57 protein-coding genes (1 of these 57 running past the window's edge) are annotated in these 56,210 nt (G+C 64.6%); 22 read left to right on the top strand and 35 right to left on the bottom strand.

What is annotated here, in order from left to right; all coding sequences use genetic code 11:
- Nucleotides 1-91, bottom strand: partial view of an AAA family ATPase gene (locus tag CH293_RS16825; protein ID WP_094720871.1) — the 5' end (the start) only. It extends 2,930 nt beyond the left edge of the window; 91 of the gene's 3,021 nt are visible here — the first part of the coding sequence; its start codon is at nt 89-91; its stop codon lies beyond the left edge, outside the window.
- Nucleotides 88-1,284: an exonuclease SbcCD subunit D gene (locus tag CH293_RS16820; RefSeq protein WP_094720870.1), complete on the bottom strand. Its 1,197-nt coding sequence runs from the start codon at nt 1,282-1,284 to the stop codon at nt 88-90. Before CH293_RS16820 ends, CH293_RS16825 begins: the two co-directional genes overlap by 4 nt.
- A gap of 384 nt (nt 1,285-1,668) precedes the next feature.
- Here CH293_RS16820 and CH293_RS16810 point away from each other — a divergent pair, with 384 nt between their 5' ends.
- Together CH293_RS16810 and CH293_RS16805 are read left to right on the top strand one after the other, a co-directional pair.
- Complete coding sequence (locus CH293_RS16810) at nt 1,669-2,835, top strand: DNA recombination protein RmuC (RefSeq protein WP_037106330.1); 1,167 nt, start codon at nt 1,669-1,671, stop codon at nt 2,833-2,835.
- 20 nt (nt 2,836-2,855) lie between these two features.
- Nucleotides 2,856-3,845, top strand: a complete 990-nt coding sequence (locus tag CH293_RS16805; RefSeq protein WP_037105814.1) for a DUF6542 domain-containing protein — start codon at nt 2,856-2,858, stop codon at nt 3,843-3,845.
- Nucleotides 3,846-3,876: 31 nt separating this feature from the next.
- On the opposite strand, the gene CH293_RS16800 is transcribed toward CH293_RS16805, so the two are convergent.
- Nucleotides 3,877-4,887 carry a 4-hydroxy-3-methylbut-2-enyl diphosphate reductase gene (locus CH293_RS16800; protein WP_037105811.1) on the bottom strand — a complete coding sequence of 337 codons (1,011 nt, stop codon included), beginning with the start codon at nt 4,885-4,887 and terminating at the stop codon, nt 3,877-3,879.
- Between the two features lie 91 nt (nt 4,888-4,978).
- Between CH293_RS16800 and CH293_RS16795 the strand changes: the two genes are divergently transcribed.
- The 3 genes from CH293_RS16795 to CH293_RS16785 are packed head-to-tail and all read left to right on the top strand — an operon-like array spanning nt 4,979 to nt 7,004.
- A complete protein-coding gene (locus CH293_RS16795) occupies nt 4,979-5,560 on the top strand; it encodes a lipid droplet-associated protein (protein WP_037105808.1) in 582 nt (193 codons plus the stop codon).
- Nucleotides 5,557-6,777 carry an exodeoxyribonuclease VII large subunit gene (xseA, locus tag CH293_RS16790; RefSeq protein WP_037105806.1) on the top strand — a complete coding sequence of 407 codons (1,221 nt, stop codon included), beginning with the start codon at nt 5,557-5,559 and terminating at the stop codon, nt 6,775-6,777. The genes CH293_RS16795 and xseA overlap by 4 nt, the downstream gene beginning before the upstream one ends.
- An 8-nt stretch (nt 6,778-6,785) precedes the next feature.
- Entirely contained in the window at nt 6,786-7,004 is a 219-nt protein-coding gene (locus CH293_RS16785; protein WP_037105804.1) for an exodeoxyribonuclease VII small subunit, read from the top strand.
- Here CH293_RS16785 and CH293_RS16780 read toward each other — a convergent pair.
- Complete coding sequence (locus CH293_RS16780) at nt 7,001-7,570, bottom strand: DUF4245 domain-containing protein (protein WP_037105802.1); 570 nt, start codon at nt 7,568-7,570, stop codon at nt 7,001-7,003. The genes CH293_RS16785 and CH293_RS16780 overlap by 4 nt on opposite strands.
- A 156-nt stretch (nt 7,571-7,726) precedes the next feature.
- On the opposite strand from CH293_RS16780, the gene glpX reads away from it, so the two are divergent.
- Both glpX and CH293_RS16770 read left to right on the top strand, forming a co-directional pair.
- Nucleotides 7,727-8,767, top strand: coding sequence for a class II fructose-bisphosphatase (glpX, locus tag CH293_RS16775; protein ID WP_037105800.1), 1,041 nt, complete (start codon nt 7,727-7,729; stop codon nt 8,765-8,767).
- A gap of 80 nt (nt 8,768-8,847) precedes the next feature.
- Entirely contained in the window at nt 8,848-10,251 is a 1,404-nt protein-coding gene (locus CH293_RS16770) for a class II fumarate hydratase (RefSeq protein WP_037105798.1), read from the top strand.
- 88 nt (nt 10,252-10,339) lie between these two features.
- Here the strand turns inward: CH293_RS16770 and CH293_RS16765 are convergent, their stop codons facing one another.
- Entirely contained in the window at nt 10,340-11,197 is an 858-nt protein-coding gene (locus CH293_RS16765; protein WP_037105795.1) for an acyl-ACP desaturase, read from the bottom strand.
- 135 nt (nt 11,198-11,332) lie between these two features.
- Between CH293_RS16765 and CH293_RS16760 the strand changes: the two genes are divergently transcribed.
- Nucleotides 11,333-11,701, top strand: a complete 369-nt coding sequence (locus CH293_RS16760; protein ID WP_037105791.1) for a limonene-1,2-epoxide hydrolase family protein — start codon at nt 11,333-11,335, stop codon at nt 11,699-11,701.
- A 71-nt stretch (nt 11,702-11,772) separates the two neighbouring features.
- Here CH293_RS16760 and CH293_RS16755 read toward each other — a convergent pair whose 3' ends face one another.
- The 3 genes from CH293_RS16755 to CH293_RS16745 all read right to left on the bottom strand — a co-directional run bounded on the left by CH293_RS16755 (nt 11,773) and on the right by CH293_RS16745 (nt 16,089).
- Nucleotides 11,773-13,098, bottom strand: coding sequence for a PhoH family protein (locus CH293_RS16755; protein WP_176458398.1), 1,326 nt, complete (start codon nt 13,096-13,098; stop codon nt 11,773-11,775).
- Between the two features lie 452 nt (nt 13,099-13,550).
- A complete protein-coding gene (glyA, locus tag CH293_RS16750) occupies nt 13,551-14,834 on the bottom strand; it encodes a serine hydroxymethyltransferase (protein WP_094720868.1) in 1,284 nt (427 codons plus the stop codon).
- A 58-nt stretch (nt 14,835-14,892) separates the two neighbouring features.
- Nucleotides 14,893-16,089, bottom strand: a complete 1,197-nt coding sequence (locus CH293_RS16745) for a hypothetical protein (RefSeq protein ID WP_037106327.1) — start codon at nt 16,087-16,089, stop codon at nt 14,893-14,895.
- Between the two features lie 157 nt (nt 16,090-16,246).
- Between CH293_RS16745 and coaA the strand changes: the two genes are divergently transcribed.
- Entirely contained in the window at nt 16,247-17,170 is a 924-nt protein-coding gene (gene coaA / locus CH293_RS16740) for a type I pantothenate kinase (protein WP_037106325.1), read from the top strand.
- A 69-nt stretch (nt 17,171-17,239) separates the two neighbouring features.
- Here the strand turns inward: coaA and CH293_RS16735 are convergent, their stop codons facing one another.
- Nucleotides 17,240-18,022 carry an isoprenyl transferase gene (locus tag CH293_RS16735; protein WP_037105783.1) on the bottom strand — a complete coding sequence of 261 codons (783 nt, stop codon included), beginning with the start codon at nt 18,020-18,022 and terminating at the stop codon, nt 17,240-17,242.
- 187 nt (nt 18,023-18,209) lie between these two features.
- Here CH293_RS16735 and CH293_RS16730 point away from each other — a divergent pair, with 187 nt between their 5' ends.
- Nucleotides 18,210-18,875 (top strand): hemolysin III family protein, encoded by a 666-nt coding sequence (locus tag CH293_RS16730; protein WP_037105781.1) that lies wholly within the window; start codon nt 18,210-18,212, stop codon nt 18,873-18,875.
- Here the strand turns inward: CH293_RS16730 and CH293_RS16725 are convergent.
- Genes CH293_RS16725 through mca form a run of 3 tightly spaced genes read right to left on the bottom strand, consistent with a single transcriptional unit; the run spans nt 18,872 to nt 22,010 of the window.
- On the bottom strand, nt 18,872-20,881 hold the full coding sequence (locus CH293_RS16725) for a thioredoxin domain-containing protein (protein ID WP_094720867.1): 2,010 nt from the start codon (nt 20,879-20,881) through the stop codon (nt 18,872-18,874). The genes CH293_RS16730 and CH293_RS16725 overlap by 4 nt on opposite strands.
- A gap of 2 nt (nt 20,882-20,883) precedes the next feature.
- On the bottom strand, nt 20,884-21,135 hold the full coding sequence (locus CH293_RS16720; protein WP_094720866.1) for a hypothetical protein: 252 nt from the start codon (nt 21,133-21,135) through the stop codon (nt 20,884-20,886).
- On the bottom strand, nt 21,132-22,010 hold the full coding sequence (gene mca / locus CH293_RS16715; protein ID WP_170945266.1) for a mycothiol conjugate amidase Mca: 879 nt from the start codon (nt 22,008-22,010) through the stop codon (nt 21,132-21,134). Before mca ends, CH293_RS16720 begins: the two co-directional genes overlap by 4 nt.
- A gap of 123 nt (nt 22,011-22,133) precedes the next feature.
- On the opposite strand from mca, the gene CH293_RS16710 reads away from it, so the two are divergent.
- Complete coding sequence (locus CH293_RS16710) at nt 22,134-22,559, top strand: DUF4307 domain-containing protein (protein ID WP_037105772.1); 426 nt, start codon at nt 22,134-22,136, stop codon at nt 22,557-22,559.
- A 254-nt stretch (nt 22,560-22,813) separates the two neighbouring features.
- A complete protein-coding gene (greA, locus tag CH293_RS16705; protein WP_026347856.1) occupies nt 22,814-23,308 on the top strand; it encodes a transcription elongation factor GreA in 495 nt (164 codons plus the stop codon).
- Between the two features lie 64 nt (nt 23,309-23,372).
- Here greA and CH293_RS16700 read toward each other — a convergent pair whose 3' ends face one another.
- The 4 genes from CH293_RS16700 to CH293_RS16685 all read right to left on the bottom strand — a co-directional run bounded on the left by CH293_RS16700 (nt 23,373) and on the right by CH293_RS16685 (nt 27,757).
- The gene (locus CH293_RS16700) at nt 23,373-24,164 is read right to left on the bottom strand and encodes an ABC transporter permease (protein ID WP_019665481.1); all 792 of its coding nucleotides are present in this window, start codon (nt 24,162-24,164) and stop codon (nt 23,373-23,375) included.
- Nucleotides 24,161-25,129 (bottom strand): ATP-binding cassette domain-containing protein, encoded by a 969-nt coding sequence (locus CH293_RS16695; protein ID WP_206539350.1) that lies wholly within the window; start codon nt 25,127-25,129, stop codon nt 24,161-24,163. Before CH293_RS16695 ends, CH293_RS16700 begins: the two co-directional genes overlap by 4 nt.
- A gap of 265 nt (nt 25,130-25,394) precedes the next feature.
- Nucleotides 25,395-26,552: a threonine ammonia-lyase gene (gene ilvA / locus CH293_RS16690; protein WP_255122893.1), complete on the bottom strand. Its 1,158-nt coding sequence runs from the start codon at nt 26,550-26,552 to the stop codon at nt 25,395-25,397.
- Between the two features lie 59 nt (nt 26,553-26,611).
- Nucleotides 26,612-27,757 carry an NAD(P)/FAD-dependent oxidoreductase gene (locus CH293_RS16685; protein ID WP_094720864.1) on the bottom strand — a complete coding sequence of 382 codons (1,146 nt, stop codon included), beginning with the start codon at nt 27,755-27,757 and terminating at the stop codon, nt 26,612-26,614.
- A gap of 75 nt (nt 27,758-27,832) precedes the next feature.
- On the opposite strand from CH293_RS16685, the gene CH293_RS16680 reads away from it, so the two are divergent.
- From CH293_RS16680 to CH293_RS16660, 5 genes are read left to right on the top strand one after another with little or no spacing between them, the layout of a single operon-like run.
- Entirely contained in the window at nt 27,833-28,276 is a 444-nt protein-coding gene (locus tag CH293_RS16680; RefSeq protein ID WP_094720863.1) for an Asp23/Gls24 family envelope stress response protein, read from the top strand.
- The gene (locus CH293_RS16675) at nt 28,273-28,581 is read left to right on the top strand and encodes a hypothetical protein (protein ID WP_094720862.1); all 309 of its coding nucleotides are present in this window, start codon (nt 28,273-28,275) and stop codon (nt 28,579-28,581) included. Before CH293_RS16680 ends, CH293_RS16675 begins: the two co-directional genes overlap by 4 nt.
- Nucleotides 28,578-28,757, top strand: a complete 180-nt coding sequence (locus CH293_RS16670; protein WP_019665488.1) for a hypothetical protein — start codon at nt 28,578-28,580, stop codon at nt 28,755-28,757. The genes CH293_RS16675 and CH293_RS16670 overlap by 4 nt, the downstream gene beginning before the upstream one ends.
- Nucleotides 28,750-29,724, top strand: a complete 975-nt coding sequence (locus CH293_RS16665; RefSeq protein ID WP_094720861.1) for a DUF6286 domain-containing Asp23/Gls24 family envelope stress response protein — start codon at nt 28,750-28,752, stop codon at nt 29,722-29,724. Before CH293_RS16670 ends, CH293_RS16665 begins: the two co-directional genes overlap by 8 nt.
- On the top strand, nt 29,721-30,260 hold the full coding sequence (locus CH293_RS16660; RefSeq protein WP_094720860.1) for a hypothetical protein: 540 nt from the start codon (nt 29,721-29,723) through the stop codon (nt 30,258-30,260). Before CH293_RS16665 ends, CH293_RS16660 begins: the two co-directional genes overlap by 4 nt.
- A gap of 34 nt (nt 30,261-30,294) precedes the next feature.
- Here the strand turns inward: CH293_RS16660 and CH293_RS16655 are convergent, their stop codons facing one another.
- The 17 genes from CH293_RS16655 to CH293_RS16575 form a co-directional block, all read right to left on the bottom strand.
- The gene (locus CH293_RS16655) at nt 30,295-32,781 is read right to left on the bottom strand and encodes a polynucleotide kinase-phosphatase (protein WP_094720859.1); all 2,487 of its coding nucleotides are present in this window, start codon (nt 32,779-32,781) and stop codon (nt 30,295-30,297) included.
- Nucleotides 32,778-34,160, bottom strand: coding sequence for a 3' terminal RNA ribose 2'-O-methyltransferase Hen1 (locus tag CH293_RS16650; protein WP_255122890.1), 1,383 nt, complete (start codon nt 34,158-34,160; stop codon nt 32,778-32,780). Before CH293_RS16650 ends, CH293_RS16655 begins: the two co-directional genes overlap by 4 nt.
- Nucleotides 34,161-34,288: 128 nt before the next feature.
- Nucleotides 34,289-35,479 carry an elongation factor Tu gene (gene tuf, locus CH293_RS16645; RefSeq protein ID WP_019665491.1) on the bottom strand — a complete coding sequence of 397 codons (1,191 nt, stop codon included), beginning with the start codon at nt 35,477-35,479 and terminating at the stop codon, nt 34,289-34,291.
- Between the two features lie 123 nt (nt 35,480-35,602).
- Nucleotides 35,603-37,714, bottom strand: coding sequence for an elongation factor G (fusA, locus tag CH293_RS16640; protein ID WP_019665492.1), 2,112 nt, complete (start codon nt 37,712-37,714; stop codon nt 35,603-35,605).
- A 135-nt stretch (nt 37,715-37,849) separates the two neighbouring features.
- On the bottom strand, nt 37,850-38,320 hold the full coding sequence (gene rpsG, locus CH293_RS16635; protein ID WP_003941856.1) for a 30S ribosomal protein S7: 471 nt from the start codon (nt 38,318-38,320) through the stop codon (nt 37,850-37,852).
- Nucleotides 38,320-38,694, bottom strand: a complete 375-nt coding sequence (gene rpsL / locus CH293_RS16630) for a 30S ribosomal protein S12 (RefSeq protein ID WP_008714048.1) — start codon at nt 38,692-38,694, stop codon at nt 38,320-38,322. Before rpsL ends, rpsG begins: the two co-directional genes overlap by 1 nt.
- 301 nt (nt 38,695-38,995) lie before the next feature.
- Nucleotides 38,996-39,514, bottom strand: coding sequence for a DUF3558 domain-containing protein (locus CH293_RS16625; protein WP_094720857.1), 519 nt, complete (start codon nt 39,512-39,514; stop codon nt 38,996-38,998).
- Nucleotides 39,511-40,023, bottom strand: coding sequence for a DUF3558 domain-containing protein (locus tag CH293_RS16620; protein WP_094720856.1), 513 nt, complete (start codon nt 40,021-40,023; stop codon nt 39,511-39,513). Before CH293_RS16620 ends, CH293_RS16625 begins: the two co-directional genes overlap by 4 nt.
- Before the next feature lie 35 nt (nt 40,024-40,058).
- Nucleotides 40,059-41,447, bottom strand: coding sequence for a guanine deaminase (locus CH293_RS16615; RefSeq protein WP_094720955.1), 1,389 nt, complete (start codon nt 41,445-41,447; stop codon nt 40,059-40,061).
- 129 nt (nt 41,448-41,576) lie between these two features.
- On the bottom strand, nt 41,577-42,200 hold the full coding sequence (locus tag CH293_RS16610; protein ID WP_026347861.1) for a TetR/AcrR family transcriptional regulator: 624 nt from the start codon (nt 42,198-42,200) through the stop codon (nt 41,577-41,579).
- 35 nt (nt 42,201-42,235) lie between these two features.
- Nucleotides 42,236-43,003: an enoyl-CoA hydratase family protein gene (locus CH293_RS16605; RefSeq protein WP_094720855.1), complete on the bottom strand. Its 768-nt coding sequence runs from the start codon at nt 43,001-43,003 to the stop codon at nt 42,236-42,238.
- A complete protein-coding gene (locus tag CH293_RS16600) occupies nt 43,003-44,163 on the bottom strand; it encodes an acyl-CoA dehydrogenase family protein (protein ID WP_094720854.1) in 1,161 nt (386 codons plus the stop codon). The genes CH293_RS16605 and CH293_RS16600 overlap by 1 nt, the downstream gene beginning before the upstream one ends.
- A gap of 115 nt (nt 44,164-44,278) precedes the next feature.
- Nucleotides 44,279-46,234, bottom strand: coding sequence for a biotin carboxylase N-terminal domain-containing protein (locus tag CH293_RS16595; RefSeq protein ID WP_094720853.1), 1,956 nt, complete (start codon nt 46,232-46,234; stop codon nt 44,279-44,281).
- Nucleotides 46,235-46,238: 4 nt separating this feature from the next.
- Nucleotides 46,239-47,837: an acyl-CoA carboxylase subunit beta gene (locus CH293_RS16590; protein ID WP_094720852.1), complete on the bottom strand. Its 1,599-nt coding sequence runs from the start codon at nt 47,835-47,837 to the stop codon at nt 46,239-46,241.
- Nucleotides 47,834-48,982, bottom strand: coding sequence for an acyl-CoA dehydrogenase family protein (locus CH293_RS16585; protein ID WP_094720851.1), 1,149 nt, complete (start codon nt 48,980-48,982; stop codon nt 47,834-47,836). Before CH293_RS16585 ends, CH293_RS16590 begins: the two co-directional genes overlap by 4 nt.
- The gene (locus tag CH293_RS16580) at nt 48,979-50,679 is read right to left on the bottom strand and encodes an acyclic terpene utilization AtuA family protein (protein ID WP_094720850.1); all 1,701 of its coding nucleotides are present in this window, start codon (nt 50,677-50,679) and stop codon (nt 48,979-48,981) included. Before CH293_RS16580 ends, CH293_RS16585 begins: the two co-directional genes overlap by 4 nt.
- The gene (locus CH293_RS16575) at nt 50,676-51,473 is read right to left on the bottom strand and encodes a TIGR03084 family metal-binding protein (RefSeq protein WP_094720849.1); all 798 of its coding nucleotides are present in this window, start codon (nt 51,471-51,473) and stop codon (nt 50,676-50,678) included. Before CH293_RS16575 ends, CH293_RS16580 begins: the two co-directional genes overlap by 4 nt.
- A gap of 92 nt (nt 51,474-51,565) precedes the next feature.
- Here CH293_RS16575 and CH293_RS16570 point away from each other — a divergent pair, with 92 nt between their 5' ends.
- A complete protein-coding gene (locus tag CH293_RS16570) occupies nt 51,566-52,621 on the top strand; it encodes an endonuclease/exonuclease/phosphatase family protein (protein WP_094720848.1) in 1,056 nt (351 codons plus the stop codon).
- Between the two features lies 1 nt (nt 52,622).
- Here the strand turns inward: CH293_RS16570 and CH293_RS16565 are convergent, their stop codons facing one another.
- Nucleotides 52,623-53,081, bottom strand: coding sequence for a MarR family winged helix-turn-helix transcriptional regulator (locus tag CH293_RS16565; protein ID WP_094720847.1), 459 nt, complete (start codon nt 53,079-53,081; stop codon nt 52,623-52,625).
- 61 nt (nt 53,082-53,142) lie between these two features.
- Between CH293_RS16565 and CH293_RS16560 the strand changes: the two genes are divergently transcribed.
- On the top strand, nt 53,143-53,547 hold the full coding sequence (locus CH293_RS16560; RefSeq protein WP_094720846.1) for a VOC family protein: 405 nt from the start codon (nt 53,143-53,145) through the stop codon (nt 53,545-53,547).
- A 37-nt stretch (nt 53,548-53,584) separates the two neighbouring features.
- Nucleotides 53,585-54,262 carry a haloacid dehalogenase type II gene (locus tag CH293_RS16555; protein ID WP_094720845.1) on the top strand — a complete coding sequence of 226 codons (678 nt, stop codon included), beginning with the start codon at nt 53,585-53,587 and terminating at the stop codon, nt 54,260-54,262.
- 20 nt (nt 54,263-54,282) lie between these two features.
- Here CH293_RS16555 and CH293_RS16550 read toward each other — a convergent pair whose 3' ends face one another.
- Nucleotides 54,283-54,762, bottom strand: a complete 480-nt coding sequence (locus CH293_RS16550) for a DUF4188 domain-containing protein (protein ID WP_094720844.1) — start codon at nt 54,760-54,762, stop codon at nt 54,283-54,285.
- Between the two features lie 84 nt (nt 54,763-54,846).
- Here CH293_RS16550 and CH293_RS16545 point away from each other — a divergent pair, with 84 nt between their 5' ends.
- Both CH293_RS16545 and CH293_RS16540 read left to right on the top strand, forming a co-directional pair.
- Complete coding sequence (locus tag CH293_RS16545; protein ID WP_094720843.1) at nt 54,847-55,500, top strand: MerR family transcriptional regulator; 654 nt, start codon at nt 54,847-54,849, stop codon at nt 55,498-55,500.
- Nucleotides 55,497-55,910 (top strand): ASCH domain-containing protein, encoded by a 414-nt coding sequence (locus CH293_RS16540; RefSeq protein WP_094720842.1) that lies wholly within the window; start codon nt 55,497-55,499, stop codon nt 55,908-55,910. The genes CH293_RS16545 and CH293_RS16540 overlap by 4 nt, the downstream gene beginning before the upstream one ends.
- The last annotated feature ends 300 nt before the right edge of the window (nt 55,911-56,210 follow it).

The following is a 56,210-nucleotide window of genomic DNA, read 5'->3' as shown; positions in this document are numbered from 1 at the left end:
AGAGCCCGTCGGCTCCGAGAGCGTCGAAATCCACTTTCTCCGTGCCGGCGAACGGCCCGAATGCAGTGATCTCCAGAGAATGCAGCCTCACGCGGACTTCCCGAACAGCTCGTACTGGCCGGTCGCCTCGTCTGCTGTGACCTCGTCTCGCTGAACGCTGGCAAGGGCGCGTTCGAGCAAGCGGATCTCCGAAGCACTGGGCGCGCTGCGCATGTCCGTCACGAACGAGGCCATGATCTCGCTGTCGGTCCGGCCGCGCACGCGGTCACGGTAGCGAACAGTGGAATCGTCTGCGGGACGCTTCCATTCGAGGTGAACTGCATGGGGGAACCTCGTCTGCAAGGAACGCATCGCGTCGACCGGCCGCACGGCGTCGGTCAGTACGGCAGAGACGTAATGGTCCTCGGCCTCGGTGAAGCGATCGTCGGTGAGCAGTTCCTCGACGGTCCCCTGGACCTGGCTCAGTCCGCGGACGATCGGAAGCTCCACGCGTTCGACGTCGGCGAGACCCTGACCGTCGAGATCGAGAATCCAGACTGCCTTTCGGTGGCTGCGCTCGCCGAACGAATACGGCAGCGGCGACCCGGAGTAGCGCACCCGGTCCGTCAGGGTCTGCGGAGAATGCAGGTGCCCCAGCGCCACGTAATCCACACCGTCGAACGCCGACGCCGGTGCCGTCTCCACCCCGCCGACGGAGATCGACCGCTCCGAACCGGTTGCTTCCCCGCCGACGACGAACGCGTGCGCCAGTACGACCGACCGCACTGCGTCCCCGGCGCTGCGCCTCTGCGCCAGGTCCGCCGTCACTCGACTCATCGCGGCCTCGAGCACCTCGGCGTGGCTACGTGCGCCTGGAATATCGAGCTCGCCGCGGGTGGTCTCCGGCTCGAGATACGGGATGCCGTAGAACGCGACGCGGCCGAACCGGTCGTCGAGCAGCACCGGTGTGCCCACCTCGGATACGCGGGTCATCAGATGCAACCCGCCGGCCGCAGCAAACGCGGACCCAGCGCCCAGGCGTGCAGGCGAGTCGTGGTTGCCCGACGTCGCGACGATGACCGCTCCTGCGGCACGAATGGCCTCGAGCCCGCGGTTGCACACGAGAACAGCGTCGGCGCTGGGTACCGCCCTGTCGTAGATGTCACCGGGTACAACGACGACGTCCACACCGCGCTCGGCAACCAGATCTGCAATGGCGCTCAACGCGGCAGCCTGGTCGGCAAGCAGATCGGTGCCGTGAAACGTGCGGCCGATGTGCCAGTCCGACGTGTGCAGGATCCTCATGGAACAAGACGCTAACTTCACCCACCGACAAACTCCGTGACGTGGCGCGGCCTGTCGGCAGGCAGGAGTGGAGCCGGCGGAACGACCCGGACTGGCAGGAGTGGAGCCTGCGGAACGACCGGACTGGCAGGAGTGGAGCCTGCGGAACGACCCGGACTGGCAGGAGTGGAGCCTGCGGAACGACCCGGACTGGCAGGAGTGGAGCCTGCGGAACGACCCGGGTGGGCAGGAGTGGAGCCTGCGGAACGACCCGGACTGGCAGGAGTGGAGCCTGCGGAACGACCCGGGTGGGCAGGAGTGGAGCCGGCGGAAACGACCCGGACTGGCAGGAGTGGAGCCTGCGGAACGGCTGGTGTGTCGGTGCTCTCGTGCATCATCTGCGACATGAACGCTCTGACTGCCCTCGGGATGATGCTGGCGCTGCTCGTCGGGGCCGCCATCGGGTGGCTGCTGCATGCGTCCCGCACCGGGGATCGCGCGGTTCGAGCCGAAGCGCAGTTGGCCGCGTTGCGGGACAACGAGGCGCTTCTTCGTCGGTCTCTCGCTGCGGTGAACGAGGATTCGGCACGCAGACACTCGGGAGCTATCGGCCAGCAGGTCTCGCACCTTGTCGAGCCGCTGCACGACGCTGTCGACGCGCTCACCGAGCACGTGCGCCAGGTCGAGCACAATCGCATCCGTGCGTACGCGGGGCTCAGCGAGCAGGTGACGGGTATGCACCGTGCGTCGGTGCAGCTGTCGACCCAGACTTCGCAGTTGGTCACTGCGCTGCGGGCTCCGCAGATCCGCGGCCGGTGGGGTGAGATGCAACTGGAGCGTGTGGTCGAGCTGGCGGGCATGGTCAAACACTGCGACTTCGACACCCAGGTCTCCAAGGACGGGATTCGTCCGGACATGATCGTGAGGCTCGCCGGTGGTCGGCAGATCGTCGTGGACGCCAAGGTTCCGTTCGCCGCCTACCTCGACGCAGCGCAGGAGGAGGACCCGGAGCGGCGTGGCAAAGCGATGACGCGTCATGCACGTCACCTCAGGACCCACGTCGATCAATTGGCGGCCAAGGAATATTGGCGTTCGTTCGAGCCGACGCCGGAGTTCGTCGTTCTGTTCGTCCCCGGAGACCCGTTCCTCGACGCAGCGTTGACATCCGACTCGTCGCTTCTCGAGTACGCCTTCACTCGGAACGTGATACTTGCCACCCCGACCACTTTGGTCGCGCTGCTGCGGACGGTGGCGTACACGTGGAAGCAGGAATCACTCGCCGAGGACGCTGCTCGCATCCAGCAGCTCGGACGCGAGCTGTACACCCGGCTCGGCGTCGTGTCCTCGCACCTCGACAAGCTCGGATCGCATCTCGGGAAGGCCGTCGACTCGTTCAATTCGACGGTCTCCTCGGTGGACGCGCGTGTCGGCGTCACCGCCCGCAAGCTTCACGAACTGGAACTGTTCGACGCGGACGTCGTGGACGTGAAGCGGATCGATCAACACCCGAGAACGTCCGATTCGTCGCACTCTCGGGGGCAGTTCGGTCATGTCAACGACGCGGTGGGGTGAACAGCCGCTAACCTCGAGGGGTGTCTACCTCCCAACGTGCCCGTTCCGGGGTACCGCTGGATCAACGTTCAGCTCTCGCTTCCGTGCCCGGCGTCCCTGCTTGGGGGGCAGTGGCCATCGCCGTCGGCGCGACGTTTCTCGGCGTAGCCATCGATGCTGCACGCGGATCCGAACTGACGTCGGCTTTCGCGTCGTTCTACATCATCGGCACCGTCGCTGCCGTCGTGCTGGTGCGCTACCGCGGGTTGTTCACCGCGATGGTGCAGGCACCGTTGATCCTGTTCGTCGCTGTACCGCTCTCCTATCAGTTCATGATCGAGAACGCTGGGACGAGCCTGCGCGACATTTTGCTGAACGTCGCGATTCCGCTGGTCAACCGGTTTCCGCTGATGCTGCTCGGCACGGTGCTTGCCCTTGCCGTCGGAGGGGCACGCATCTTCCTGAAGAAGCAGGCGAGCCACGCACCGGCAGGCGCTGCCAGGCGAACCATCCGTGACCGTGCGCAGGAAACTCGCCAACGTGCCCGTGACAACCGCCAGACAGCGCAGGACAACCGTCGGGCGGCACAGGACAATCGTCGGACGTCCCGAGACGGCGGCCAGAGGACGCAGGCCAGAGCTGCCGAGCGCCGGGGCGCCGATACTCGCGCTGCCCACGGCCGTGGCGAAGCCGTGTCCGCGGCACGTGCCGATGCAGGCGAGGGTCGAAGGAGCCGTCGCGACCGCGTCGACCCTCTGCTCGATCGGCCGGCCGCCGATCCTTACCGGCCTGCGCGTACCGAACAGCCAGCTGCTGCGGAGCCCGCACGACGGCCTGCCCCCAGGTCACAGCCCCCGCGGGTTCCTCGGCCACCCGAGGTGGACCCGTACTCGGCCCCTCGCGCAGCAACACCCAGACCGGCAGCCACACCCAGACCGGCGGCAACACCCCGACCGACTACGCAAGGCGGCGCGCACATCCCGCCGCATCCCGTACCGCAGGTGCGCTACCGCGATCGCGGAGACGCCTGAGGCGTAGCGATCGGGTTAGCCGGAACCAGCCTCAGGCCTTCGCTGGGCGCAGCTCGCGAGGCAGGGAGAACACCAGGGTTTCGTTGGCCGTGGTGACCGGTTGAACATCCCCGAAGCCGTGCTCGGCGAGCAATTCGATGACGCCCTGCACCAGGATCTCGGGCACCGACGCGCCTGAGGTGATGCCCACTGTGGTGATGCCGTCCAACCAGGCGGTCTCCACCTCTTTGGCGTAGTCGACGAGGTAGCTGGCACGCGCGCCCGCAGTCAGTGCGACCTCGACGAGGCGCACCGAGTTGGACGAATTCTTCGATCCCACCACGATGACGAGGTCGCACTCGGGTGCCATCGCCTTGACGGCGACCTGACGGTTCTGCGTCGCGTAACAGATGTCATCGCTCGGCGGATCCTGCAGCGTCGGGAACTTCTCGCGCAGACGAGCAACCGTCAACATCGTTTCGTCGACGCTGAGCGTCGTCTGAGACAGCCAGATCACCTTGTTCTCGTCGCGCACGGTGACGTTGTCGACCGAGTCGGGGCCGTCGACGAGCTGAACGTGGTCCGGAGCCTCGCCTGCGGTTCCCTCGACCTCTTCGTGGCCTTCGTGACCGATCAGCAGGATGTCGTAGTCGTCCCGAGCGAAACGCTTGGCTTCCTGATGCACCTTGGTCACCAGCGGGCACGTGGCATCGATGGTGCGGAGCTGGCGCTCGGCTGCCGATGCATGCACGGCCGGGGACACCCCGTGCGCGGAGAAGACGAGGAGCGAGCCCTCGGGAACTTCGTCGGTCTCCTCGACGAAGACGGCGCCGCGGTCCGCCAACGTCTCCACGACGTGCCTGTTGTGCACGATCTCCTTGCGAACGTAGACGGGCGCACCGTGCTTCTCCAGCGCTTTCTCCACCGTCTCGACGGCGCGATCCACCCCGGCGCAGTAGCCGCGTGGCTCTGCGAGGAGAACTCGTTTGGCACCGGAGTACGCAGGTGCGCCGTCGCCGGACGGACGTGCGATACCGAGATTCAAGGGAACAGCCGAAGACATGTCCTCAAGGATACGTGCCCGGCTCGGCTTCACCGGCCGAGCACAGCATGTCGGCTACCCAAACACTCGGAATTCAGGCACTCTGGTGCGCATGACTCGTGTTCCGTTCGCCGCACGCGTAGCTGCCGGTGTGGCCGTGACGGTCGTCGAAGAAGCTCGCAAACTCCCCAGTACTGCGATCACGCTTCCGATGACCGTCGTCAGCGAAGTTCTGGCGAGCACGATGCGCTTTCAGCAGCAAGTGACGGCGCTGGCCATCAAGGGCGATCAGGTGATCTCGTCGCTTCCGCTCATCGGGACACCGGATCAGGAGCAGCCGTCCTGGGCGGTGTTCGAGGACGACGTTCCCGGCGCCACCGACGGTGACGTCGACATCCCCGATCACGACGATGTCGCCGGCGAGCCGGTCGCTGCGTCGGGGCGCTTCGCCCTGTACTCGACGCCTCCGGAGGAGATCCAGACCGACGACGAGCCGACGGTCGCAGCCGACCGTCCGGAGATCGTCGAGATGGTGGATTACGACACCCTCGCGCTCGCTCAGCTGCGCGCCCGGCTGCGGTCGCTGTCTCTCGCGGACCTCGAGACCCTGCGTGAATACGAGGATGCGTCGCTGCGCCGCGCTCCGTTTCTGACCATGCTCGACAATCGAATCACCACCGCGAAGGCCAAGTGACCGCAAGTACTGCAGAGGAGCCGTGGCCTGTCCGAACCGTCGCCATGAAGGTGGCGGGATGGATCGACAAGCTCGGCAGCGTATGGGTCGAAGGCCAGCTGACGCAGATCAACGCTCGGCCGGGTACACGCACTGCATTTCTCGTTCTCCGTGATCCGTCCGCGGACATGTCGCTGTCGGTGACGTGCTCGCCCCAGTTGCTCGACCGCTCCCCCGTTCCGCTCACCGAGGGCGCGCGGGTGATCCTGTACGGCAAGTTGTCGTTCTACACGGGCCGTGGAACCATCTCGTTGCGCGCCACCGACATTCGCGCCGTCGGCGTCGGCGAACTGCTGGCACGCATCGAACGCCTGCGTGCCCTTCTCGCCGCCGAAGGACTGTTCGATCCTCGCCTCAAGCGCCCGTTGCCGTTCCTCCCCCGCACCATCGGACTGATCACGGCCCGCGCGTCGGCAGCCGAGAAGGACGTTCTCACTGTCGCCCGGCGGCGTTGGCCCGCAGTGCACTTCGAGGTTCGCCACACCCCGGTCCAGGGACCGACCGCAGTACCGGCGATCCTCGACGCGCTCTCCGACCTCGACGGCAATGTCGACGTCATCATCCTCGCTCGCGGCGGCGGCAGCGTCGAAGACCTCCTGCCGTTCTCGGACGAGGCCCTGTGCCGTGCCATCTCGAAGGCCACGACCCCGATCGTCAGCGCCATCGGACACGAACCCGACAGCCCGCTCAGCGACCACGTCGCCGATCTCCGCGCCGCCACACCGACCGACGCGGCCAAACTGGTGGTTCCCGACGCCGTCGCCGAGCAGAATCTGATCGCCGAGCTCCGCTCCAGAACAGCTGCCGCCCTACGTAATTGGGTCGAACGCGAGGCGCGCGCGCTCGAGATGATCCGCCATCGACCGGTCCTCGCCGACCCCGTCGCCGGGATCACCCACCGCGCCGACGAAATCGAACGTCTCCGCGACACCGCCCGTCGGGATGTCCTCCGCGAACTCGCGAAACAGGACACCCTCGTCGAACATCTGAAAGCCCGATTGACGACGCTGGGGCCCGCCGCGACACTGGCGCGGGGATACGCCGTCGTGCAGCGGGTTGTCGCCGGGGACGATCCCGAGGTGTTGCGCTCGGTCGACGACGCACCCCCTGGAACCCAGATTCGTGTACGTGTAGCCGACGGCGCCGTGACCGCTGCGGTCATGGGCAAAGTGCGATAGGAGAATCGATGAGTGACACACCGGTGACCGAACTCGGTTACGAGGCCGCCCGCGACGAACTGGTCGACGTGGTGAAGGTCCTGGAGCAGGGCGGGCTGGATCTCGACGCCTCACTTGCGCTGTGGGAGCGCGGCGAACAGTTGGCCACCCGTTGCGAGGAACACCTCGCGGGTGCACGCAAGCGCGTAGAGAACGCGCTCGCGCACATCGAGGAAGAAGAGAACTAGGGAGTGAGCGGCTCGGCGCTCGTCGTTGCGGCGGCCAGGGTCGTGAATTCCTCGGTGCTGCCGCTACCGGTCACGAGCAGTCGAACGTCACCCAGATCGGTGACCCACACCGCCTCGCTTCCCTCCTGGTCGTAGACGATCCACTCCGCACCGTCGATCGATTCGGTGCCCGACGCGTACCGCGCCTCGCCGACGGCGAAGGGGACGAGGACTTCCTCGCTCGCGCTGGACTGCGTCAACTTGATGTAGCGACCGGCGTCGGAGATGAAACCGACGTTGCTGACGTCACCGCCCTGATCCCCCGCGATGGACTGGCGGCTGCCGGAGTTCGGAGTCCACCCTTCGGGCACCCGAGGGTTGCGGATCGGGAAGTTCAGCTCGGAAGCGTCGTACTGCAGGGCAGCGTCGACGTCGAAGTTCGGGATGGGGCCCTGCGACGGTCCGCCGGGGCTGAGAGAGCACTGGGAGGCGATACCGGCGATCAGCAGACAGGCGATGACAAGCGGAATGAGGGACCACACCATGTCGCGGTTGTTGTTGAGGATCCGGGGTTTGCTGTTCGCCACACCTCCAGTATCCGGGAGAGCAGCCTGCGGGACGACCCAGGGTGTCCGCTGCATGCCAGCGCTCGGTCGGCGCATGCCCTACCTCGCATGACGCGGCTCACGAATGAGATAATCGCGCCTGGGTAAGACCCCCATCTACCAGGAGGCTACAAACCGATGACGGCCAGCACCGAGTCCACTCGCGCCATGGCGCCAGATCGCAACCTCGCCCTCGAGCTCGTACGTGTCACCGAGGCCGGTGCCCTCGCGTCGGGTCGCTGGGTCGGACGTGGCGACAAGGAAGGTGGCGACGGTGCCGCCGTCGACGCCATGCGTCAGCTGGTCAGCTCTGTTTCCATGCGCGGCGTCGTCGTCATCGGTGAAGGCGAGAAGGACGAAGCGCCGATGCTCTACAACGGTGAGCAGGTCGGCAACGGCAATGGTCCCGAGGTCGACTTCGCCGTCGATCCCGTCGACGGAACCACGTTGATGGCCAAGGGCATGCCCAACGCGATCTCGGTGCTGGCCGTTGCCGAGCGCGGCGCGATGTTCGATCCGTCGGCCGTGTTCTACATGGAGAAGATCGCCGTCGGACCCGAGTACGCCGATGTCATCGACATCACTGCACCGGTCAAGGAGAACATCGCTCGGATTGCGAAGGTCAAGAAAGGCTCCGCATCCGACGTCACGGTGTGCATCCTGGACCGTCCGCGCCACGCCGAACTGATCCAGCAGGTTCGCGACGCCGGATCCCGCATCCGCCTCATCTCCGACGGTGACGTCGCGGGTGCCATCGCCGCAGCACGTCCCGATTCCGGCACCGATCTGCTCATCGGTATCGGCGGAACACCCGAGGGCATCATCGCCGCCGCCGCGATGCGGTGTATGGACGGCGCCCTGCAGGGACGCCTCGCCCCGACCGACGACACCGAGCGCCAGAAGGCCATCGATGCAGGTCACGACCTCGATCGCGTCCTGAACACCCGCGACCTGGTCTCCGGCGAGAACGTCTTCTTCACTGCCACCGGCGTCACCGACGGCGACCTTCTGCGCGGCGTTCGCTACGCAGGCGGGGGCGCACACACCCAGTCCATCGTGATGCGCTCCAAGTCGGGCACCGTGCGCATGATCGACGCCTACCACCGCCTCGAGAAGCTCCGCGAATACAGTTCCGTCGACTTCGACGGCGACGAATCAGGGCAAGCTCCGTCGTTCTGATCCGGGTCATTCCTGCAGGCTCCACTCCCGGCCCAGGGCGCGCTCACCCCTCCGCAACTTCAACTGGCAAAGTAAGGCTCATGACGCAGACAGACGAACAGCAGTACCGGATCGAGCACGACACCATGGGAGAGGTTCGCGTCCCCGTCGACGCGTTGTGGCGTGCACAGACGCAGCGCGCGGTGGAGAACTTCCCCATTTCCTTCCGCCCCCTCGAGCGCACCCAGATCCGCGCAATGGGCTTGCTGAAGGCTGCATGCGCACAGGTCAACAAGGACCTCGGGCTGCTCGACGGCGCCCTCGCCGACGCCATCATCTCCGCGGCAACCGAGATCGCCGACGGCAAGCACGACGATCAGTTCCCCATCGACGTCTTCCAGACCGGTTCCGGCACCAGCTCCAACATGAACGCCAACGAGGTCATCGCGTCGATCGCCAAGGCGAACGGTGTCGAGGTTCACCCCAACGACCACGTCAACATGTCGCAGAGCTCCAACGACACGTTCCCGACGGCCACGCACGTCGCCGCCACCGAGGCAGCCGTCACCTCGCTGGTGCCTGCGCTGAAGCACCTGCACGAGGCACTGGCCGCGAAGGCGACCGAGTGGAAGACCGTCGTGAAGTCCGGCCGCACGCACCTGATGGACGCCGTGCCGGTCACGCTCGGCCAGGAATTCGGCGGCTACGCCCGTCAGATCGAAGCGGGCATCGAGCGCGTCGAGGCCACCCTCCCTCGCCTGGGCGAGCTGCCCATCGGCGGCACTGCCGTCGGTACCGGCCTCAACGCACCCGACGGCTTCGGCCCGAAAGTTGTTGCCGAACTGGTGAAGTCGACTGGAATCGACGCCCTGACCGCAGCGAAGGACTCCTTCGAGGCACAGGCAGCACGCGACGGCCTCGTCGAGGCATCGGGCGCACTGCGCACCATCGCCGTGTCGCTGACCAAGATCGCCAACGACGTCCGTTGGATGGGCTCGGGACCGCTCACCGGCCTCGGTGAAATCGCCCTCCCCGACCTGCAGCCCGGTAGCTCCATCATGCCCGGCAAGGTCAATCCCGTTCTGCCCGAGGCAGTCACGCAGGTCGCCGCACAGGTCATCGGCAACGACGCCGCCGTCGCATTCGGCGGTGCATCGGGAGCATTCGAACTCAACGTCTACATCCCGATGATGGCTCGCAACGTGCTCGAGTCGTTCAAGCTCCTCGCCAACGTCTCGGTCCTCTTCGCGGACAAGTGCATCGTCGGCCTCGAAGCCAACGTCGACCACCTCAAGACCCTCGCCGAGTCCTCGCCGTCCATCGTGACGCCGCTGAACTCGGCAATCGGCTACGAGGAAGCAGCAGCCGTCGCCAAGCAGGCTCTGAAGGAGAAGAAGACCATCCGTCAGACCGTCATCGACCGCGGACTCATCGGCGACAAGCTCAGCGAGGAAGAACTCGACAAGCGTCTCGACGTCCTCGCCATGGCGAAGGTCAAGGACTAGTCGGTCTCTGCTCCCCTTCCGGCATGAATGTGCCACCGCAACGGTCGTACAGTTGCGGTGGCACAGTCATGTTCGGGGGGGGTCGAGCTCAGGCGAGGTGAGCTAGCTCCTCACGAGCTTTCTTGCCGTCGTCGCCGAGGTCGTCGCGGCCGAAGAAGTTCCAGCGCTCCAGCAGCGGCTTGAACACCTTGTCTCGCTGCTGGTCCTCGTCGTAGATGCCGGCTTCTGCGAGTGCCTCGGTGCTGTTCTTCTTGCTCGGCAGGTCGACGACGGGGATCGCGAAGCCGCTCACCCGATCCGCGACAGCACGAGCCATCTGGTCCGGTGCGACGCCGAACGCCTCGTTGACGACGTTGACGTAGAACGTTGCCTGACGGGTGTCGTCGGCCGCGATCTTGGTCAGGATCTTGCCGAGCACCTCGTCGCCGCCGAGAGCAACGGTGTTGGTGTTGCGCAGCGCGGCCGCGGTCTCGTCGATGGCGAAGTGCGAGATGATGTCCAACACGTGCAGGCTCGGAGCGCTGTACCCCCTCGTCATTTCCTCCATGCGCACCCGTTCGAGCGCGACGGGGTCCACCGCGCGCGTCAGAACCAGGAAGTCGCGCAGCACGATGGCTTGACGGTTCTCTTCCGACGTCCATCGACCCGTCCACTTCCACCACGCGCCGAGGCCGGTGAGCGCGCGAGCGAGTTCGCGGTGGTACGCAGGCAGATTGTCTGCGACCAGTACGCCGACCGTCGCGGACAGGATCTCCACGTCGGAGAGGTGCGACTGCTCGGGAGCCCAGTCCTCGCCCCCGAGGAACGCGAAGTTGCGGCCGTCGTCCCACGGTGCGAAGTCGTGCGGATGCCAGTCCTCCGCCTCCTCGATGTGGCGGCTGAGGTTCTCTTCGACGGCTGGCTCGAGTCGAAGCAGCAGGTCACCGTCCGTCAGATTCGTAGACATACCAGCAACCGTAGCGTCTGGCCCGGTGAACGCGGAGTAGCGCCCCGGACGTCTGTGAACTTTCATAGACTGCGGGCTCACGTCCTAGGTGAAGGAGCGGACCGAGTGATCGAAACGACGAAGGCGAACGAGGTAGTGGAGGGCATGTTCGACGCCCTGAGGAACCGCGACGTCGAGAAGGTCGTCGACCGCCTCGACGACGCGGTGGTGTGGCACAACGTGGGGTTGCCTCGAGTTCGTGGCGTGAGACGAGTCGGCAAGTTCATGCGTCTTCTCGCGAAACCCCAGTACGGCTTCGACGTCACCATCCACAACATCGCGTCCGACGGCGACACCGTGCTCACCGAACGAACCGACGTGCTGATCTGGCGGCGGCTGCGCATCGAGTTCTGGGTGTGCGGCACCTTCGAACTACGCGACGGCAAAATCCTCGTCTGGCGTGATTACTTCGACAATCTCGACTTCCTCGAGGGCCTGATCAAAGGCGCGCTCCGCGCGCTGTGAATGGAAATGTAGGCCAGGGGGCAGGAGCGGAGCCTGCGGAGCGACCCGAAGGCACTACATTTCCATTCACGTCAGGCGCCGGCGGGGCCGAACTCTTCGAGCATTTCGGTCACCAGTGCAGCGATCGGGGACCGCTCGCTTCGGGTGAGGGTGATGTGCGCGAAAAGCGGATGACCCTTGAGCTTTTCGATGACGGCAGCGACGCCGTCGTGCCGCCCGACGCGCAGGTTGTCGCGCTGCGCGACGTCGTGGGTCAGCACGACGCGTGAGCCGCTCCCGAGCCTGGAGAGCACGGTCAGCAGCACATTGCGTTCGAGTGACTGTGCCTCGTCGACGATCACGAAGGAGTCGTGCAGCGATCGACCGCGAATGTGGGTCAACGGCAGCACTTCCAGCATTCCGCGAGCGATGACCTCTTCCATCACCTCGGGGCTGGCGAGGCCGTCGAGGGTGTCGAAGACGGCCTGAGCCCACGGACCCATCTTCTCGCTTTCGCTGCCCGGCAGGTAACCCAGTTCCTGACCACCGACGGCATAGAGCGGCCGGAACACGACGACTTTCCGGTGCGTGCGCCGTTCGAGGACCGCTTCGAGACCTGCAGTCAACGCCAGTGCGGACTTGCCGGTTCCGGCCTTGCCGCCGAGAGAGACGATGCCGATGCTCTCGTCGAGCAGAAGGTCGAGTGCGACTCGCTGTTCCGCTGAACGCCCGTGCAGCCCGAATGCTTCACGCTCGCCGCGCACGAGCTGGATCTGTTTGTCGGCCGTGACGCGTCCGAGTGCGCTGGAGCGTCCACCGAGCAGTCGAACACCGGTGTGGCACGGCATGTCCCGTGCGCCGTCGAGGTCGATGACGCCTTCGGCGAACAGTCGGTCGATGTCGGCTGCCTGCACGTCGAGTTCGGCCATTCCGGTCCAGCCCGACGGGACGACGTCGTGTGCGTGGTACTCGTCGGCGGGAAGGCCCACGGCGCCTGCTTTGACGCGAAGCGGGATGTCCTTGCTGACGAGGACGACGTCCTTGCCTTCGGCGGCGAGGTTGAGGGCGCAGGCGAGGATGCGAGAGTCGTTGGAGTCGGTGCGGAACCCGACGGGAAGCACGGACGGATCGGTGTGGTTGAGCTCGACTTGCAGTGTGCCCCCGTCGGTCCCGATGGGAACCGGCTGGTCGAGGCGGCCGTGCTCGACGCGGAGATCGTCGAGCATACGCAAGGATTCCCGCGCGAACCATCCCAATTCGTGGTGGTGGCGTTTACCCTCCAGTTCGCTGATCACGATCAGCGGAAGAACCACATTGTGCTCGGCGAACCGGATGACAGCCCAGGGATCCGACAGCAGAACCGAGGTGTCCAGCACGAATGTCCGAAGGGGGGCGGAAACGGAGCGTGAAGTGGTCACGTGGGGCTCCTACGTCCGGCGCGGCACCGCGCGGACATTTGTCGCTCGGCCGGTCGGTCCTGGCGTGTCAGATGACACGAGGGCCGGGTGCCGGCCCTCTCGCGCTCACTAGCTCAGTCACGTATCAGAACCTCCCGCACAGGTAGCTTCCCCGCTGCCTGTTACTGCCGACGGTACAGCCGAAACCGGCAATTGGCTCGGCGAGTTCGGGGCGTGTCGGTGAACAACACGTTAACCGGATCAGGCGTTCGAGAATGGCTGATGCGCAAGAGAACCAGGCGTGTCCGCGTACGTTCTGCGGCGCCCGGGCGATGAACAATCGACGTTCGACTGCTCCTTCTTCTACATGTACCACCTCAGTACTGTCCGGGTGGGACCGAACCGCGAAAAACGGACCAGAACACACGAAAGGCCCACTCGAACGAGTGGGCCTTTCGGGCGACGACGGGTGCCTATCCCAGCAGTCCCCAGTCCTCGAGACCGTCGTAGAGCGGCTTGGACTGAGCGACCTCGACGACGCGCTCCTTGAGCGAGTCGGTTGCCTCGCCGGTGGCGAGAGCAGTGGCGATGATGTCCGCGACCTCGGTGAACTCGGCTTCGCCGAAGCCGCGAGTAGCGAGGGCTGCAGTTCCGATGCGCAAGCCCGACGTGACCATCGGGGGGCGAGGATCGAACGGAACGGCGTTGCGATTCACGGTGATTCCGACCTCGTGCAGCAAGTCCTCGGCCTGCTGGCCGTCGAGGTCCGAACTACGCAGGTCGACGAGCGCGAGGTGCACGTCGGTTCCACCGGTGAGGACGGAGATCCCCTTGTCCGCTACGTCCTTGGCGGTCAACCGATCGGCGAGCAGAGAAGCGCCCAGCAGTGTGCGCTCCTGACGTTCCTTGAACTCCGGCGTCGCCGCGATCTTGAAGGCGACGGCCTTCGCTGCGACGGCGTGCATGAGCGGCCCACCCTGCTGGCCGGGGAAAACGGCGGAGTTGATCTTCTTGGCCCACTCCTTCTTGGCGAGGATCAGGCCGGAGCGGGGACCACCGAGCGTCTTGTGCACCGTCGAGGACACGACGTCGGCGTACGGCACGGGCGACGGGTGGACGCCCGCGGCAACCAGTCCGGCGAAGTGCGCCATGTCGACCCACAGCAGGGCTCCGACCTCGTCGGCGATGGATCGGAATGCCTCGAAGTCCTGGTGGCGCGGGTAGGCCGACCAGCCGGCGATGAGAACCTGCGGCTTGGACTGGATGGCTTGCTTACGCACCTCGTCCATGTCGATGCGGTGGTCTTCCTTGCTGACCCCGTAGGACTCGACCTCGTACAGCTTGCCGGAGAAGTTGAGCTTCATACCGTGCGTCAGGTGACCGCCGTGCGCCAGGTCGAGGCCCATGATCTTGTCGCCCGGGTTGATCAGGGCCATCAAGACTGCGGCGTTGGCCTGCGCGCCTGCGTGGGGCTGCACGTTGGCGAACTCGGCGCCGAACAGTTCCTTGGCACGGTTGCGCGCCAGATCTTCGACGACGTCGACGTGCTCGCACCCGCCGTAGTAGCGGCGTCCCGGATAGCCCTCGGCGTACTTGTTCGTCAACACGCTGCCCTGTGCCTGGAGGACTGCGCGTGGAACGAAGTTCTCCGACGCGATCATCTCGAGCGTGTCGCGCTGACGACCGAGTTCGCCCGCCATGGCTTCGGCTACCTCGGGGTCGAGTTCAGCGAGCGACTGGGTGTTGACGTCGGTCATTACAGGTGTCTCCAAGGGTGAGCTCCGGGATTGGCGCATTCAGTTTACGAGATGCACCTCAGTGCTCACGCAGCGCGCTGGGGATGAGCGGCTCGTCGAGAAGGCGGCCGAACAGCGCGGATCGCTCGGTGACCGTTTTGCCCGTGTCGAGCCAGCCCCCGAGAAGCTTGTAGCCCTCGACGTAGGTACTGATGTACGCGCGCCACAGCGGCGAGGACAGAAACTTCAGACTCTGCCGGGCACGTTGCGGCGACGTCAGGGACCAGCGCTCGAGGTAGGCAGCGACATCGTCCTGGGACTTGTGCTGATCGTGCAGCAGCAGTGCCGCGTCCTGACGCACGCCGAGCAGCTGCCCCGATGCCTCGGACAACCGCTCCGCTTTGTCACCGTCGAAGCGGAGCCCCAAGTCCGCGTAGATCTCCTGCGCCCACACACCCCACCCCGGCCCGACGATCGACTTCAACGCGAGGTCGGCAAGACCTTCGGCCATCAGGCATTGCGGAGTGTTGACCAGGAACAGTGTCTGCTCCATCTGGCCCGACGCCACCAGCCCGGCCTCCTTGCGGCAGTGCTCGGTGTGATGCCCCGGGTACGCCTCGTGCGCGATCAGGTGCGGCAGGTTCGCCATCTGCTGCTGCAGGTCGGAGTTGATCGCGACTGTGGACTTGTAGTCACCGAGGTAGTAGTTGAACCCAGACCACGGCTTGTCTCCGACGACCTCGTATGTCACCTGCTCGGTGTCCGGCAGCGTGTACTCGGCACGCACTCGGTCCCGCAGGGCACTGGAGAAGGCGTCGACGCACTCCTGCAACCGATCCGCGGGTATCACGTCGTGCGCCCGGTGCGCGGAAAGACGTTCGGCGAGCGAACCGGGGCCGGCCAGCACATCGTCCATTTTTCGGTGGGCCTGTCGGTATTCGTCCTGATCGCCCGGCTCGATGTGAACGTCGAAGTACGCGAAGACCTCGTCGACGAAGCCGATGTCCTCGCCGGCGAACTTGCGGGCCGAGCATTCGAGAGCCCGAAGATGGACGTCGATGAACTCGGCACGCTGCTCGGGCAGGCCTGCGTTGCCGAGTTCCTTGCGAAGCTCCCCTGCTCGCCGCGCGAGTTCCTTCGGCTCGGGCGCCGGTGCGTTCTCCACCTGCCGTCGTAGCTCGGGGTCACCGGTGTACGCGTCGACGAACCCCTCTTCGAGGCGATCGAATTTCAGGCCGAGGGTGAGGTAGTCGCGGACGAAGGAATCGGCGTTCATGCTGTCCGACACTAGCGTCACCGACCGGGTGAACAACCAGTGAACTACCCCGCCCGTGCGAGTCCTCGTGGCACCGAGCACAATCGTCATTCATGCGACTCGCGCTCCCCCGGAGTTCACGCCTGCAGGAACGGACCCATCGTGGTGGACGGCGCGCATGAGCGAGACCAGCCCGTACGTCGAGTTCGACCGTGCGCAGTGGAGAACGCTCCGTCAGTCCACTCCGCTGGTTCTGACCGAAGAGGAACTGGTCGGGCTTCGCGGACTGGGTGAGCAGATCGACCTCGACGAGGTGGCCGAGGTGTATCTGCCGTTGGCCAGGCTCATCCACCTTCAGGTCGCGGCGCGGCAACGGTTGTTCGCGGCGACCGCGACGTTCCTCGGTGAGAAACACCCGGATCGGCAGGTGCCGTTCGTCATCGGCGTGGCAGGAAGTGTCGCCGTCGGCAAATCGACGACGGCCCGTGTGCTGCAGGCGCTTCTGGCACGGTGGGATCATCATCCCCGTGTCGACCTGGTGACGACCGACGGTTTCCTGTACCCGACGGCCGAACTGATGCGCCGTGGGATCCTGCACCGCAAGGGCTTTCCGGAGAGCTACGACCGACGCAAACTGTTGCGCTTCGTGACCGAGGTGAAGTCCGGTGCGGAGGAAGTGTCGGCGCCGGTGTACTCACACGTCTCGTACGACATCATCAAGGGTCAGTTCCACATGGTGCGTCAGCCGGACATCCTGATCGTCGAGGGCCTCAACGTTCTGCAGACCGGCCCACGGTTGATGGTGTCGGACCTGTTCGACTTCTCGATCTACGTCGACGCGCGCATCGAGGACATCGAGCACTGGTACGTCAAACGCTTTCTCGCACTGCGCGAGACGTCGTTCGCCGATCCGGACGCGCACTTCCACCACTACGCGAATCTCTCCGACGAGCACGCGAAGATCGCGGCCGAAGACCTGTGGCACTCGATCAACCTGCCGAACCTCGTCGAGAACATTCTGCCGACGCGTCCACGCGCGACGATGGTGTTGCGCAAGGACGCCGACCACACCATCAACAGGCTGCGACTACGCAAGCTGTGAGCAGAAATCTAGGCCAGGGCAGGCAGGAGCGGAGCCTGCGGAGTGACCATGAGGTACATTTCCGCTCACCTAGATGCCGAAGCGGCGGTGCCGGGCGGCGTAGTCGCGCAGTGCGCGCAGGAAGTCGACGCGCCTGAATTCCGGCCAGTACGCCTCGGTGAACCAGATTTCCGAGTACGCGCTCTGCCACAGCAGAAACCCCGAGAGCCGCTGTTCGCCGGAGGTGCGGATCACCAGGTCCGGATCGGGCTGACCCGACGTGTACAGGTGGGAGTCGATGCCGTCGACGTTGACCGAGCCGACGAGCTCGTCCCCGGTCAATCCCTCGGCGATCTTCTCGCTCAGCAGCGCTTGGACGGCGTCGGCGATCTCTTGCCTGCCGCCGTATCCGACTGCGACGTTGACATGGGTTCCGGTGCGACCGGCCGTCAGTTCCGCGGCTTCCTTGAGACGACGTGCAGTTGCGGCCGGGAGAAGGTCGAGTGTTCCGACTATCTTCACGGTCCAGTTCTGTTCCGGGCCGGAAATTTCCTCGACGACGTCGGTGATGATCTCGAGCAGCGATTCCAACTCGTCGGGGTCGCGTCGAAGGTTCTCGGTGGACAACAGGTAGATCGTCGCCATCTCGATGCCTGCTGCGTCACACCAGCCCAGCATCTCGGCGATCTTCAAGGCCCCCATCCGGTGCCCGTGCGCGACGTCGGTGAAGCCGTTCTCTCGAGCCCAGCGGCGGTTGCCGTCGCACATCACAGCGACGTGGCGGGGATGCGCCACGTCGTCGAGTTGTGTCAGCAGGCGTCGCTCGTACACGTTGTAGAGGACGCTGCGCACCTTGGTCGGGAGAATCTTCACCGAGACATCACCACGGGGCACAACCTTACGCCGGGCAGGAGTGGAGCCTGCGGAATGACCCGGGAAGCAGGAGTGGAGCCTGCGGAACGACCGTGCCGAGCTACTCGCCGGTACAGTAGGCAGCGAACTTACGGTTGCGTAGGTTCTGCAGGGAGCGGATCTTGCGTTTCGAGTCGGAGGTGGGGCTATGACGATGTTCGGGATCGACGAGCTACCGGTCAAACCACGCATGCGCGGTTGGATCCATCTCTATGCGTTCGGAGTGGCGGTGATCTCCGGCATCGTGCTGGTCACGTTGGCTTTCGCACTGGTGTCGGTCGGCGCCGGGATCGCAACTGCCGTGTACGCGATCACCGTCTGCGGCGTGTTCGGTGTCAGTGCCACCTATCACCGCATTCACTGGGACAACCCTGCTCACCGCGTGTGGATGAAGCGCGCCGACCATTCGATGATTTTCGTGTTCATCGCGGGCAGTTACACCCCGTTCGCGATACTCGGTCTGCCGACGAGCACCGGCCGCACCCTCCTGATCATCGTCTGGTTGGGAGCTCTCGGCGGGGTGGCTCTGAAGATGTTGTGGCCGCAGGCGCCGCGGTGGGTCGGAGTTCCGCTCTACCTGATTCTCGGGTGGGCCATCGTCCCGGTCGCGCCGACGCTCATCGACCACGTCGGCTTCGCACCGTTCATCCTTTTGCTGGTCGGCGGCATTCTGTACAGCGTCGGAGCTGTCCTGTACGCCACCAAGTGGCCGAACCCGTGGCCGACGACGTTCGGCCATCACGAGTTCTTCCACGCAGCTACCGTTCTCGCCGCGATCTGTCACCTGGTCGCGGTGTGGTTGGTGCTGTTCTAGCGGCGCAACGCCGCGACCAGTTCTTCCTCCGTCGTCACCGGCCTGTCGCAGACGAACCCACGGCACACGTAGGCTGCCTCGTTGCCGTCGACGGTCGGCCTGTCCGTGAGCAGCGGAGACGAATCGACGACGCCTGCAACGATGGTGGTGCCGCCCGGTGCGTGCCTGCGAGCGACATCCAGCAGTCGACTGTCACCGTCGACCGATATCGCCACCTGCAGCGGACCGCGTACGGATGCCTCGGCTACGGCCAGCCAATGCCCGGCCGACCGAGGCGCTCGTTCCATCACGACCGACGCCCGAGCCAGGCCCGCTGCCGCCAGGTCACCGTACGTGGCGGCGGACTCGGACGGCACGAGCGCTTCGATCGCGAGCAAGGCCTCGGTGATCGTCGACGCGCCGGACGGGGTGGCGTTGTCGAGGGGGTCCCTGGGCCGGGTGACCAACGCTTCGGCGTCGTCGGCGGTGTCGAACCAACTGCCGGGGTTGTCCGGGTCGGCGAAGTGAGCGATGGCTGCGTCGACGAGTCGCACGGCGCGTTCCAGCCACACCGTGTCCCCGGTCGCGGACAGCAACGACAGCGATCCGACGGCCATGCACGCGTAGTCCTCCAGAACTCCTGCCGCGTCGCCGACGTGAGCCCCGAGCGATGCCCGACGCAGTCGACCGTTCTCCTCGTGCCGAGCGAAGATCTGTTCGCCGCATTCGGCGGCAGCATCGACCCAGGTACTGCGTCCGAGTCCGGACCCGGCCTCGGCGAGGGCCGTGATGGCCAGGCCGTTCCATGCGGTGATCACCTTGTCGTCGCGCCCCGGTTGCGGGCGCAGGTCACGGGCCTCCATCAAGGCTGCACGCACTCGCTCGAAGCGCTCGATGTCCTCGGGATCCTCCGGCAGTTGCAGCACCGACATGCCGGCCTCGAACGTGCCCGACGAGTCGACCGCGAACAGCCCCGCGGCCCACACGCCGTCCTCGAAGCCGAGGGTTTCCACGAGTTGCTCGGGACTCCACACGTACGTGAGTCCTTCCACGCCCTCGGTGTCTGCATCCAGCGCAGCCGCGAAACACCCTTCCTCGGTGCGCATCGCGCCGAGAACGAAAGCAGCGGTGGCGTCGGCTACCCGCGTTGCCAGCGCGTCACCGGTGACGCGGGCGAGGTGACCGTAGAACCGGAGCAGCAAAGCATTGTCGTAGAGCATTTTCTCGAAATGCGGAACGATCCACTCCGCGTCGACGGCGTAGCGCGCGAATCCGCCGCCGATCTGATCGTGAATTCCGCCGCGAGCCATGGCCGACGCGGTGCGCGTGACGGCGCCCCGCACCGTCGTCGACCCGGTTCGTTCGTAGTTCCGGAGCAAACCTTCCAGCAGTGAGCTGGGAGGAAACTTGGGTGCGCCGCCGAATCCGCCTCGTTCGACGTCCTCGTCGGCCAGAACCGACGACACCGCCTCCGCGAGCAGGTCTGCGTCGACGGGTTTGCCCGACGCCGGGAGCCGGCCGGAGTTGTCCCGCAGGGCCTCGGTGATCGCGGTCGAGGCGTCGAACACCTCTGCTCGACGGGTGGTCCAGGTGTCCGAGACGGCCTCGAGCAACTGCGTGAACGACGGGGTCCCCGCTCGTGGCTTGGGCGGGAAGTAGGTTCCGCAGTAGAACGGCTCGCCGTCCGGAGTCAGAAAGCACGTCATCGGCCATCCGCCTTGGCCGGTCATCGCGACGGTCGCGCTCATGTACACGGCGTCGAGGTCGGGACGCTCCTCACGATCGACCTTGATGCAGACGAAGTTCGCGTTCATCAGCGCCGCCGTCTCCGCGTCCTCGAACGACTCGTGTGCCATGACATGGCACCAGTGGCACGCCGAGTACCCGATGGACAGCAGGATCGGGACGTCGCGCTCGCGGGCGGATTCCAACGCCTCCGTCGTCCACTCCTGCCAGTGCACCGGATTGTCCGCGTGCTGACGCAGGTAGGGGCTGGTGGATCTGTCGAGCGCGTTCGCCCCGAGCACGATCAGCTCTCGCCGGGCTTGGTCTCGCGTGCGTCTTCGCGAACGGCGCCGCGGTCCGTACCTTCGTCGAGCGCCTGGTCGAGCCTTGGGTCGTCCTTCTCGAAGGACTCGGGCAGCTTCTTGATCTGCTTGTTCATCGACCAGATCAGCAGCGCTGTTCCCACGAGTAGGGCAACGATGATGACCAGGCCGACGGGCGACGATTTGCCGAACTCCGGCCCTGGGGCGCCCTGCGCCAACAACGACACGATCATGTGGCGGTCTCCGGATCGATCCCGGCGAAGAGCTCGGTCTCCGGAATGGACGTCTTGACGCGGGTGCGCGCGAGCTCGTACTCCTCCGTCGGCCACAGCTTGCGCTGGACCTCGATCGGCACGGCGAAGAACGATCCGTTGGGATCGATCTGCGTGGCGTGTGCGCGCAGTGCGTCGTCTCGCTGCTCGAAGTAGTCGCCGACGGTGACCTGCGTGGTGATGCGTTCCATGATCTCGTCGCGGTCCGTGGTCCACCTCTTCAGCCAGTCCACGAAGGGGCTTTCCTCACCGCGTTCGATGAACCAGTCGTGGAAGAGCTGCATCTTCTTCCGCAGGAATCCGTGGGAGTAGTACAGCTTCAACGGCGTCCATGGTTCGCCGGCGTCAGGGAACTTGGTGGGGTCGCCCGCTGCTTCGTACGCCGCGACCGACACCTCGTGGCATCTGATGTGGTCCGGGTGCGGGTAGCCACCCTTTTCGTCGTAGGTCGTGATGACGTGGGGCTTGAAATCGCGAACTACCTTGACGAGAGCTTCGGTGGATTCCTCGAGCGGCACGAGCGCAAAGCATCCCTCGGGAAGCGGAGGCAGCGGATCGCCCTCGGGCAGACCGGAGTCGATGTACCCCAGCCACGTCTGTCGGACACCGAGAATACGGGCGGCCTCGGCCATTTCCTCGCGCCTGACCTCGTTGATCCGATCCTTCACGCCCGGGATGTCCATCGCGGGGTTCAGGATGTCGCCGCGCTCACCGCCGGTGAGGGTGACGATCAGGACGTCGTTACCTTCGGCTGCGTACCGAGCCGTCGTTGCGGCACCCTTGCTCGACTCGTCGTCGGGATGGGCGTGCACCGCCATGAGCCGTAGTCCGGACACGTTCTTTCCTCACCTCAGCTTCACCGGAAACTTATCCGCCCCCTATAGTTCCACTTGGCGCCGACACAGCATGCACCGGCTGCCGTACGTTGATCGACGGTTCCTTTCGAAAGCGAAGTTCCCATGACTGCCACCCTCCCCGAAGGCCGCTACCCGGCGTCGAGCTCGCGGCGGGGAGTTGCACCTCGGACGAGAAATCTCCTGCTCGCCGTGGTCGTGTTGGTGGGACTCGTGGTCGCGTATCTCGCCTACCAGCGATTCTCGGTACAGGACGTCGAAGGCAAGGCGTTGACGTTCGACCTCGTCGACGACGAGACCATATCCATCGGCTTCAGTGTGACTCGGGCCGATCCCCAGCAGGAGGCCGTCTGCATCGTGCGAGCACGTTCGCGTGACGGTTCGGAGACCGGCCGACGCGAGGTGCTCGTACCCGGTTCTTCGGATCAAGAAGTGCAGTTGACCACTGTCCTGCGTACGTCCCAACCGCCGGCTGTCGGGGATGTCTACGGTTGCAGCACGAATGTCCCCGAGTATTTACGGGCAGGCTGACCTCCCGCCGTCTCGTGGTAAGATTGGCCGGTACACGGTTCCGCACTGGAACCGTGTATTGCTGCATTGACGGCCTGCGGGGTGCGAATAGACGGCCCTGTAAGACGCTACAGCGACCGCTACGGCAGCCGGCTCAGGCAGTGGGCCGCACCAGGGGGATCCACCCAATACCCGGGGGACCCGCCTAGACGCATGCCTCCGTCAGCAACAGACCGGGAGTCCACCGCGACTTCGACTACAAGGGAGTGATCGAGATGACCGAGACCCAGGTGACCTGGCTTACCCAGGAATCCCACGACAGGCTCAAGAGCGAACTCGACCAACTCATTTCCAATCGCCCGGTCATCGCCGCCGAGATCAACGAGCGACGCGAAGAGGGCGATCTGAAGGAGAACGGCGGCTACCACGCTGCACGCGAGGAGCAGGGCCAGCAGGAGGCTCGCATCCGTCAGCTGCAGGAGCTGCTCAACTCGGCGAAGGTCGGCGAGGCGCCTACGCAGTCCGGTGTGGCTCTACCCGGATCCGTCGTCAAGGTCTACTACGACGGCGACGAGTCCGATACCGAGACGTTCCTCATCGCCACTCGTGAAGAGGGTGCTCGCGACGGCAAGCTCGAGGTCTACTCCCCCAGCTCGCCGCTGGGTGGCGCGCTCATCGACGCTAAGGTCGGCGACACTCGCGAATACGCTCTGCCGAACGGCAAGACCATGAAGGTCACGCTGCTCAGCGCGGAGCCGTACCACACGTAAGAGTCGGCATACGACGAGAAAGCCCCCGACCGTCTGCGGTCGGGGGCTTTTTCGTGCCTCGGTGTCAGGCGGTGAGAGTTCTCTCGTACTTACGCACGGAGAGCGGCACGAAGATGACGAGGAACAGCACGACCCAGATCAGCGTGTAGAGAATCGGGTTCTGCAGTGGCCAGGCTTCCGGCGGTGGGGCGAGCGGGTTGGTGTTGCCGAACAGTTCACGTACGGCAAGTGCGACCGAAGAAATGGGATTCCACTCGGCGATGGTCTTGAGTACCGTCGGGAAGCCTTCGATGGGCACGAAGGTGTTGGCGATGAACGTCAACGGGAAGATCACGATGAACGACGCGTTGTTGAAGATCTCCGGCGAGCGGACGGTCAGGCCCACGAACGCCATCACCCAGGAGATGGAGTAGGCGAACAGCAACAGCAACACGTAGCCGGCCACGGCTTCGAGGAACGACGACGTGATGCGCCACCCGACGATCAAACCGGTGATGGACATGATCGTGATCGTCACGATGTTGTTGCCGACATCGGCTGCAGTTCTGCCGATTACAACAGCGGACCGTGCCATCGGCAGGGATCGGAACCTGTCCATCACGCCCTTCTGTAGATCCTCGGCGAGCGAGGACCCGGTGATGGATGCACCGAAGATCATGGTCTGCACGAAGATGCCTCCCATGAGGAAGCTCTTGTAGTCGACGCCGGGGATGTCGATGGCGCTTCCGAACACGTAGGCGAACAGCAGCACGAACATGATCGGCGACAGCGTCGCGAAGAACAGAAGATCCGGAACTCGCTTGAGCTTGATCAGGTTCCGTTTGGTGATGATGAGGGAATCGCGCAGCACGCTCATTTCTCTTCCTCCACTGCTTGTTCGTCCTCGGCGGCGCGGCCGGTGAGGGTGAGAAAAACGTCGTCCAGATTCGGCCGCCTCAGCCCGACGTCGACGACGTGGATGTCGGCTTCCTTCAATGCGACGAGGGCGGTCGTCAGATCGTCGGCTCCGCCACTGACCGGCATGCCGAGTCGACGGGTCTGCGCGTCGTACGACGGCGCGTCGAGGCCGATGGGAGTAAGGATCTCGAGCGCGCGGTCTTTCTGCGATGCGTCGGTGAGAACGAATTCGAGGCGTTCACCACCGACCTGCGCCTTGAGCTGATCCGCTGTGCCCTCGGCAATGATCGACCCCTTGTCGAGCACGATGATCCGATCGGCGAGGCGGTCCGCTTCCTCGAGGTACTGCGTCGTCAGCAGAATAGTCGTGCCGTCCTTGACCAGGTCGGAGATGAAGTCCCACATCGCCATTCGACTTCGGGGGTCGAGGCCCGTCGTCGGCTCGTCGAGGAACACCACCTTCGGCCTGCCGATGAGGCTGGCCGCGATGTCGAGGCGACGACGCATACCGCCGGAGTACTGCTTCGCGGTCCGGTCGCGTGCGTATTCCAGATCGAAGCGAGCGAGCAACTGATCCGCCCGTGTCTTCGCTTCTGCCTTCTTCAGGCCGAACAGCCTGCCCACCATCTCCAGGTTCTCGTACCCGGTCAGGTATTCGTCGACGGCCGCGAACTGTCCCGTGAGTCCGATGGTGTTACGAACCTCGTTCGGGTTGTCGCCGACGTCGATTCCGTGTACCCGCGCGGACCCTGACGTAGCTTTCAACAGGGTCGCGAGGATGCGGACCGCCGTCGTCTTCCCCGCCCCGTTGGGTCCGAGGACGCCCAGAACCGTGCCCTCCGGCACGGAGAAACTGATTCCGTTCAGCGCCGTGTTCTTGCCGTACTCGAGTACCAAATTCTCGACTTCGATGGCGTTCGCCATGATCTGTTCCCCATTCATTTGGTGCTTACGTACTGCAGACTCGATACCCGACGAGAACTCATCGGCCCACCCGAGAACCGACGACGGAGATCCTACGTGCAGCCGCCGACAATCTCTTGCTTCGTCGCCGAACCAGCGCAGCACTATGCGTTTCCGGTCGACGACGTGCTGTTCGAGGGGTGTACTTCCTCGATCCGGGTGGGAACTACCTCGAGATCATCACGAAGCGGTATTTCTGACCGGCCCGGGAGTACGGACGTCGCGTCTAGGACGTGGTGTCGACGGCGAATCCCGCGGTGCCGAGTGCGTCGAGGACGTCCTGACGATGCGCTGGGCCGCGGGTTTCGACGGTGAGCATGACGTCCACTTCTTCGAGTCCCAATTGACCGCCGGTGCGGGAGTGAACGACGTCGACGACGCTTGCGCCGACTCCCTTGACCACGTCGAGGAGCCCGATCAGTCCGCCGGGTCGGTCCGAAATAGTCACGCGCACAGCCAGGTAGCGTCCTGCGGCTCGCAGTCCGTGCGTGATGACGTGGGTCAGCAGGAGTGGGTCGATGTTGCCGCCGGACAGGATGGCACACACCGGTCCGTCCAGCCGGAGGTCCTGCCTGGTCATCAGTGCGGCCACGGCGGCCGCACCTGCGGGCTCGACGATCAGTTTCGCTCGTTCGATGCAGAGCAGCAGCGCTCGGGACAGCGCGTCTTCGGAGACCGTCACGATCTCGTCGACGCGGTCCACCACGTGGTCGAACGGAACGCTGCCGGGTAGGCCGACCGCGATGCCGTCGGCCATCGTCGACATCGACTGTGCGGCAACGGGGTGACCGGCTTTCAGCGATACCGGCCACGCGGCGGCGCCTTCGGCTTGCACGCCGACGACGCGGACGTTCGGCTTGTGCAGGTGAACCGCTGCTGCGACGCCTGCCAGCAATCCACCGCCGCCCGTCGGAACGACGATGGTGCCGACGTCGGGCATCTGACGAAGTAGCTCGGTCCCCAGAGTTGCTTGTCCCGCAACGATGTCCGAGTGGTCGAACGGGTGGATCAGCACGGCGCCGGTACGAGCGGCGAATTCGTGCGCGTGCGTGAGCGCTTCGTCGACCGTGCGGCCGGTCAGGTGGACGTCCGCGCCGTAGGCCTTGGTGGCGACGAGCTTCGGCAACGAGACGCCGGTGGGCATGAAGACCGTCGACGTCGTACCCAGCTGCGTTGCAGCCCAGGCGACGCCTTGCGCGTGGTTGCCTGCGCTGGCGGCCACTACACCGTGTGCACGTTCCTCCGGCGAGAGCCGTGCTATGCGGTTGTACGCTCCGCGCGGCTTGAAAGAGCCTGTGCGCTGCAGGTTCTCGCATTTGAGTCGCACTTCGTGCCCGGTCAGATCGGACAGAATCCGTGAAGCCACGACAGGGGTTCTTCGCATGACCGGCTCGAGCAATTCCTCGGCGTCGGCGATGTCCGACGCAGTCAGCAGCGCACCGCTCACGTGGGCTGACCGATCTTCGCACGCATCTTCATCACTGCTCCCGCCATACCGGCGCCGACCACGGCCGTAAGAATTCCGTCACGGACGTAGTATGCCAGGAATTTTCTACCGTCGTCCTCGACGATCTCGACGGAATCATCGGCCGATGGGCTTCCGAGCGCCTGGATCTTGACGTCGTACTGATCACTCCAGAAGTACGGGACGGCAGGCCGAGGTGCCGCCGGTTCCTTGCCCAGCAGAGCCGGAACCATGACGCGAACCTGGTCACCGACGTTGCTCCAGTGCTCGACCCGTCGGCGACCGTGCTGCGGGTGATCCCAGGCTGCGACGTCGCCGACCGCCCAGACGCCTCGAACATCGGTGCGGCCGTACGCGTCGGCGACGACGCCGTTGTCGACGGTGACTCCCGATGCCTCCAGCACCTCGACCACCGGCGTCGAACCGATTCCGATTACCACCAGGTCTGCCGCGAGTTCCGTTCCGTCGCTCAGCACGACGTGCGTCACGCGCTCCGTTCCGCGCAGAGTGTCGACACCGACGCCGGTGCGCACCGTCACGCCCTCGTCGCGGTGAAGCCTCGACACCAGCTCGCCGACGTCGGAACCGAGGACCGACGCGAGCGGGGTCGCTTGCGGCTCGACGAGCGTGACGTCGACGCCGAGGTGCCGTAGCCCTGCGGCGACCTCGCATCCGACGAACCCGGCCCCCACCACGACGGCGCGTGCAGCGGCAGAGGCGTCGCGGCGCAACGACTCGGCGTCGTCGCGGCTGCGAAGGACGTGCACTCCGTCCAGGTCGGGCAGCGACGGCACCCGTCTCGGCCGTAAGCCCGTCGCGATCACGAGTTGGTCGTACGGGAGCGTCGAGCCGTCGGCCAGCTCGAGCATCGTGTTCTCGGTGTCCACCCGGACGACTGCAACACCCAACCGCAGCTCTATGCGGTTCTCGGCGAAGTACTCCTCGTTCTCGAAGGTTGTGTCCTCGCGCTCCCCGCGGATCACCTCTTTCGACAGGGGCGGCCTGTCGTACGGAAGGTGGGGTTCGTCTCCGACGAGCACAAGCCCGCCGTCGTACCCCTGTTTGCGCAGTTCCTGAGCCGTGCGTAAACCGCCGAGGCCTGCTCCTACGATCACGATCGTCATGGGGGAATCTCTACCAGAGAACCAACTCCGTCCACTGAGCAACGGCGGCCCGGTTGCGCGTCTACGATCGAGACCATGAGCACAGACCCCAGCTTCGCGGCCGCCAGTTCGGCCGCGCTGACCACCACGCAGGGTCGAACGATCATCGCCGACGCGGTCGTCGCGAAGATCGCCGGAATCGCGACGCGGGAGATCGACGGCGTCCACGACGTCGGTGGCGGGACCGCTCGGGTCGTCGGTGCGCTCCGGGACCGCATCCCCGGCGCCCGCGTCAACCACAGCCAGGGCGTCGCCGTCGAGGTCGGTGAGAAACAAGCTGCCATCGACATCGGCATCGTCGCCGAGTACGGCGTCGCATTGCACGAACTGGCGGCCGGCATCCGACGTAACGTCATCACCGCCGTCGAGCGGATGACGGGGCTCGAGGTCACCGAAGTGAACATCACCGTCTACGACGTCATCCTGTTCGACGAGCTCGAGACCGGCGTGGACCCGGACGTCGCGCCTCGGGTCCAGTGAGCGCGGAAGGGGATTACCAGCTCGCCGACGCCATCGCCGCCGCCGCGACGACCGTGTCGGGCGTAGCAGGCCTGCACGCCGGGGAGTTCGGCGAGATCGCGACCTATCTGCCCGGCCGAAAGGTCGTCGGTGTCCGCGTCGACGACGAGCGGTGCGAAGTGCACATCACCGCCGAATATCCGTCCGACGTACACGGCGTCGCTCGCGGAGTTCAGGCAGCGATCGGGCAGCTGGTGTCGGTGCCCGTCGCAGTCGTCGTCGAGGACATCGATTCAGGGGACATCGATTCAGGAGAGGGTTCATGAGTTACACCGTCGTCGGACTGCTCACCGGTCTGCTGCTGGCTCTCGCCGGGATCATCGGTGGATTCAGCGGATTCGTGCTCGCACTGTTCCTCGGCGCGGTCGGGTTGGCGGTCGGCGCTCACTTCGACGGTCGCCTCGATCTGACGTCCCTGCTCCGCAGCCGCGGCCGTGGCTGACGGCGGCAAGGACGTAGCGACCCCGAGTGCCGATCCGGGCTTCGTGGCCGACGAGGTCCCGGGAACCGGCGGCCCCGGCACGCTTGTCATCAAGGAGCGCGCCGTCTCCCGTGTGGCTGTCGCCGCGGCGCTGACCGTCCCTGCTGTCGTAAGGCAGGTCGGCGGGATGTCGAAGCTCACCGGACGTGAGCTGCCGCGTGCGGACGTGTCCGTCGGCGAGCATTCGGTGTCGGTCAATCTGTACGTGGCATTGGCCTGGCCCTGCCGGATCGCCGACGCCGGGGCTGCGATCGCCGAGAAGGTCGGGCGGGCGTTGAACGACATCATCGGTCTGCCGCTGCATCAGCTCAACGTTCTGGTGGTCGGTACGTCGCCCGCTGGTTCGCCTGAACCGTCTGCGCCGTCCGACGCTGCTGCGTTTCGTCCGAGGCCCCCGACGGCGAGCCCGGCCGCTGTACCCATCACCCTTGTCCTGTCGCTCGTCCTGCTCGGTGTCGCCTTCGTCGCCGGACGAGAGTTCCTGATCGCGCACGACACCATCGACGGCGCACCGTGGATCGCCAACGCCGTGAACTGGATCGCGGAGTTGCATTGGCAGCCATGGATGATCGGTGCGGCCGCTGCCTGCGTCGTGGTGGGTTCGATACTCGTCGTTCTCGGCCTGAAGCCGCGGACGAAAACTCACACGGGCGCTGGGTCGAAGGCGTCGCAGTACCCCATGGTGTGGTTGCGTCCCACCGACGTCGCCCGGATCTGTAGCGATCATGCGGGCTCGGTGCCCGCCGTGGATTCCGCGCGGACCACCGTGACGCCGAAGCGGGTGACCGTCGACGTGCATCGTGCCGCCGGTAGTACCTCCGGTTCCACTGCCACGGTCGAATCCGTCCGCGCTGCAGTGGAACCCACAGTTGCATTGCTGGCCGACACCAGGACCGTCCGCGTCCGAGTGAAGGAGAGCAAGGCGTGAAGCGCGCGACAACGTTGATCGATCGCCTACTGGTGACGCTTCTCGGCGTCGCACTCGTCGGCGCAGGGGCGTTCGCGGTCGCGTGGTACTACGACGTTCCGTTCGCCGTGGAATCCCTGTCCAGATTCGACCGTGACGTCTTCGCAGCGTTTCCTGCGCAATCGTGGTGGGAGGCCGCACTGGCCGCGACCGCCGTCGTCGGCACACTCGCCGCCGTCGCGCTCCTGATCGGGAACCTCTCCCCCAGAAGAACAGGAACCGTCGAGATCTCGACGAGCGAATCTTGTTCGCTACGAATCGACCTGGGAGCGTTGGCCCGTGGCATCGCCGCGGACCTCGCCGACTTCCCCGGCGTCGAATCGGCCCGGGGTCGAGCCATCGACGATCGCGGCACGCCCACATTGGCCGTCACAGTGCAGACGTCACCGGGCATCGACATCGAGGCATTCACTCGTACTGCCGAAGAACGCGCCGCTTACCTCGCCGGCGCAGTCGAGGGCAGCGATGTAGCTCTGCGGGTGCAGCTGCACGTCTGAGCGCGCAACTGCACCCGTGGGGCGAACACTGCAGTCACAGGCGAGGATCCACGGGCTCGGATTCCATGGCGAGCACCGCGAACACTGCCTGGTGCACTCGCCACAGCGGTTCGTTCGCGACGTGGCGTTCGAGCGCCTCTATTCCCAGAGCGTATTCACGCAGCGCCATCGACTGCTTGTGTGCCAGGTTGCGTTCGCGCAGCGACGCAAGCCTCTCGGGTTCGGTGTACTCCGGTCCGTAGATCAGCCTCAGATACTCCCTCCCGCGAACCTTGATGCCCGGTTGCACTTTTCCCCGCGGGCCGTTCGCGGCAGGTTTGACCACCATTCCCTCACCGCCCTGTGCGGTCAACTCCTCCCACCACCGTGCGCCGGCTGCTGCGGATTCCTCGGAAGACAGGTCGACGGCGGTTCGTCGTGTGGTGGTGAACAGCGCCCCGTCGTGCTGGACGAGCCTGTCCGCGCAGTCGAGGTGCCAGCTGTGCGGTCGGTCGACATGTACGCCCTTCCGCGTCGCCAACACTTGAAACGGAGCCAACGACACACCGTCGAGACCTGAAGTGGGCCAGACGTATCCGCGGTACGCGTCGATGAACGCATCGATGTTGCGTGCACGCGAGGCGCCGCGGCGAACTCGATCCTGGACCGGAAGACCTCGCGCCGAAGCACGTTCGAGTACCGATGCTTCGGCGGCGAGATCCGCCCGGGCCGCGGCCCCGACGGCGGCATACTGGGTGCGGATCAACCCCTCCGCCTTCACCGACCACGGCATCAGCTCACTGTCCAGAATCGCCCAGTCCGTGTCGAGCTCGGTCCACAACCCGGTCGCCTCGAAAGATCTGTCGACGGCCGACAGCAGCTCACGGGTGAGTACCTCGTCGAACACTCGACGGCCGGTCCGGGTGTACGCGGTACCGTCGCCACCGCGGTGAAGCACGACGACGACCCGCGAGCCCATGTGCTTCTCCTCGCAGATCACCTCCCTGACGCCCACTGAGCGATAGGCATCGAACGCCTCGGTCGGATACTCGAGGTACCCCTCCCGCTTCGACGACGCACAGGGCGCCATGGTCGGCGGGAGGTATCGGAGCCACTCGGGAGCAACGGCAAACCGACTCATCACCTCCAGCGCACCCGCCGCGTTGTCCGCGCGAATGCTGACTCGACCTCGTAGCGCCGTCTCGACACCCGTCGGCCCGACCACATCGGTGAGATCGAGCGAGTTCTCCTCTCGCACGAAGCCTCCGAGGGGTTTCGCCGGCGCGTACCACTGCTTCTCGGCCGGTACGGACACGACTTCACGCTCCGGGTATCGCAGAGCCGTCAGCTTCCCACCGAAAACACACCCGGTGTCCACACACATCGTGTTGTTCAGCCATTCGGGCTCCGGAACCGGAGTGTGGCCGTACAGCACGGTCGCGGAGCCCCGGTAGTCCTGGGCCCACGGGTAACGAACCGGCAACCCGAACTCGTCGGTCTCGCCGGTGGTGTCACCGTAGAGAGCAAAACTACGAACTCTGCCCGACGCCCGGTTGTGGTACTTCTCGATCAGCCCCGCGTGTGCGACGACGAGCCTTCCCTCGTCCAGGACGAGGTGTGCGACGAGGCCGTCGCAGAACCTCAGGACTTCGCCTCGGAACTCCTCGGACTCCTCTGTCAGTTGCGCCAGTGTTTCTTCCAGCCCGTGGGACACAGTGACCTTGCGGCCGCGTAGAGCCTGCACGAGCTTGTGCTCGTGGTTGCCTGGAACGGCAAGTGCCTCACCGGCACCGACCATTCCCATCACCAGCCGAAGCACGCCGACCGAATCCGGACCGCGGTCGACGAAGTCCCCGAGGAACACCGCAGTTCGCCCCGGCGGTGGGACGGCACCTGCCACGCGTCCTTCCTTGTCGACTCTGATCCGGTAACCGAGCTTCGTGAGCAGAGCACGCAGTTCATCCAGACAGCCGTGGATGTCACCGATGACATCGAACGGTCCTGTTTCGCTCCGGCGATCACTTCGGAGCGGTGTCCGTGTGAAACTCGCGTGTTCCACTGCGTCGATGCCGCCCAGGACGTGGACGGTACGAAAGCCTTCCTTCGACAGACCTCTCATCGACCTGGCCAGCTGCTGATGCTGACGCCGCAGCACATCGCGGCCGAAGTCCCTGTCCGCGCGAGCGTCGTTACGCTGCGCACACACTGCCTCCGGTACATCCAGCACGACCGCGACCGGAAGCACATCGTGGTCACGAGCAAGCTTCACCAATGCTTTCCGAGCTGCAGGCTGGACGTTGGTGGCGTCGACGACCGTCAACCGACCAGCGACGAGCCGCTTGGCGACGATGAACTCCAGAAGTTCGAACGCATCCTTCGTCGCACTCTGCAGATTCGGGTCGTCGCTCACCATGCCACGGCACGTGTCACTCGACACCGTTTCGTACGGCCCGAAATGCTGTGCGGCGAAGGACGACTTACCCGATCCGCTGATCCCGACGAGCACCACGAGTGCCAGGTCCGGGATGTCGTACTGCGTCATACCGTGCCCTCCGTCCTACTGAAGATCGCCATCTGCGTCGGTGCGCCGACGCGCTCGTCGACCGGACCGATGCTCTCGAACCGCGCGACATACCCCTCGATTCCGTCGGCCCACCGCTGAAACTCTGCGCGGGTGAACTCGAACCGGTGGTCGGGGTGCCGGAACTCGCCCGGCGCCAACCCGTCGTACAGGATGTTGTACTCACTGTTCGGCGTCGTGACGAGAACGAACGTGGGCCGCGCTTCACGAAAGACCGATCGCTCGAGTGACTCCACCCTGTCCTGGTCCACGTGCTCGATCACTTCCATCAAGACGAACGCATCGACACCGAACAGTCGCGAGTCACGGTAAGTCGCCGAGGACTGCAGCAGTTCGATTCGGCCGCGCTGACGGTCGGGAAGATCGGCCACACGTAGCCTTCGTTCTGCGGCGTCGAGTGCGCGCGCACTGACATCGACACCGACGATCCTCGCAAACGATGTGTCTGCCAACAGCTCCCGCAGAAGCCGGCCTTCTCCGCAGCCGAGATCCACGATGCTGCTCGCCCCGATGGTACGGAGCGCGGCCAGCACTGCCCGCGCGCGCAGTTCACCGAGCGACGGGTCACGCGGAGCAGGCTCCTGCCGTGGAGCATCCACCACCAGGCGATCGAGTGCGTACGCAACCAGTTCACGGCGGTGCTTGAGGTAGCGCTCGGTGATCAGATCGGCGTGCGGATGATCGGCCAACCACTCACCCGCTGCTCGAACGAGCTTGTCCGCCTCATCCTCACCGACCCAGTAGTGCTTGACGTCGTCGAGTACCGGAAGCAGTACGTACAGCTGCTTCAGAGCATCGGAGACAGTGTGGATTCCGGTGAGGGTCAGATCGACATAGACGGAGTCACCCCAGCGCGGGATCTCCACGTCCAGTGGTATCGGCGTGGCAAGGACCGACCAGCCGAGCGGCTCGAACAGGTTTCTCGCGAGCTCACTGCCTCCCCGACACGGAACGGATGGCAGGTTGATCGACAGCGCCAGTTCGAGATTCGGCAACTCGGGCCTCGCCGTGCACGTACCTGCCATCGCCTGCTTGAACACCCGTGAGAGCGCCACCGCCAGCAACGATGCACCGGCATACGGTCGATCGTTGACGTAACGGCCCAACGCGAACTCGCTCGGCGAATACTTCGGAAGCGTCTTACCGAGTTCGACGGGATCGACGTCGAGAACCACCGCTACACAAGTCGATTCAGCACTTGCGTCCGGGTAGAACACCGTTGCCGACCCGACCGACAACCCGAACGTCTGCACCTTGTCGGGGTGCTTGTGCAACAGAAAACCGAGATCGGTGGTGTCGGTGAAATCGGTTGTCGCGTCCGCGGTCATAGTCAAGAGCACGCGGTCGACGTTACGGGACGCTCGGTCGGGTTGCGCGGCATTTTTCCTCGACCACCAGGACTGCACAACGAAAAGCGGCACCCACCCGAAGGTGAGTGCCGCTCTCGGTGTAGCTAGGTGGAGCTAGATCACTTGATGATCTTGGTGACGCGACCGGCGCCGACGGTACGACCGCCCTCGCGGATAGCGAAACGCAGGCCCTCGTCCATGGCGACCGGCTGGATCAGCGTGACGGACATCTCGGTGTTGTCACCGGGCATGACCATCTCGGTGCCCTCGGGGAGGGTCACGACGCCCGTAACGTCCGTGGTACGGAAGTAGAACTGCGGGCGGTAGTTGTTGAAGAACGGCGTGTGGCGGCCGCCTTCGTCCTTGGACAGGATGTAAGCGTTGCCCTCGAACTCCGTGTGGGGAGTCGTGGTGCCCGGCTTGATGATGACCTGTCCACGCTCGACGTCTTCGCGCTTGATGCCACGAACGAGGAGGCCGACGTTGTCGCCTGCCTGACCCGAGTCGAGCAGCTTGCGGAACATCTCGATGCCGGTGACCGTGGTCTTGGTCGAGCCGGGGCGGATGCCGACGATCTCGACCTCTTCGTTGACGTTGATCGCGCCACGCTCGATACGACCGGTGACGACGGTTCCACGACCGGTGATCGTGAAGACGTCCTCGACGGGCATGAGGAACGGCTTGTCGGTCTCACGGACGGGGTCCGGGATGGAGTCGTCGACAGCCTGCATGAGCTCTGCAACGCTCTCGGCCCACTTCGGGTCACCCTCGAGTGCCTTCAGTGCGGAGACCTTGACGACCGGTGCGTCCTCGTCGAAGTCCTGCGCAGCGAGAAGCTCGCGGACCTCCATCTCGACGAGCTCGATGATCTCGTCGTCGTCGACCATGTCGGCCTTGTTCAGGGCGACGAGGATGTACGGAACGCCGACCTGCTTGGCGAGGAGCACGTGCTCACGCGTCTGCGGCATCGGGCCGTCCGTAGCTGCCACGACCAGGATTGCGCCGTCCATCTGGGCAGCACCGGTGATCATGTTCTTGATGTAGTCGGCGTGTCCCGGAGCGTCGACGTGCGCGTAGTGGCGCTTGTCGGTCTGGTACTCGACGTGGGAGATGTTGATCGTGATACCACGAGCCTTCTCCTCAGGCGCCTTGTCGATCTCGTCGAAGGCCGAGGCCTCGTTGAGGTCCGGGAACTTGTCGTGCAGAACCTTGGTGATTGCTGCCGTCAGCGTCGTCTTGCCGTGGTCAACGTGACCGATGGTCCCGATGTTGACGTGCGGCTTCGTCCGCTCGAACTTCGCCTTCGCCACTGTGTGTCCTCCTGGACTGTTGGTGCTTGCTTGAAATGCAGCAGTGCGGTTGTCTCGTACAGCTCTTTTGAGCTGCATGGTCGTGCGGTGTTACGGATCCAGCGTGTCCAGCTCGGGAGAGATTTACTCTCCGGTCGCCTTCGCGATGATTTCCTTCGCGACGTTCGCGGGAACCTCGGCGTAGGAATCGAACACCATGGAGTAGTTAGCGCGGCCCTGAGTCTTCGACCGAAGGTCTCCGATGTAGCCGAACATCTCCGACAGCGGAACCTGTGCCTTGACGACACGAGCGCCACTACGTTCCTCCATGGCCTGAATCTGACCACGGCGGGAGTTCAGGTCGCCGATGACCTCACCCATGTAATCCTCGGGGGTCGTGACCTCGACGGCCATGACGGGCTCGAGAATGACCGGGCTGGCCTTCTTGGCGGCTTCCTTGAACGCTTGTGAGCCGGCGACCTTGAAGGCCATTTCCGACGAGTCGACGTCGTGGTAAGCACCGTCGAGCAGTGTGACCTTGACGTTGACGAGCGGGTATCCGGCGAGGACACCGTACTGCATGGCGTCCTGAGCTCCGGCGTCCACCGAAGGGATGTACTCCCTCGGCACACGACCACCGGTGACCTTGTTCTCGAACTCGTAGGTCGCACCGTCTTCGCCCTCGAAAGGCTCGAGACTGATGATGACCTTCGCGAACTGGCCGGAGCCACCGGTCTGCTTCTTGTGGGTGTAGTCGAGCTTTTCGACCTTCTTGCGAATGGTCTCGCGGTACGCAACCTGCGGCTTACCGACGTTGGCCTCGACCTTGAACTCACGCTTCATGCGGTCGACCAGGATGTCGAGGTGGAGCTCGCCCATGCCGCCGATGACGGTCTGGCCGGTGTCCTCGTCCAGTTTCACCGAGAAGGTGGGATCCTCTTCGGCGAGCTTCTGGATAGCTGTTCCCAGCTTCTCCTGGTCGGACTTGGTCTTGGGCTCGATGGAGACCTCGATGACCGGGTCCGGGAAGGTCATCGACTCGAGGATCACCTGGTTCTGCGGATCGCAGAGGGTGTCACCCGTCGTCGTGTCCTTCAGACCGATCACGGCGTAGATGTGACCTGCCGAAGCGGTCGCGATCGCGTTCTCCTTGTTGGAGTGCATCTGGAAGAGCTTGCCCAGACGCTCCTTCTTGCCCTTGGTCGAGTTGATGACCTGAGCGCCGGAGTCGACCTTGCCCGAGTACACGCGGACGTAGGTCAGCTTGCCGAAGAAGGGGTGGGTCGCGATCTTGAACGCGAGAGCCGAGAACGGCTCGTCGGCAGACGGCTTACGAAGGAGGAGTTCCTCTTCGTTGCCGGGTGCGTGACCCTGGACCGACTCGACGTCGAGAGGCGACGGGAGGTAGTCGATGACCGCGTCGAGCATGGGCTGAACGCCCTTGTTCTTGAACGCAGAGCCACAGAGAACCGGGTACAGCTCGCTGTTGACGGTCATCTTGCGGATGGCGCCCTTGATCTCGTCGATCGAGAGCTCTTCGCCACCGAAGAACTTCTCCAGCAGAGCTTCGTCGGACTCGGCGACGATCTCGAGGAGTTCCTGGCGGTACTGCTCCGCCTTCTCCTGGAGGTCGGCCGGGATGTCCTGAACCTCGTACTTCTCACCGAGCTTGGTCTCACCGCTCCAGACCTTCGCCTTCATCTCGACGAGGTCGACGATGCCTTCGAAGTCGTTCTCGGCGCCGATGGGCAGCTGGATGACCAGCGGCTTGGCTCCGAGGCGGTCCTTGATGGTCTGCACGGTGAAGTAGAAGTCAGCGCCCAGCTTGTCCATCTTGTTGACGAAGCAGATGCGCGGGACGTCGTACTTGTCGGCCTGACGCCAGACCTGCTCCGACTGCGGCTCGACGCCTTCCTTGCCGTCGAACACTGCGACGGCGCCGTCGAGAACACGCAGCGAACGCTCGACCTCGACGGTGAAGTCGACGTGTCCGGGCGTATCGATGATGTTGATCTGGTTGTCGTTCCAGAAGCACGTCGTGGCAGCAGAGGTGATCGTGATGCCACGCTCCTGCTCCTGCTCCATCCAGTCCATCGTGGCTGCGCCGTCGTGGACCTCACCGATCTTGTACGAGATACCGGTGTAGAAGAGGATGCGTTCGGTAGTGGTGGTTTTACCAGCATCGATGTGGGCCATGATGCCGATGTTGCGGACCTTGTTGAGGTCTGTCAGCACGTCCTGTGCCACGGAATTCATCCCGCCTTGTAAGTCGAAGAAGTGGGACTGGGCCAGCTTGTCACCAGCATGTGAACGGTGAGCCGGGCCGGACCAGGTACTCGGTACAACGCCGGAAAGGTGCGGAAAGTTTCGCCGCACCCTTCCGGCCGGAAGTCACCAGCGGTAGTGCGCGAACGCCTTGTTGGCTTCAGCCATCTTGTGCGTGTCCTCGCGACGCTTCACAGCGGCACCGAGGCCGTTGCTGGCGTCGAGAAGCTCGTTGGCCAGACGCTCGACCATGGTCTTCTCACGACGAGCGCGCGAGAAGGTGACCAGCCAGCGCAGTGCCAGCGTGGTCGAGCGACCGGGGCGAACCTCGACGGGGACCTGGTAGGTCGCGCCACCGACGCGACGGCTGCGAACCTCGAGGGCCGGCTTGACGTTGTCGAGTGCACGCTTGAGCGTGACGACGGGGTCGGTGCCGGTCTTCTCACGAGCCTGCTCGAGAGCCTGGTAGACGATGCGCTCGGCGGTGGACTTCTTGCCGTCGAGAAGGATCTTGTTGACGAGCTGCGTGACCAACGGGGATCCGTAGACCGGGTCGTTGATCAGCGGCCGCTTGGGTGCTGGGCCCTTGCGTGGCATTAGCTCTTCTCCTTCTTGGCGCCGTAGCGGCTGCGAGCCTGCTTGCGGTTCTTGACACCCTGGGTGTCGAGCGAGCCGCGGATGATCTTGTAACGCACACCCGGGAGGTCCTTCACACGACCACCGCGAACGAGCACCATGGAGTGCTCCTGCAGGTTGTGGCCCTCACCGGGGATGTAGGCGGTGACCTCTACCGAGCTGGTCAAGCGCACACGCGCGACCTTACGCAGAGCAGAGTTCGGCTTCTTCGGAGTGGTGGTGTACACGCGAGTGCACACACCACGACGCTGGGGACTGCCCTTGAGGGCAGCGGTCTTCAGCTTCGCAACCTTGTCGGTGCGACCCTTGCGGACCAGCTGGTTGATAGTTGGCATGAACCGGCTTTCTTTGTGTCGCGAGTCTTCTTCTCGAAAGACCCAGGGATCTAGCAGTTGGAGCAAGAGAACACTGCTCCTCACCCGTACTACTGTCGTTCTTGTACTGCATACCGCGGGTCTCTTGCACCCCGCGGTCGGGTGTGTCGCATACCCCCACACGGCAGCCGCATCGCACGCTCGGAACTGAACATGAGCACGGCTGTACCTCGCATAGGCACACAGACGGACCGGCCAGGCCGGACACGACCCATAACGATACCCGGCGGCGCGCCTTCGGGTCAAAACGGGCCCCGCCGTGCTACCGACTCAGATCGATCGTCAGATCCATCAGCGTCGTCGCAGCCTCACATGGATCAGGCGCGCCCGATCCAGGCAGGTACTGCACCCACCATCCGACCACTCCGGAGTCCGGAGACCCGGCCGTGACACCGCAGGACGTCGGCTCGTTCGGCGGCTGGGTTCGAATTGCCTTGCGGCCCTGCACGGTTATGTCCTGGACCAGGTACATCATCTTCTCGTTGGCCTCGCGCTCGGCGTCGAGCGAGCCGTTCTCGAACCAGTTGAACGTCACCTTCACGATGCCGTTGGGACCGGCCACGTCCCACCGGCAGATCGCCCCGAAGAAACCGCGAGCGATGGCGTCGCCACCCACCGTCGCGGCGATCCGATCGTCGGCGACGGCGTCGCATTCGGTCAGGAGATCTCGGAACTCCGTGTCGCCGCCGCTGGCGAACGTTTCGGGTGTCGCGGTGCCCTGAACCGTCGTGCTGCATCCCGCCAGCAGCACGACGAGCGCGGACATCCACAGCCGTTTCACTGCGCGCGCTCCACGGTGAGGGTTGCCAATCGAGTGGCGACGTCGCACGGATCGGACGACGGCGGCTGGTCACCGTACGTAACCGACCAGTGCATGAAATCCTTCCCGAACTGGACCCCGACCTCGCACAGGTAGTTGTCCGTGGCCGCGGAGAAACCAGGGTTTCCGTCGATCTCGATGTCGTCGGCGGGTCGACCGATCAGCTCGGACCCGGACCGCTCCCGATCGATGGGGCTGCCGCGGTACCAGGAGAAACTCACCGAAGGGCCGGTGCTGCCCGCGACCTCCCACTCGCACCCCACCGAATTCCTCGTGATCATCGTGAATGCAGGCACGGCGAAGGTACTCAGAATTTCGTCGTCGTTCACCGAACCGCACTGACCGAAGAACGGACCGGCCTCCCCCGGAGACGCCGACGTGGAGTTCTGCTGCGGCGACGCGTCGTCACCCGATCCGCATCCGGCCAGCCCGGCAGCGAGCACACCCAGGAGAATCACCGTCCGCCGCATGGTCTTCAGACCCTACCCAGTCCGACCGACACGGATCAGACGGAGTCGACGCGTCGACCCTGCACGTAGACCTCCGTGATCGCAGGCTCGCGCATCGCCATGAGCAGGGCGAACAGAGTCTGATCGCGTGCCATGTCCGGGTCCACGGAACGGATGCCACGACGCATCAGATCGTCGAGGGGCTGCCACTTCGCTGGATCGACGACGATGAAATCGGCTTCCTTGCCCACATCGAGGTTGCCGATGCGGTCCTCCATGTCGAGCGCCCGCGCGCCGGCCAGGGTGCCGGTGAAGAGCAACTCGGCGGGATGCAGGGACACGCCCGCGTCTCCGGGTTCGGAGATGTGCACCTTGTACGCGTCACCGAGCACGCGAGAGAGGAGGAACTCGTCACCGCCTCCGTAGTCGGAACCGAGGGCGATGTTCACCCCTGCGGCCACGGTTCGGTTCCACGGCATCGTGCCCGATCCGAGGAATTGCTGCGATGTCGGGCAGTGCGCGATGGACGTGCCCGTCTCCGCCATGCGTGCGAGCTCGTCGTCCTGACAGTGCACGGCGTGGGCGAGAATGGTCCGCCTGCCGAGGAAGCTCTTGCCACCGGCCGCGGAGCCGGGGAGGAACTTGCCGTCGTAGGTGTCGAGGTACGAGTCGACCTGGTAGGTCTCCAGCGTCGTCGCGATTTCGCCCGTGCCGGGCCTGTTGTTCTCGTTGAGGTGCGTGTGGAAGTAGACGCCGCGGTCCCGTACGGAGTCGTACAGCTCGCCGAGGTTCCTCAGTGTCTCCGTGGTCACCGACAGCGAGAACCGTGGAACGACCGCGACGTGCAGCAGAGCGGTGTCGACGTCACCGGTGTCGGCGGCGTGCCACTTCTCGATCTCCTCCGACACCAGCCGTACCGCGTCGTGTTCGGTGGTCACGAGTGACTTCGCCGAGTCGGGGCCCGTCGTCTGCACTCCCCTGCCGCTGACGACGCGCAATCCTCTCCGAAGGGTCTCCTCGAACAAAGCGTCCTGCGCGTGCGGGAACGCCGACCCGAACACCATGGCCTGCGTCGTACCGGCCGCGATACGTCGATCGCAGAACGCGGCCGCCGCCTCCGCCGCGAACTCCGGGTCCTCGAACATCGATTCCGACGGGAAGATGCAGGTGTTCAACCACTCGAGCAGCTGCCCGCCGCCGTAGGCGTCCCCAGCGAACGTCTGCGGGAAATGCACGTGAGTGTCGACGAACCCGGGAAGAAGAAAACCAGGACGATGGTCGACGACGGTGCCGCCACCGACCGTGACCGCGTCGAACGGTCCCGAATAGGTGATGACACCGTCGGCGTCGAACACCAGGGCACCGTCGGGTATCGAGACCAACGCACCCGCAGCAGCGGTCACCGTCGGCGATCCGGCGATATGGAAAACATGGCCCCGATGTATTTCAGGTGCGCTGTGTTTTTCAGGTGCGCTAGGTATTTCAGAGGCGCTGTGTATTTCAGGTGCGCTGCGTATCCGACTCACGGTGAGAGCGAACCACGAACCGGGCACCGCCGCAGATCGAGCGCTCGCCTACCCGGCCGCGGTGGTGGCGTGATCGATTTTCAGGCTTGCGTCGAGGACGCCTGCCCATGCCTTGACGATTTCGCTGCGTCGGCGTGAGTCGTCGCTCAGGACGTCGGCGAGGCCGAGCCCACGTGCGAGGTCGAGGGTCGCCTGCACGAGCCGGTGTGTCTGCGGGTCGCTGTCGTCGGCGCCGAGTTGGTCGACGGCCATGCGGTGGGCCACTCGACCGAACTTCTCCTCGAGCGGCAGCACCCTGGCCCGCATGTCCGGGTCCGCGGCGGCAGCGGTCCACACCTGCAGGGCCGCTTTGAACACGGAACCGGTGTAGTACTCGACGAGCCGCTCGACGACGCGTTCGGTGCGGGCCGGGCCGTGTGGCAGCGCCGCGGATTCACGGCGTGCGTCGTCCATGCGGGTGTCGAACATGTAGTCCAACGCCGCGGTGATCAGGTCTTCTCGGGTGGGAAAATGGTGCTGGGTCGCCCCGCGGGAGACTCCTGCTCGCGCCGCGACGACGCCCACCGTCGTCGGGCCCCATCCCTGCTCGGCGAGCGAGTCGATAGTGGACTCCAACAGCCGCTGACGCGTCGCCCTACTTCGATCCTGCTTGGGTTCCCGCGCCGTCACCATCGGTCCTGCTTCTCCCTACTTCTGCACTGGCCCGCTCATTCCGCGGGCGCCACTCGCGAGGCCACCCACCTGGGCGGTCGCTTCTCCAAGAAGGACATCATCCCCTCTCGCGCTTCCTCGGATGCAAACAGCCTCGCAGAACGGTCCGACAAGTCGGTTCCGTGAGCGTCGAAGTCCGCCAGAATCGCAGACGTCGTGAGCCGCTTCGACTCGGCGAGGCCCTGCGGGGATCCTTTCCGGAGAGACTCGAGAATGTCGCCGACGGTGGATGCCGGGTCGGCTGCGGCCTCGCTGATCAGGCCGATGGCCTCGGCCTCGTGGGAGCCGAACTTCTCACCGGTGACGAAGTAGCGGCCTGCCGCTCGGGAGTTCATCCGCGGCAACAGCGTCAACGACACGATGGACGGGGCCAGACCCAGGCGGGCCTCCGTCAGGGCGAATGTGGAGTTCGGTCCTGCGACGACGATGTCGCATGCACCGACAAGCCCCATGCCTCCCGCGCGCACGTGCCCGTCGATCTGTCCGACGACGGGCTTCGGGGTTTCGAGGATTGCACGAAGCAGTCCGAGCATCTGGGCCGTGCGTCCCTCGACGGTTCCGCCGGCTTCGGTGAGGTCGGCCCCCGCGCAGAACGTTCCACCGGTGTGGGTGAGGACGATTGCCCGAACGTCGGGATCCTCGCCCGCATCGTGCAGCCCTGCCGTCAGTTCGTCGACGAGGGCCGTTGACAGGGCGTTCCTATTGTGCGGGGTGTCGAGGGTGAGGGTGGTGACCGCGTCGACTGTATGTACCTGAACTGCCATCAGTACGACCTGGGTAGTCCGAGGGAATGTTGGGAGACGAAGTTGAGGATCATTTCCCGGCTGACCGGTGCGACCCTCGCGATCCGCGCTGCACCGAGCATGGCGGCGAGACCGTATTCCTCGGTCAAGCCCGCCCCGCCGTGGGTCTGGATGGCCTGATCGAGCGCTTTGATACTCGCTTCCGCGGCCGCGTACTTGGCCATGTTGGCGGCCTCGGCAGCACCGAAATCGTCGCCGGAGTCGTAGAGAACGGCCGCTTTCTGCATCATCAGCTTGGCGAGCTCGAGTTCTATCTTGACCTGGGCGAGCGGATGCGAAATCCCCTGGTGCGCACCGATCGGCGTCTTCCACACCGTGCGCTCGTTGGCGTATTTCACCGCCGCGTCGAGTGCGTAGCGGCCCATCCCGACGGCCATCGCCGCGCCGAGAATGCGCTCGGGATTCAGACCTGCGAACAGCTGCATCAGCGCAGCGTCGGCCTCACCGACGAGGGCCTCTGCCGGGAGCCGGACGTCGTCGAGGAACAACGTGAACTGGTGATCCGGCTCGATGATGTCCATCTCCATCCGAGTCTTCTGGAAGCCCTCGGAATCGGTGGGGACGATGAACAGCGCCGGCTTCAGCTTGCCGGTCTTGGAATCTTCGGTGCGGGCGACGATCAACACCGCGTCGGCCTGGTCGACGCCGGAGATGTAGATCTTGCTGCCCTTGAGGATCCAGTCGTCACCGTCTCGCCTGGCGGTCGTGGTGATCTGGTGCGAGTTGGATCCGGCGTCGGGTTCGGTGATGCCGAAGGCCATGATCTTCGAACCGTCGGCGAGAGCGGTGAGCCACGTCTGCTTCTGATCCGCCGTGCCGTACTTCCCGATGATGGTGCCGCAGATCGCCGGGCTGACGACGACCAATAGCAACCCCGCCCCGTGTGCCGCGAGTTCCTCCTGGACGAGGGCGAGTTCGTAGATCCCTGCGCCTCCGCCGCCGTACTCCTCGGGCAGGTTCACGCCGAGGAATCCGAGTTTGCCTGCCTCGTTCCACAATTCGCTGAGGGGTTCACCCTTGCGAGCCTTCGGCAGCACGTAGTCGATGTAGTTGTAGCGCTTGCCGAGCGAGGAGACCGACGTCCGCAGGCCCTTCTGCTCTTCGGTTTCGATGAAACTCATGATTCTCCTTTAAAAATGGTCATTCCGCGGGCTCCACTCCTGCTGAAATGGTCATTCCGCGGGCTCCACTCCTGTTGAAATGGTCATTCCGCGGGCTCCACTCCTGTTGAAATGGTCATTCCGCGGGCTCCACTCCTGCTGTTACGACTGCTAGGACGGCGCCGACCTCGACCTGCTGGCCTTCGGAGACGTTCAGTTCGGTGAGCACGCCGTCCGCCGGCGCAGTGACGGTGTGTTCCATTTTCATTGCTTCGAGCCACAGGATCGGCTGCCCGGCCGTGACGGTGTCGCCCTGCGCTGCAGCCACTCTGACGACGCTGCCCGGCATCGGAGCGAGCAACGATCCGGCTGCGACTTCCTCGGTGGGATCGACGAACCGCGGCGTTTTGGTAAGCCGCACCGGACCGAGCGAGGAGTCGACGAAGACATCCTGTCCGTGCCGCGCGACGTGGAACGTTCGACGAAGCTTGTTGTCGTCCAGCACCACTCGATTCGGAGTGCTCTCGATCAGCGCGACGCCGTCGAGATCGGTCTTCAGGCCGTAGCGCCCGAGGGTGTATTCGACAATCTCATCCCCGTACTGCTTTCGCTGCGGCTGCGACGGGAGGTTGCGCCAGCCGCTGGGGAGCCCCTTGTTCACACGAGCGGACGCCCGATTGTGGGCGGCGTCGGCCAGCGCGGCTGCCAGCGCCGAGAGCCGCACTGCACGTCCCTGAGCGATCGGCTGCGCCAGGACGTCCAGACCGTGGGTGTCGAAGAACGCCGTATCGGTGGCACCGGCGAGGAATGCCGGGTGCTGCAGGACGTTGACGAGTAGATCGCGGTTGGTGACCAGCCCGTGAATCGTGGCTTTCTGCAGTGACTTCGCCAGCAGATTCGCGGCCTGCTCTCGGGTGGGCGCGAACGAGATCACCTTCGCGAGCATGGGGTCGTAGAAGGTGCCCACGTGTGACCCTGTTTCGACGCCGGAATCCACACGGATTCCGGACTCGTTCAGCACGGAGAACCGCTCACCGGGGATGTCGAACGTGTGCACCGGCCCGCTCTGGGGCTGCCAGTCCTGACTGGGATCCTCGGCGTACAGCCGAACTTCGATGGAGTGCCCGCGTGTCGTCGGCTGATCTGCGGGGAGCGGCTCTCCCGATGCCACGCTGATCTGCAACGCGACCAGGTCGAGGCCAGTCGTGCACTCGGTGACGGGATGCTCCACCTGCAGACGGGTGTTCATCTCGAGGAAGAAGAAGTTGCCCTTCTCGTCGGCGAGGAACTCAACGGTACCTGCGCCCTCGTACCCGATGGCCTCGGTGGCGAGTCTGGCGGCGTCGAACAACCTCTCGCGCATTCCGTCGATACGTTCGACGAGCGGTGAGGGCGCCTCTTCGACCACTTTCTGGTGCCGACGCTGGATGGAGCATTCGCGTTCTCCGACCGTCCACACGGTTCCGTGACGGTCGGCCATGACCTGGACTTCGATGTGTCGGCCGGTTTCGATGTACCGTTCGACGAACACCGTTCCATCGCCGAAGGCCGAAAGCGCTTCTCGCCCTGCCGTCTCGATTTCCCGCTGCAGGTCCTTCAGATCGCGGACGATACGCATGCCGCGTCCACCACCCCCCGCCGAGGCCTTGACGAGCACCGGCAGTTCGTTCTCGGTGACCTGCGACGGATCGAGTTGCGTCAGGACCGGCACCCCGGCGTCGGCCATCATCGCTTTGGACTCCACCTTCGAGCCCATGAGTTCGATCGCTTTGACGGGTGGCCCGATCCATGTCAGTCCGGCGTTCTGGACCTGCTGGGCGAATTCGGCGTTCTCGGAGAGGAATCCGTAGCCCGGGTGAACTGCGTCGGCGCCTGCTTGTACGGCTGCTGCGATGACGAGTTCACCGCGCAGGTACGTCTCGCCGGGCGAGTTCCCCGGCAGGTTGACCGCGACGTCGGCTTCCCGGACGTGCGGGGAGTTCGCGTCGGCGTCGGAGAAGACTGCGACGGTGTCGATGCCTTCGGTGCGGCAGGTGGCGAAGACGCGGCGAGCGATTTCACCGCGGTTGGCGACCAATACAGAAGTGATCATTGCTTCACATCCGGAAGACGCCGAAGTTCTCGGTGCCTTCGATCGGGGCGGTGGCAATGGCCGACAGGCACATTCCCACCACCGTGCGGGTGTCACGGGGGTCTATGACGCCGTCGTCGTAGAGGCGTCCGGAGAGGAACATCGGCAGCGACTCGGCTTCGATCTGGTTTTCGATCATCGCGCGCAGGCCTGCGTCGGCCTCCTCGTCGAATGCTTGCCCGCGGGCTTCCGCGGCGGCTCGCCCGACGATGGAGATGACGCCCGCAAGTTGCGCGCCGCCCATGACCGCGGATTTGCTACTGGGCCACGCGAAAAGGAACCGGGGATCGAAGGCCCGGCCGCACATGCCGTAGTGACCGGCACCGTACGACGCTCCGAGCAGAATCGAGATGTGCGGGACCGTGGAGTTCGAGACGGCGTTGATCATCATCGAGCCGTGCTTGATCATGCCGCCTTCCTCGTACTCCTTGCCGACCATGTAGCCGGTGGTGTTGTGCAGGAACAACAACGGCGTGTTCGAGCGATTGGCAAGTTGAATGAACTGGGTTGCCTTCTGCGATTCCTCGCTGAACAGGACGCCACGTGCGTTGGCGAGGATGCCGATGGGGTAGCCGTGCAGTTCGGCCCAGCCGGTGACCAACGACCCGCCGTACATCGGCTTGAACTCGTCGAAATCGCTGCCGTCGACGATGCGGGCGATGACCTCACGGGGATCGAACGGGATCTTCAGATCCGTCGGTACGATGCCGAGCAGGTCCTCGGGATCGGCGAGCGGTTCGATGACCTCGGCTCGCGGCTCCGGGCCCTTCTTCTTCCAGTTGAGTCTCTTGACGATGCTGCGACCGATGCGGATGGCGTCCTGCTCGTCGACCGCGAAGTAGTCGGCAAGACCGGACTTGCGGGCATGCATCTCGGCGCCGCCGAGGGATTCGTCGTCGGAGTCCTCACCGGTCGCCATCTTGACCAGTGGCGGTCCGGCCAGGAACACCTTGGAACGTTCCTTGATCATGACGACGTGATCCGACATGCCTGGAATGTAGGCGCCGCCGGCCGTGGAGTTGCCGAAGACCAGTGCGATCGTCGGAATTCCTTTGGCGGACAACTGCGTCAGGTCGCGGAACATGCGTCCGCCCGGAATGAACACTTCCTTCTGAGTCGGCAGATCGGCACCACCGGACTCGACGAGGGAGATGACCGGCAGCCGGTTCTGCGTCGCGATGTCGTTGGCGCGGAAACCCTTCTTGAGCGTCCACGGGTTACTGGCACCGCCGCGCACCGTCGGGTCGTTCGCGACGATGAGGCATTCGACACCGCTGACGACGCCGATGCCCATGACCGTGCTCGCACCGACAGGAAAGTCGCTGCCCCAGGCGGCAAGTGGGCACAGCTCGAGGAACGCCGAATCCTCGTCGATCAGGAGTTCTATTCGTTCACGCGCCAGGAGCTTGCCGCGCTTGCGATGCCGCTCGACGTACTTCTCACCGCCACCGAGAAGCGCTTTGCCGTGCTCGACGTCGATCTCGGCGAGTTTGGTGTTCATCGCTTCGGTGGCACCGGTGAATTGCTCCGACGCGGTGTCGAGGGTGGACTTCAGCACGCTCATGCCTGGTACCCCAATCGTTTTGCAGCCAGTCCGGTCAGGATCTCGGTGGTGCCTCCGCCGATACCGAGGATGCGCATGTCGCGGTACTGACGTTCGACTTCGCTCTCCCGCACGTAGCCGAGGCCGCCGAACAACTGGACGGCCTGGTTCGCGACCCATTCGCCGGATTCGACGGCTGTGTTCTTGGCGAAGCAGACCTCGGCGATGAAATCGTTGTTCTCGGTCATGGATCGTTCGACGATGCTGCGTGTGTAGACGCGAGCGATGTCGATCTTGCGGGCCATCTCGGTGACGGTGTTCTGTACGGATTGCCGCTTGATCAATGGCTTTCCGAACGTCTCGCGGTCACGGACCCACTGCAGCGTCAAGTCGAGGCACCGCTGAGCGCTCGAATATGCCTGCGCAGCAAGCGCGATGCGTTCGGTCAGAAAGGCTTGCGCGATCTGTGCGAAGCCGGAGTTCTCCGCGCCGACGACATTGCTCACGGGCACACGAGCGTCGACGAAGGAGAGCTCTGCCGTGTCCGACGCCCGCCAGCCCATCTTGTCCAGCTTGCTCGTCACCTCGAATCCAGGAGTGCCCTTCTCCACGACCAGCAGCGAGACCCCTCCGGCGCCGTCACCGCCGGTGCGGACCGCCGTGACCACGAAATCCGCGCGGCACCCCGACGTGATGTACGTCTTCGCACCGTTGACGACGTAGTGATCGCCATCCTTGACGGCCCTCGTCCGCAGATGTCCGACGTCGGATCCGCCGCCAGGTTCGGTGATCGCGAGCGATCCGATCTTCTCACCCGCGAGGGTAGGGCGTACCCACTTCTCGATCTGGTCCGGATCACCCGCGGCCACCAAGTGCGGCAACGCAATTCCACTGGTGAACAGCGAAGCGAAGAGTCCTCCCGACGCGCCTGCCTGGTGCATTTCCTCGCAGATGACGACAGCGTCGGCAAGGTCGCCCCCGTCGCCGCCGACCTCCTCGGGGAAGCCCGCTCCGATGAGACCGAGAGCCGCGGCTTTACGGTGGAGATCGCGTGGGAGTTCACCGTCCGATTCCCACTGGTTCAGGTGCGGCAGGATGTCCTGTTCGACGAAACTGCGCACGGTCTTGCGGAGTTGTTCACGCTCCGTCGTTGTCCACATGGTCATATCTGTCCTTGGAATACGAGAGTTTCGGGAATGGCGATGTGCCGGGACCTGAGCCATTCGCCCAACCCCTTGGCCTGCGGATCGAACCGCGCCTGCGATGCGACGCCTTGGCCGAGGATGCCTTCGATGACGAAGTTGAGGGCCTTGAGGTGCGGCAGTACATGCCGGGTGACGGTGAGGTTCGAGGCTTCGGGGAGCAGCGACTTCAGTTCTTCGACGGTGAGAGCGTGAGCCAGCCAGGCGAATTCGTCGTCGCTGCGCACCCACACTCCGACGTTCGCGTTGCCGCCTTTGTCGCCGCTCCGTGCGGCGGCGACGGTACCGAGTGGCACTGTGATCGTCGACTCGCCAGGACGTTTCGGCGGAAGTTCGGGCTCCGGGAGCGGTTCGAGTACTGCCGTGTCGGTGGCCGATGGAATGTCGACCCGGGTGCCGTCGGCGAGGGTGACCGCGTGCGGGACCTCGCCTGCATCGACGTATCCGGCGGTGAAGACACCGAACGGCGCACCGTGTCCGGGTGGCGCGGTCAACGAGAATCCGGGATAGCTGGCGAGAGCGAGCTCCACTGCTACCGATGAGAACTGGCGGCCGACGATGTTCGGATCACTGTCACGGGCCACGCACCTCAGGAGCGCGCTTGCGGTTTCCTCGGTGGGCGCGTCGGGCTTGTCGGTCCGCACCAGCGTCCATTCGAGTTCCTTGGGTCTGGTCGGCAGCCAGGATTCGAATTGCTTCTGCGCGAGTTCGGCTTTCGCGTCGATGTCGAGACCGGTCAGAACGAGGGTGAACTCGTTGCGGAATCCGCCGAGCGAATTGAGCGAGACCTTCAGCGTGGGCGGCGGAGCCTCGCCTTTCACCTGGGAAATCCTGACGCGGTCGCTGGACTCCTGAGTCAGCACAGCGGTGTCGATACGAGCTGTGACGTCGGGGTTCGCGTATCGCCCGCCGGTGATCTCGTAGAGCAACTGCGCGGTGACGGTTCCGACGCTGACTGCGCCGCCGGTGTCGTCGTGCTTGGTGATGACCGACGATCCGTCGGCATGGATCTCGGCGATCGGGAACCCGGGACGGCCCATGTCGGCGATCTCGGTGAAGAACGAGTAGTTACCACCCGTCGCCTGGGTGCCGCATTCGATGACGTGACCTGCAACCACGGCGCCGGCCAGAGCGTCGTAGTCGGTTCTGTTCCAACCGAAGTGGTGCGCCGCGGGGCCGACGATGACCGAGGCGTCGGTGACGCGGCCGGTGACGACGACATCGGCGCCGGACTTCAGTGCTTCGACGATTCCCCACGCGCCGAGGTAAGCGTTGGCGGTGAGAGGGCTACCCAAGCCGAGCTCGTCCGCACGGGACAGGAGATCGTCGCCGTCGACGTACGCGATTTTCGCGCCGGAGCCGAGCTGGGTCAGCGCGTCGGCGAGGCCTTTCGGGTTGAGTCCGCCGGCGTTCGCGACGATCTTCACGCCCCTGTCGAGAGCGAGACTCAGGCAGTCCTCTACCTGGCGGAGAAAGGTTTTGGCGTATCCGCGGGATGAGTCCTTCATACGGTCACGGCCAAGGATGAGCATCGTGAGTTCGGCGAGGTAGTCGCCGGTGAGGTAGTCGAGTTCACCACCTTCGAGCATCTCTCGCATCGCGGAGAGTCGGTCACCGTAGAAACCGGAACAGTTGCCGATTCTGACGTGGGGGGTACTCATTTCGGGGATCGTCCTGGTCCTGGAGGGCCTGCGAAGGCTTGGGCGATGGTGAGCCAGTGCTGGGCGTCGGCGCCCTCGGCGCGAACGTCGAGGTCGTCCCGATGGGCGCGCTGGGTGACGAGCAGGCAGAAGTCCGCCGCCGAGCCGGTGACGCGCTGAGACGCGTCACCGGGGCCCCAGGTCCAGAGCTCACCCAAGGGGGAGGTCAGCTCGACCCGGAACGGCTCGGTCGGCGGGGTCTGTTGGTTGACGGCGTAGGCGAAGTCGCGGGTTCTGACTCCGATGTGCGCGACGCCTCTGATGCGCTCGGTGGGCTCGCGGCGGACGCCGAGTGCGTCGGCGACGTCCTGTCCGTGCGCCCACGTCTCCATGAGTCGGGCCGTCGCCATCGAGGCAGCGCTCATCGGCGGACCGAACCATGGGATCTTCACTCCGGCGGGCACCGTCGCGAGGGCATCCGTCATTGCGTGACGACGTGAGCGCCAGGTTTCGAGGAGGTCGTGCCGCCGCGCCTCTTCCTCGGCCGCGACGTCGACGAAACCGGTCGGATCGGACCAGGCTTGCTTCAGAACGATGTCGAACTCGGCTTTGGCGCGATCGTCTCCTGCAGCACCCGACGTCGTGCGCTCGGCGACATTGTCCGTCCAGGACAGATGGCCTATCTGATGGGCGACGGTCCAGCCCTCGGCGGGCGTGAGCGTCGACCATTGTTGGTCGGTCAGGTCGCTGACCAGGGCGTCGAGGTCGTCACCCTCGGCGCGGAGGTCATCGATGATCGAGTCGAGGTCGGCCATGGGAATAGCTTCACACCACACCGCATAAAAAGCAAGCAAGCCTGCTTGTTAATTTACATGTTGTTCAGACAAGGTCGGTACGGTCTCCGATCGTGAAGACCGCCGGACTTGCCGCCGCCCTACTTGCCACTGGACTCATCGCCGGATGTTCGACGTCGGGAGCGAGCGACGCCGAGCCCCGTCAGGTGCGCGTCGCGACGTTCAATGCAAGCCTCAACCGACCAGCCGAGGGTCAGCTGGCCACCGAATTGGAAGGCGAGAACGCGCAGGCGCGTGCCGTCGCCGACGTGATCGACGAAATTTCGCCGGATGTTCTGTTGATCAACGAATTCGACTATTCGCCCGAGGCACTGGATCTTTTTCGTGAGAACTACCTGGGCGGCGCGTACCCCCACTCCTTCACGGCACCCGTGAACACCGGCGTCGACTCCGGACTCGACCTCGATTCCGACGGTGCTCGCGGTGGACCGAACGACGCATTCGGTTTCGGGCAGTTTCCCGGCCAGTACGGCATGGTCGTGCTGTCGAAGTTCCCGATCGACACCTCCGGCGTTCGAACATTCCAGAACTTCCTGTGGAAGGACATGCCGGATTCGCTTCTACCTCGCGACTACTACGGCGCGAACTCGGACGCACTGCGCCTGTCGAGCAAGTCGCACTGGGACGTGCCCGTCGACATCGACGGAAAGACCGTGCACGTTCTGGCCTCGCACCCGACTCCCCCGTCGTTCGACGGACCGGAGGACCGCAATGGAAAACGCAATCACGACGAGATCCGCCTCACCGCCGACTACATCGACGGCGCCGAATACTTGTACGACGACAACGGTGTTCGCGGAGGCTTGACGCAGGACGCATCGTTCGTCGTTCTCGGCGACCAGAACAGTGATCCGGTCGACGGCGACTCGGTAGCAGGGTCGATTCAGCAATTGCTCGACAACCCTCGCGTCCAGGATCCGGCGCCGATGTCAGGACCCGAAGGCAACACCGACACGGCAGACTTTTCCGACCCGATTCCCGGCGACCTGCGCGTCGACTACGCATTGCCGTCGAGCGACCTGACCGTCACAGGCTCGGAGGTGGTCTGGCCGACCGATGCGTCGCACCCCTCGGATCACCGAATGGTGTGGGTGGATCTGGAGCTCTGACTCAGGATGCGTCTCCGCGGTCGTTGAGCGATCGGATCATTCCGCCGAGGAGCCGGAACGCCGTCTCGCGTTCGTCGCCGGACATACCGGCCAGCATCCGGTCCTCCACGGACCTGACCGCGGCAGTCGCCTTCTCGAGCTCCCGCCGGCCGTGTGCGGTGAGCCGAGCCGGAAGGGCCTTTCCGACGGGAGCCTCCGTCGGCCTGACGACGACCCCGTCCCGTTCGAGAGCCTGCAACAGCACGTTCATCGATTGCCTGGTGACGAAGGCGCCGCGGGCGAGTTCGGAGTTGGACAGCCCCGGCCGCTGAGCAAGTAGTTCGAGGCACGAGTAGTGCGTCACGCTCATCCCGAGCGGCCGAAGGACTTCCTCCATCGAGGTCCGCAGAACACTGGAGACTTCCTTCAGCAGGTACCCCAACGAGGTGTTCAGGTCGATCCCTCGGTCGGCTTGACTCATGTCAGTATTCTGACATAGATTTGTTCGTGTCAGATAACTGACACGCATCGAAGGAGTCTCCATGGCAGTCACCGGCCCCGATTTCATCTCCCTCCAAGTACGCGACCTCGCCGCATCGCAGGCGTTCTACGAGAAGTACCTCGGCCTCGTTCGTTCGCAGGCCGGCCCACCCCACGCCGTGGTCTTCGAGACCACTCCCATCGCTTTCGCTCTGCGAGAGATCGTCGCCGGAACCGATCTCGCCTCCGCGGACCGGCCGGGCATCGGCGCCGCAATCTGGCTGCACGCCAACGACGTTCAGTCCATCCACGACGCCCTTGTAGCGGACCAGGAGCGGAGTGCGCAGAGCGACCCCGACAGCAAGACTCAGATCATCGTGTCGGAACCCATCGACGGCCCCTTCGGCCGCACCTTCACCTTCGCCGACCCCGAGGGCTACCACATCACCCTCCACGATCGCGCCTGACGGTTCGGCCAGGGCTCTCGTCGGTACCATCGATGCCATGGGGGTCTACGACGCGTATGTCTTCGATATCCAGGGCACACTGTTCGACTTTTTCGGGCCGGTAGCCGACGCCTTGTCCGAATGGATGGACGACGAAGTCGTCGGCGATGCAGTGCGAGCCTGGCGCCAGGACTATTTCGAGCGAACGTCCACCCTGACGCAGTCGGCCGAGCATTGGCAGCCGGTGCAGAACGTCTACCGAGACGGGCTGGATTCGGTCGTGAAGAAACTCGGGCTACAGATCCCTTCTCCTGCCCGGACGGCGTTGGCCGAAACATGGAAGAACCTGCGGCCGTGGCCCGATTCAGTGGACGGCCTGCGAGATCTACGACAGACCTCGGTAGTCGCGAGCTTGTCCAACACCGACATGGCGACCATGGTGCATCTGTTCAAGCGAGCCGGGATGGACTGGGACGCAGTGCTGACCGCCGAAGTGTTCGGCGCTTTCAAGCCGGCTTCTTTCCTGTACGAGCGAACGTGTCGTTACCTCGGGGTCGAACCCGACCGTGCAGCGATGGTCGCATCACACCCGTACGACCTCCGGGCCGCCAGGGCCGTCGGCATGAAGACCGTGTTCGTTCATCGCCCGTTGGAATTCGGCCGAGTCGATCGTTCGGTGGACGATGCGAGGGGCGAGTTCGACCACAGAATCGACAGCATTGCGGACATGCCCTGACGGAGGATGCCGTCGCACAGTCATTTCGAGATTCGGACCCGTGCTGATTCGGTTCGTTTTCCGACTACGACGGAAGTTCCCGCGGCAGCCAACCCCATGATGGGCATGTTCGAGTAGATCGACTCGTGATTGCCAGGGCCCACCCGATAGGTCTCGTGATAGACGCCGACGTCACCGCTACTGCCGACTCTGGTGTTGAACGCCCTCCACGACGGCAAGTGTGGATCACTCGGGTTCCGGGCGAACGCCTCGAGCAGATCGAAGCTCCGCCAGTACTGGACCACCGTTACCGTACGTCCGCCGAAGGACAGGCGAGCGCCCAAGAGCCCCTTCTCCGGATGCTTCCGCAACTCGCGCAACATTTTCGGCATGGCGACGAACGGCGGAAACCACTTGTGCACCTTCCACAGCTTGTTTATCCGCATGCCGATGAGAAAGACGACGAAATCTCCGTCCATCGAGGCCGTGTAGCGGCCGGGTTGCACTCCGTTGCGGTTCACGATGTCGAACCTCCAGACTATGGATAGAAGAACTATCTATAATAGATAGTGATACTCTCCGTTCGTGAAGTCAAGGGTGCTCGGATGAGGATCTCCGAGCTGAGCAAGCACTCCGGCGTGTCGACAGCCTCCATCAAGTTCTACCTGCGCGAAGGCCTCCTCCCCGCAGGCAAGCAGACCGCACCCAATCAGGCCGACTACAACGACCAGCACGTACGACGGTTGCGTCTCATCCGCGCCTTGATCGACGTCGGCGGACTCTCCGTTTCCGTCGCCCGCGCCACCCTGGCAACGATCGATCACGAATCAGCCTCCGCTCACGACACGTTCGGAGCAGTGATGCACGGGCTGGACGACATAGAACCCGACGACGCGACAACGGACGTCGCCCGAACCTACGACGAAGTGCGAGAATGGATTTCCGCGCGTGATTGGCACGTGGACCCTGCGGCCCCCGCTCCCTTCAGGCTGGCAGAACTCATGGCGACGTTGAGACGCTTCGACTTTCCGATCGACTTGAACTACTTCGACGACGTGGCCGACGCTACCGAGGCAACTGCCTGGGGTGAGGTGAACTACGCCCGTACGCGACCAGACCGCGCCTCCGCCGTGGAGGCCATGGCCATAGGAACCGTCGTGATCGGACAGGCCGTGAACGAGATACGCCGAATTGCGCTCGAAGCCATCAGCTTTCGAATTCAGAACACCGGCGATGACTCTCGGACTGTTACGCCATGACCCAGCTACCCGCAGTAGAGTTCGCCTTCCCCGGTCCGCTGCGCGACTCCCTCGTGGCCTCTGTCCTCGACGGCAAGAAGACATCGACGACGGGCTTGGTGGCCGACTACACAGCAACCGGTGACCCCATTCCGGCCGTCGGCGATCGATTCTCGGTCATTGATTCGTCCGGGAAACCTGTCGGTGTCATCGAAGTGACGGGAGTGCGCATCGTGCGACTCGCCGACGTTTCACTCGACCACGCCATGGCCGAGGGCGAAGGCCACCGCTCGATAGCCGACTGGCGGCGCGGCCACGAATCAATCTGGCACTCTACGGAAATGCGCTCGGCACTGGGCGATCCCACCTTCACTGTCGACGACGACACGAAAGTAGTTCTGGAATCCTTTCGACTGATCCAGCCCCGCTAGTCGGACGGCGCCTTGTAAGCATTTTTGTCGGTGTCGTGTGCTAGCAGCTCGAAATTCGAAAACGGTTGCCCCACAACCCGAAAGACCTTGCAACCGAACAGAACGGGCGGTACATTCGAACATACGTTCCCATGAACCGGGGGGTTCACCACATGCCACACACCACGCCCAGCAGATACGCCCGCTACCTGGGCCCACACACACCACCCACCATCGACCCAACACTCCTGACCGAACTCACCGACGCAGCCAGAGAAGAAAACAAAGCCTGCGCACGCAAAGTCGCCCACGCCGCACACA

Origin of the sequence: Rhodococcus sp. 14-2470-1b (assembly GCF_002259415.1) — a bacterium.
Taxonomy (GTDB): domain Bacteria; phylum Actinomycetota; class Actinomycetes; order Mycobacteriales; family Mycobacteriaceae; genus Rhodococcoides.
The sequence above is the reverse complement of the archived record's forward strand: the minus strand, read 5'-3'. Positions and strand labels throughout refer to the sequence as shown.

Excerpts from the sequence above, each read along its gene's own strand:
- CH293_RS16820 (WP_094720870.1), bottom strand. The coding sequence starts at position 1,284 with ATGAGGATCCTGCACACGTCGGACTGGCACATCGGCCGCACGTTTCAC.
- CH293_RS16810 (WP_037106330.1), top strand. The coding sequence starts at position 1,669 with ATGAACGCTCTGACTGCCCTCGGGATGATGCTGGCGCTGCTCGTCGGG.
- CH293_RS16800 (WP_037105811.1), bottom strand. The coding sequence starts at position 4,887 with ATGTCTTCGGCTGTTCCCTTGAATCTCGGTATCGCACGTCCGTCCGGC.
- CH293_RS16795 (WP_037105808.1), top strand. The coding sequence starts at position 4,979 with ATGACTCGTGTTCCGTTCGCCGCACGCGTAGCTGCCGGTGTGGCCGTG.
- CH293_RS16785 (WP_037105804.1), top strand. The coding sequence starts at position 6,786 with ATGAGTGACACACCGGTGACCGAACTCGGTTACGAGGCCGCCCGCGAC.
- glpX (WP_037105800.1), top strand. The coding sequence starts at position 7,727 with ATGACGGCCAGCACCGAGTCCACTCGCGCCATGGCGCCAGATCGCAAC.
- CH293_RS16770 (WP_037105798.1), top strand. The coding sequence starts at position 8,848 with ATGACGCAGACAGACGAACAGCAGTACCGGATCGAGCACGACACCATG.
- CH293_RS16765 (WP_037105795.1), bottom strand. The coding sequence starts at position 11,197 with ATGTCTACGAATCTGACGGACGGTGACCTGCTGCTTCGACTCGAGCCA.
- glyA (WP_094720868.1), bottom strand. The coding sequence starts at position 14,834 with ATGACCGACGTCAACACCCAGTCGCTCGCTGAACTCGACCCCGAGGTA.
- CH293_RS16745 (WP_037106327.1), bottom strand. The coding sequence starts at position 16,089 with ATGAACGCCGATTCCTTCGTCCGCGACTACCTCACCCTCGGCCTGAAA.
- coaA (WP_037106325.1), top strand. The coding sequence starts at position 16,247 with ATGAGCGAGACCAGCCCGTACGTCGAGTTCGACCGTGCGCAGTGGAGA.
- CH293_RS16730 (WP_037105781.1), top strand. The coding sequence starts at position 18,210 with ATGACGATGTTCGGGATCGACGAGCTACCGGTCAAACCACGCATGCGC.
- CH293_RS16720 (WP_094720866.1), bottom strand. The coding sequence starts at position 21,135 with ATGATCGTGTCGTTGTTGGCGCAGGGCGCCCCAGGGCCGGAGTTCGGC.
- CH293_RS16710 (WP_037105772.1), top strand. The coding sequence starts at position 22,134 with ATGACTGCCACCCTCCCCGAAGGCCGCTACCCGGCGTCGAGCTCGCGG.
- greA (WP_026347856.1), top strand. The coding sequence starts at position 22,814 with ATGACCGAGACCCAGGTGACCTGGCTTACCCAGGAATCCCACGACAGG.
- CH293_RS16700 (WP_019665481.1), bottom strand. The coding sequence starts at position 24,164 with ATGAGCGTGCTGCGCGATTCCCTCATCATCACCAAACGGAACCTGATC.
- CH293_RS16695 (WP_206539350.1), bottom strand. The coding sequence starts at position 25,129 with ATGGCGAACGCCATCGAAGTCGAGAATTTGGTACTCGAGTACGGCAAG.
- ilvA (WP_255122893.1), bottom strand. The coding sequence starts at position 26,552 with ATGCGAAGAACCCCTGTCGTGGCTTCACGGATTCTGTCCGATCTGACC.
- CH293_RS16685 (WP_094720864.1), bottom strand. The coding sequence starts at position 27,757 with ATGACGATCGTGATCGTAGGAGCAGGCCTCGGCGGTTTACGCACGGCT.
- CH293_RS16680 (WP_094720863.1), top strand. The coding sequence starts at position 27,833 with ATGAGCACAGACCCCAGCTTCGCGGCCGCCAGTTCGGCCGCGCTGACC.
- CH293_RS16670 (WP_019665488.1), top strand. The coding sequence starts at position 28,578 with ATGAGTTACACCGTCGTCGGACTGCTCACCGGTCTGCTGCTGGCTCTC.
- CH293_RS16655 (WP_094720859.1), bottom strand. The coding sequence starts at position 32,781 with ATGACGCAGTACGACATCCCGGACCTGGCACTCGTGGTGCTCGTCGGG.
- fusA (WP_019665492.1), bottom strand. The coding sequence starts at position 37,714 with ATGAATTCCGTGGCACAGGACGTGCTGACAGACCTCAACAAGGTCCGC.
- rpsG (WP_003941856.1), bottom strand. The coding sequence starts at position 38,320 with ATGCCACGCAAGGGCCCAGCACCCAAGCGGCCGCTGATCAACGACCCG.
- rpsL (WP_008714048.1), bottom strand. The coding sequence starts at position 38,694 with ATGCCAACTATCAACCAGCTGGTCCGCAAGGGTCGCACCGACAAGGTT.
- CH293_RS16620 (WP_094720856.1), bottom strand. The coding sequence starts at position 40,023 with ATGCGGCGGACGGTGATTCTCCTGGGTGTGCTCGCTGCCGGGCTGGCC.
- CH293_RS16610 (WP_026347861.1), bottom strand. The coding sequence starts at position 42,200 with ATGGTGACGGCGCGGGAACCCAAGCAGGATCGAAGTAGGGCGACGCGT.
- CH293_RS16605 (WP_094720855.1), bottom strand. The coding sequence starts at position 43,003 with ATGGCAGTTCAGGTACATACAGTCGACGCGGTCACCACCCTCACCCTC.
- CH293_RS16600 (WP_094720854.1), bottom strand. The coding sequence starts at position 44,163 with ATGAGTTTCATCGAAACCGAAGAGCAGAAGGGCCTGCGGACGTCGGTC.
- CH293_RS16595 (WP_094720853.1), bottom strand. The coding sequence starts at position 46,234 with ATGATCACTTCTGTATTGGTCGCCAACCGCGGTGAAATCGCTCGCCGC.
- CH293_RS16590 (WP_094720852.1), bottom strand. The coding sequence starts at position 47,837 with ATGAGCGTGCTGAAGTCCACCCTCGACACCGCGTCGGAGCAATTCACC.
- CH293_RS16585 (WP_094720851.1), bottom strand. The coding sequence starts at position 48,982 with ATGACCATGTGGACAACGACGGAGCGTGAACAACTCCGCAAGACCGTG.
- CH293_RS16580 (WP_094720850.1), bottom strand. The coding sequence starts at position 50,679 with ATGAGTACCCCCCACGTCAGAATCGGCAACTGTTCCGGTTTCTACGGT.
- CH293_RS16575 (WP_094720849.1), bottom strand. The coding sequence starts at position 51,473 with ATGGCCGACCTCGACTCGATCATCGATGACCTCCGCGCCGAGGGTGAC.
- CH293_RS16565 (WP_094720847.1), bottom strand. The coding sequence starts at position 53,081 with ATGAGTCAAGCCGACCGAGGGATCGACCTGAACACCTCGTTGGGGTAC.
- CH293_RS16560 (WP_094720846.1), top strand. The coding sequence starts at position 53,143 with ATGGCAGTCACCGGCCCCGATTTCATCTCCCTCCAAGTACGCGACCTC.
- CH293_RS16555 (WP_094720845.1), top strand. The coding sequence starts at position 53,585 with ATGGGGGTCTACGACGCGTATGTCTTCGATATCCAGGGCACACTGTTC.
- CH293_RS16545 (WP_094720843.1), top strand. The coding sequence starts at position 54,847 with ATGAGGATCTCCGAGCTGAGCAAGCACTCCGGCGTGTCGACAGCCTCC.
- CH293_RS16540 (WP_094720842.1), top strand. The coding sequence starts at position 55,497 with ATGACCCAGCTACCCGCAGTAGAGTTCGCCTTCCCCGGTCCGCTGCGC.